Source organism: Halomonas sp. BDJS001 (genome assembly GCF_026104355.1).
GTDB lineage: Bacteria > Pseudomonadota > Gammaproteobacteria > Pseudomonadales > Halomonadaceae > Vreelandella.
Genome location: NZ_CP110535.1, coordinates 1,730,143 through 1,787,813, shown reverse-complemented (window position 1 = coordinate 1,787,813; position 57,671 = coordinate 1,730,143). Strand labels below are relative to the sequence as shown.

The following is a 57,671-nucleotide window of genomic DNA, read 5'->3' as shown; positions in this document are numbered from 1 at the left end:
GCGTGCTCGATAAAGTTCTTACCCAACAGTGAGGCAATCCGCCGCTCCCGGGCCGCCGCTGAGTGGCCCGCTGGCAGCTGATGAATGACTTTTTGGTTATGACGCAACACCCAGGCAATATCGTAGCGGGATAACGCCTGACGGCGAAACGCCTCTTCGACATGGGCAAACTCAGTCTTTTCTGTGCGCAGAAACTTGCGCCGAGCGGGAGTATTAAAAAACAGGTCGCGCACGCCGACGCTAGTACCTCGGGGGTGTGGTGCGGGGGTCACCCGTGCATCCATGCCCCGCCCTTCTGCCACCACCCGCCAGCCATGGCGGGGGTCGTCTTCGGCATTGGAGATCAACTCCAGCCGGGAGACGGAGCTGATCGACGCCAGCGCCTCGCCGCGAAAGCCCAACGAGCTAACGCCTTCCAAGTCCTCCAAACTGCCGATCTTACTGGTGGCATGGCGGGCCAGAGCCAGCGGTAAATCCTCTTCGCCAATACCGATGCCGTCATCGCGCACCTTAATCAGCCGCGCTCCGCCCTGCTCAATTTCCACTTCAATGCGCTGGCTACCCGCGTCGATAGCGTTCTCTATCAGCTCTTTGGTCACCGATGAAGGACGCTCAACCACCTCACCGGCGGCAATCTGGTTGGCCAGCCGTGGGTCGAGTACCTTTATGCGCGGTACGGTAGCGGTCATATCAGTCACGACAAAACCTCATGAGCGGGGTATCTGTAACACTTGGCCTACGCGGATCACGTCACCATTCAAATCATTGGCCTGCTTCAGTTGATTCACCGGCACGCCGTGGCGCACGGCAATCGCGGACAGAGTGTCCCCTGACTGAATGCGGTACTCGTTACCCGACGGCTGGCGCTGATTATCACGCTGCCAGGCTAGCAGACTGGCTGGCGGTGGGTAGCGCTGGAAATGGTCGCGTAAGCCACTGAAAATCGCCTGGGAAAGTCCTGACTGGTGCACCGGGTCACGCAAACGGCGCTCTTCGTCAGGGTTGGAGATAAAGCCAACCTCGATCAACAGCGAGGGGATATCGGGAGATTTAAGCACCATAAACCCCGCCTGCTCTACCCGGGACTTATGCAACCGGTTAATTCGCCCTAACTGCTCTAACACCTGCCCACCGATAGAGAGCGAATCGTTTAGGGTCGCGGTCATGGTCAAGTCCAACAACACACCACGCAGCACCTGGTCTTTATCACGTAAAGAGAGGTTGCCATCGACACCGCCGATAAGGTCGGAGCGGTTCTCACTATCCGCCAGCCACTGGGCGGTTTCCGAGGTGGCGCCGCGCTGAGAAAGCGCATAGACCGAGCTCCCTTGGGGTCTTGGGCTGGTGAAAGCATCGGCGTGTATCGAGACAAAAAAGTCGGCTTTCTGCTCACGTGCCAGTGCGGTACGCTGACGCAACCCTATATAGTAGTCACCATCCCGCACCAGCACGGCTTTAAAGCCCTCAGTACCGTTCACTTCAGCGGCTAGGCGACGGGCAATTTCCAGCACTACGTCCTTTTCCCGTGTGCCTGAAGGGCCAATCGCCCCCGGGTCTTCACCACCATGACCGGCGTCGACGGCAATAATAATATCGCGCCTTGGGTGCGGCTTGGCTTCCTGCACTTCTGTCGGCGCTGCCTCGCTAGGCGGCGCCACGCTGTCCGACAGCTGGCCTTGAGCAGATGCCCGCTGGGCCTGAATTTCCTGATCCCGAATCATCGCCTCAATGGGGTCAATCGGATTCTCGACGGCACTCTCACCAGGGTATTCGAGATCAACGACCAGTCGGTGACCGTACTGGTCGTTAGGTGTCAGGGTAAAATGGCGTGGCTCAATTTCTCGATTGAGCTCAAGCACTACCCGCAGGCCCCCACCCTCCCGCACGCCGGTACGCACCGAGGTAATGGCACTGTCATGCAAAGGCAGCGTACTGGGGTCGGTATCCATTTGGGTATCATCCAAATCAATCACCAACCGCGCCGGATTCTCCAGCGAAAACACGTTGGCATTGGTCGCAGCGGAGAGGTCAAATACCAGCCGAGCATGATCCGGCGCCGCCCAAAGACGCATGCTCTCTACGCTGGACGCTTGAACATTAACTGCTGCCAGGGCAAAAAAACTGGCGGCCAATAAGCGATATGCACGTGCCGCTATGCCCTTTATTTCCATTGAATCACACCACTCTCCAACTGGTCGGAACTTAGCTTACTTGCTTTACTTAGCTGACCCTGCAAGGCAGCCAATATACGTTCACCTTGGTCATTACCCGCGGCCAGGGAGACTAAACGCCCCTGATCCATTACTTCCAAGGTTAGGCGAAGGTCAGGCGCTGGCAACCATCCTTCACCTCGGCTGGGCCACTCAATAATGCTCAGCGCATCGTCGGCCAGCACGTCACGACCACCTATAAACTCAAGCTCTTCCGGATCCGACAAACGGTACAAATCCAGATGGTAAACCCGCTGGGATCCCAACTCGTAAGGCTCTACCAAAGTATAAGTGGGGCTTTTAACCGCACCGAGATGGCCGTAAGCGCGCAAAATGCCCCGAGTCAGGGTGGTTTTTCCGGCACCCAGCTCACCCTCTAGATAGACGAGCCCGCGTCCTTGCAACGCCTGCCCGAGTGCTTCGCCAAAGGCGACCTGGGCCTCTTCACTGTCTAATTGCACCTGCATGTGGGCTGCCTTCACGGATTAATCAATTTTCGCGCATAGGATGCCAGATCGCTGGCCAGCAGGCCACGCTCGCCTTCCTCCTCGGCTGCGCGATCTGCCGCTAGCGCATGCACCATGGCACCCAGCCAGGCACTAAACTCTATGTCGCCACGCTGCGCAATCAGCGCGCCCAGCATGCCACTGAGTACATCACCCATGCCGCCGCTGGCCATACCCGGGTTACCGTAAGGGCACACGACCAAGCCAGTGGGGCCAGCGATTAAGCTGCCCGCGCCCTTTAGAATCACCACGCCACCCCGGGCCCGTTGCAGCGCCTGGGCAGCAGCGGGCCTATCAGACTGGATATCGGCAACGGAACAGCTTAATAGTCGTGCGGCTTCACCGGGGTGTGGTGTCAATATCCAGTTATCGCGACGCACATCCGGCCACTGAAGCGCCAATAGGTTCAGTCCATCGGCATCCACCACCAGCGGTTTGTCTGCCTGCAGCGCACTCTGCAACACAGCCTGCCCCCAGGCAGCCTGACCCAGCCCAGGGCCGACCACTATGACATCAGCGTTCTTGGGCAACTCAACAGCCTCAGCGCCACCACGTATGCCATGTGCCATCACTTCTGGGCAACGCATCAAACTGGCGACAATATGCTCAGGCGCCGTCGCCAAACTCACTTTACCCGCTCCCAAACGCGCAGCAGCCTGACAGGCCAGTAACGCGGCCCCGCCAAAACCGAGGGCCCCGCCCATCACCAGCACGTGCCCCATGTCGCCTTTATGGCTGGTACGCAGGCGGGGTGCAAACGCCGCTGCCAATAGCGAATCATCCAGTCGCCAAGCCGTGGGGAGGATATCGAAATAAGCCTGGGCTTTGACGCCCAAGGGGCGAAAATCAATCTCGCCGGTATAAGCCGGCGCATCCCCCGTATGCAGCCCCACCTTATCACCGATAAAAGTCACCGTGCAGGCGGCCTTTACTGCAATACCTGGCACATCGCCAGTATCGGCGACCAGGCCTGAAGGAATATCAATCGCCAGCACCGGCTGATCTGACGCATTGATCATTTCAATAGCGCGCTTGAAGCGCCCCTCGACTTCGCCAGTCAATCCGGTACCCAGCAGCGCATCGACGATCACTTCACCGGTGAGTTCAATACCGGCATGCCACTCCTCGCAGCCTACCCCCGCGGAGGTGGCTAACTCAGCGGCACGCGCCGCGGCACCGCTCAGCTCGTCAACGCTCTTGAGCGTTATCCGCTGCACTTTCAGGCCAGACTGCATGGCCAGCGCGGCCAGCACGTGACCATCGCCACCATTGTTCCCGCCTCCACACAACACAGTAATACTGCGTGCCTGAGGCCAACGGGAGCGGAAGCTGTGCCAGGCACTTGAGGCGGCGCGTTGCATCAATGCAAAGCCATCGATACCCCCGGCGATCGTGCGCCGATCGAGCTCCTGAACCTGGGCTGCTTTATAGAGGGGGCGTAGCATGGAAGTATTCGAGACTGTCACGATCGCTCCTTTCACATGTTTTGATGGCTGCCAATGCGTTAGCATAGCGCGCTTAATGCCTTGCTGTTGATTGACTATGTCGAATTCCACTTCCTTTGCACGTTCTGATGGTGCAATGACTGACCAGAAACTTGCTCGCCTTGCCGACCTGATTAAAACCTGGGGGCGAGAGCTGGGCTTTCAGCAGGTGGGTATCACCGATACCGAGCTGTCGGCCCATGAAGCTCACCTGGAAGCGTGGCTGGAAGAGGGCTACCACGGTGAAATGGGCTTTATGGCCAAACATGGCACCAAGCGCACCCGCCCCGCAGAGCTGGAACCCGGCACTCAGCGCATTATCAGCGTGCGCATGGATTACCTGCCCGCCGAAGTGGAGAGCACCAAAGTACTCGGCCAGCCCAGCCGCGCTTATGTTTCCCGCTACGCTTTAGGGCGTGATTATCACAAGCTTATTCGTAAACGGTTAGCCCTATTAGCAAAAAAAATTGAGCAGGAAGTCGGTGAGTTCGGCTACCGCGCCTTTGTCGATTCAGCGCCGGTGATGGAGCGCGCCCTGGCGCAAAAAGCCGGGCTTGGCTGGTTCGGCAAAAATGCCATGCTGCTCAACCCCAAGGCGGGCTCGCTGTTTTTTCTTGGCGAGCTGTATACCGACCTACCACTCCCCATTGACGCACCCTTGAGCATGAACACTGCGGTAGCTGCAGCGCCTGCCAAACCGCCTGCCCCACCGGGGCTATCGTTGACGACAAAGTGGTCGACTCGCGCAAGTGCATCTCCTATCTCACCATTGAGTTACACGGGGCGATTCCGGTCGAGTATCGTCGCGCCATGGGCAACCGTATTTACGGCTGCGATGACTGCCAGCTGGTGTGCCCCTTCACTCGCTTTACCCGCACGACCCAGGAAAACGACTTTGCACCGCGCCATGATCTCGATCGTGCATCGCTTATCAGCCTGTTTGCCTGGGGCGAAGCGGAGTTTCTGGATAAAACCGCTGGCAGCCCCATTCGGCGCATTGGTTATGAACGCTGGCTGCGCAATATCGCTATCGGCCTTGGCAATGCGCCCTGGAGCGTTGCGGTAGAATCAGCGCTATGGGCGCGTAGAGCCTATCCCAGTGAGCTAGTACGCGAACACGTCGACTGGGCGCTTGAGGAGCAGCGCCTTAAGCGCGATAAGCGAATTGCTACCGACATCCACTTCTCTTAACTACCCTCCTCAGTCACTCTTCTTCGTCGCGGCTTTGGTCAACACGTAAAAACGTATTGCGATAGTGGGCCAGTTCAGCAATCGACTCTTTAATATCGTCCATTGCCAAGTGCACATTCTGTTTACTAAAGCCTGCCAGCGCACCGGGATTCCAGCGTTTGGCCACTTCTTTTATGGTAGACACATCAAGATTGCGGTAGTGGAAAAAGTTGAGCAACGCAGGCATCTCACGCTCCAGAAAGCGTCGATCCTGGTGGATACTGTTGCCACACATGGGCGACGACCCAGCCACCGCGTACTGCTGCAAAAACGCCAGGGTTTGCTGCTCAGCTTCTGTCGTTTCCACCTTGCTGGCTTTTACCCGTGCTACCAAACCTGATTCGCCGTGGGTTTTCTGATTCCAGTCATCCATCTGCGCCAGCAGGCTATCCGGCTGTTTCACTGCAATCACCGGCCCCTCGGCGACCACATTCAAATCCGCATCTGTAATGAGCGTGGCTACTTCAATAATGCGCTCTTTATTAGGATCCAGGCCGGTCATCTCTAGATCAATCCACACCAGCAGATCATCCCGCGGCGCCGTTTTACCTTCCGCTGTACCCGTTGTTTCGTTGCTCATTACCGTTATTCCTTTGTCCAAATGACCATTAACATCATGCAAGTGTGCCTTAAATAGGCCCACCAAGCAGCTACAAAGGAGAGCGTGGCTACTTGATAGCATCTTTGCTAAGTACAATCACATCGTTGATAGGTACAATGACCGCTATTGTAGCGATCATCAGGTGGTCATGAGCAAACGTAAATTAAGTCGCCAGCAGCAGTGGCGCGTCGAGAAAGTCCAGGCGGAACGTGCCCAGCGCGCTGAAAAGCGCGATGTTCAGGACGCTGAAAAGCTCGCCGCCGGTGAATACGGTGCCGAACAGCCGGGCCGTGTCGTTGCTCACTTCGGGCGTACCCTTGAGGTGCGCAACAGCGACAATGAACCGGTACGCTGCCACTTGCGCGCCAATCTGGACGGCCTGGTCACCGGCGACAGAGTGATATGGCGCGCAGGTCAGGAAGGCTCCGGCGTGGTGGTGGCACGTGAAGAGCGCGACAGCGTACTTAAACGCCCCGACGCCCGCGGCCAGCTCAAACCGGTCGCCGCCAACATTGATCAACTACTGATTGTGTTTGCGGTGGAACCCGCACCCCACGCCAACCTTATTGACCGTTACCTGGTGGCTGCCGAAGCGACCGGTATTGCCCCAGTACTCGTGTTGAATAAAACCGACCTACTGCCAGAAGATGGTGGTGAACTGGGTAAACTACTCGAGCGCTATCGCGATTTGGGCTATCCCGTCGTCCGCACCACCACCGCCACAGAAACTGGCCTAGATGAACTGCGCAGCCAGCTCGAAGGGCGCACCTCGGTATTCGTTGGCCAAAGCGGCGTCGGCAAATCATCGCTGATTGATCTACTGCTACCCGATGAAACCCTACGCATTGGTGCGCTCTCGGAGGACTCCCGCAAAGGGACTCACACCACCACCACGGCACGCCTCTATACCATGAGCCGCGCTGAGGTGGCCGACGGCGATCTCATCGACTCACCGGGTATTCGCGAGTTTGGCCTGGTGCACCTCAACGAGCAGGAAGTCACCGACGGCTTTATTGAGTTTCACGACTATATTGGTTACTGCCGCTTCCGTGACTGCAGGCATCGTAATGAGCCCGGCTGCGCTTTACTCGCGGCGGTCGACGCAGGCAAGATTCATCCAGCACGCTTTGCCAGCTATCGGCGCATTCTCGATAGCCTAGACAGCTAACGCTTACAGGAGTTACCCATGAGTATTGAGCGCCAATCGTCGGAAGCCAACCTGCTGCCGCTAATCGTTGAACCCGAACAACTGCAAGAGCACCTGGATAATCCTGAGCTACTGATTATCGATGTACCGGTCAACGGCGACAGCTATCGCCAGGGCCATGTACCTGGGGCTATTTTTCTAGATTTTCGCTACTTGATGCGCGGCGAAGGGCCTGTGCCCAGCGACGTTCCCAGCGTAGAAGCGCTATCGCAGCTATTCAGCGCCCTTGGCCTGACCCGCGACACCCATGTCGTGGCTTACGACGACGAGGGCGGCGGCTGGGCGGCGCGCCTGCTATGGACGCTGGATCTGATTGGCCATACGCGCTACTCCTACTTGAACGGCGGCATCCATGCATGGCGCGACGCGGGCCTTGAAGAGAGCAGCGAACCGACCGCTCCAACACCCAGCGAATACCATGCGGAGATTCTCAACCCCAATGCTCTGATCACCTGCGACGAGATAAAAGAGAAGCTCGACGATAAGCAGTTTGCGGTATGGGATGCACGCTCCAAGGATGAGTACGATGGGGTGCGCGGTAACAACAAGCACCTGGGCCATATTCCCGGCGCAGTAAACATGGACTGGCTTAACGCCATGGATCGCCATCGTGCACTGCGCATACGCGATTACGCCGAGCTGATCACCGAGCTGGGCGCCCTAGGCCTGACCCCGGAAATGGAAATTGCCACCCACTGCCAAAGCCACCACCGCAGCAGCTTTACCTGGCTGGTGGGCAAGGCGCTAGGCTTTAATATGCGCGGCTACGCAGGCTCCTGGGGTGAATGGGGCAACCGTGACGACACACCGATTGAGAAGTAAAGAACACTCAGCGTAATTGTTTAAAGTAACTGCGCGCTCGACTTAGGGCGCTGGGGACAGGTCGTAGAGGGGGTCATTTGCCATGGATGGCAAATGTAGCGCCCAGGGAAGGGTTCACAGCGCCCCCTCGTAGACCTGTCACCGGGGTAGCCCTACTACAAGCCACTGCCAAAAAGTAACCACTGTGACTCTTTCCCAAAAAGCCTTTTCGCTACTTCAGTATCCATTGCCTCACCATGCGCTCTCGCGCCTGACCGGCAAGTTCGCCCAGTGCGATAACCGCTGGGTGAAAGACACCCTGATCAAAGCGTTTATCAAACGATTTAATGTCGATATGAGCCAAGCGCTGGAGCCCGACCCCACCGCCTACGCCACCTTTAACGACTTCTTCACCCGCGCGCTAAAAGCCGATGCCCGCCCACTGGGCGAGGGCATCCTCAGCCCCGCCGATGGCACGCTCTCCCAGTATGGGCGTTTGCAGGCAGGTCAACTGGTGCAAGCGAAAGGCCACACCTACTCAGCGCAAACCCTGCTGGGCGGCGATACAGCGCTGGCAGAAGAGTTCTTAGGCGGCAGCTTTGCCACGGTTTACCTCTCACCCAGAGACTACCACCGGGTACATATGCCGGTCACCGGCACTCTGAGGGAGATGGTCTACGTACCGGGTCGGTTATTCTCGGTCAACCAAGCCACCGCCAACTATGTACCGGGGCTGTTTGCTCGAAATGAGCGCCTGGTATGTATCTTTGATACCGAACACGGCCCAATGGCCATGGTGCTAGTCGGCGCGATGATTGTCGCGGCTATCGAAACCGTCTGGTCGGGGCAAGTAACGCCGCTTTCGGGTCATCCCCAGCGCATGCAGTTTGGCCAACCGATCACACTGGATAAAGGTGCCGAGATGGGTCGCTTCAAGCTCGGCTCCACGGTGGTCATGTGCTTCGCTAAAACCGTCAACTTCGAAGAGCGTCCTCTTGCAACGATGGTTAGCATGGGCGAATCCCTAGGTGATCATTAACAATTAGGCGTTGAGAACGTAAGCACGTCTTCCAGGCGTGCTTTGCCTAGTGCCAATTGAATAAGTCGATCAATTCCCAGCGCGACACCGGCACCGTCAGGTATCCCATGCTCTAGCGCGGCAAGCAGACGCTCATCGACATCCACTTCCGGCAACCCCAAACGGCGGCGCTCAGCATTGTCTGCAGCAAACCGCGCACGCTGCTCAGCCGCATCGGTCAGTTCATCATAGCCGTTAGCCAACTCAATACCGTTTAGGTACAGCTCAAAGCGAGAAGCCACCCACTCACCGTCAACATCCTGATGGCGGCGAGCCAAGGCCGCCTGGTTGGCCGGGTAATCGACCACCACGCTTAGCTCAGCCTTTCCCAGTTGAGGCTCGATCACCATACTCATCAACAGATCCAGGCACGTTTCGCGCCCCTCACCAGTCAGCGCTTTGGCGGACATTTGCCCACGTTCAGCGGCTAACGAGCGGAGCTTATCCAGTGACGAGGTGAAGGGATCAACTTCCAAGTGAGTATGAAACAGCTCCCGATAGCGGTAATGCACAACCGGGCCGGGGAAGCTGGGCAGTAGCGACATAATGAGAGTCGCGGTCTCATCAATCAACTGATCCAGCGAAAACTGCGGCCGATACCACTCCAGCATAGTGAACTCGATATTGTGGCGGGCGCCGATTTCACCGTCACGAAAACTTCTCGCGAGCTGAAAGATCGATCCACTGCCCGCCGCAAGCAGGCGCTTCATATGGAACTCAGGGGAGGTTTGTAGCCATAGTTGACGCTGCCCCTTGTCTGTCCGCGCCAAGGTGTGCAGTGATACCAAGTGCACATCCGTGCTGCCTCCCTGCCCCAATACAGGGGTTTCCACTTCCAGCACGTCACGCTGGGCAAAAAAAGCCCGCACTTTGGCCATTAACCGCGCCCGTTCGCGCAGCGTTTCTAAAGACGCTGAGGGTTGCCAATCAATGGCCATGACGACTCCTTGGAAAAACCACCATAGTAATGGCCACGCACAAAGCGTGGCCATTAATACATGCAAGCGCTCTGAAAAGCGATCAAGCGCGGGAGACGTACTCCCCACTGCGGGTATCGATTTTCAACACTTCACCCTGATTAATGAAGAGCGGCACACGCACCACTGCACCAGAAGACAACGTCGCAGGCTTAGAACCACCCTGTGCCGTATCGCCTTTCAGACCGGGATCTGTTTCCACGACTTCCAGCTCGATAAAGTTCGGTGGCGTCACGGAAATGGCCTTATCATTCCAAAGCGTAATGATATAGGGCACCTGCTCTTTCAGCCACTTGATGCTATCGCCTAGTGCTTTTTTCTCTACCGCATACTGCTCAAACGAGCCGTCAGTCTTCATGAAGTGCCACATATCTCCATCGTTGTAGAGATACTCCATCTCCAAATCCATGACATCGGCACCTTCCAGCGAGTCACCGGATTTGAAAGTCTTCTCACCTACGCGGCCCGTCATCAGGTTGCGCAGCTTAACGCGGTTAAACGCCTGCCCCTTACCGGGCTTGACCAGCTCGTTCTCAACGATCGAACAAGGATCGCCATCAAGCATTACTTTCAGACCGGCCTTGAATTCGTTGGTAGAATAGTTCGCCATAATGTCTCTCAATCATCCATTTCAGTTATTTGTTTCAACAGGTGCTGCGCGAAGCCATACGCTGCCGCCGTCAGCAGGTTTATATGCCAGCAGCTATATACCAGCAGCGTTGCCAATGGCGTCGTTAAATAAGTGCGCGCATGATAACCCGAAGGAGGGCTTTTTTGCAGGAGAACATCATTATTGCCGCGTCTGAAACGCAAAGCCATCGCGACTCACTGGCGGATTCCACTTGGCAGCAGCAGCTTGCCCATGCCATTCGCGACCCTCAGGCACTATGCCAACGGCTGGGGCTCAGCAGCGAATGGTTGCCCGGCGCCAAGTTAGGCCACGAACTGTTTGAGGTATGCGTACCTGAGGCGTATCTCAACAGAATAGCCTATGCCGACATAAACGACCCATTGTTGCGCCAAGTGATTCCGCTAGGCGAAGAAGCGCTAACGCCTAAGGGCTACGTCGCTGACCCCCTGGAAGAGGCCGCACACCGGCCCGCTAAAGGGCTGATTCATAAGTATTCGGGCCGGGTGCTGCTGATCGCCAGCCCTAACTGTGCCGTTAATTGTCGCTACTGCTTCAGGCGCCACTTTCCCTATAGCGACAATTCGCCTTCCAGAGCGCAGTGGCAGGAAGCGCTCGACTACTTACGCAAAAACGCCACGATTCACGAGGCGATTCTTTCTGGCGGCGACCCGCTAGCAGCCAACGACCGCCAACTGGCCTGGCTGGTCGAACAGTTGGAAAACATCCCGCACCTCCAGCGGCTGCGCATTCATACCCGCCTGCCGGTGGTGATTCCTGACCGGGTCGATGACGCCCTGCTCGGCTGGCTAACCTCGACACGCCTGCAAAAAGTCGTGGTACTGCATATCAATCACGCCAAAGAAATCGACCAAGCCGTCATCGATGCCTGCGCGCGACTTAAACAAGCCGGGGCGACGCTACTTAATCAAAGCGTGCTGCTGCGCGGCGTTAACGATGACATAGCCACTTTGGCGGCGCTGTCGGAACGGCTGTTTGAAGCAGGTGTACTGCCCTATTACCTACATGTATTAGACCCCGTGCAAGGCGCTGCGCATTTTGACGTATCCGATTGTGAGGCGCGTGAGTTGGTAACTCAGCTACGTGACCACCTTCCAGGATTCTTAATGCCACGCTTGGTGAGGGAAATTCCTGGTAAGGGCAGTAAAACGCCTCTTTGAAGCTGACTAAACGACACAAACCAGTGCAGAAGCCCACTTTTTCGCACCATTGAGATGCATTCAGCAAACCATGCCACTGCAGCTCTGTAGGCTTCTGCTCTGTAATTATCTGAAACGGAAAGATTTAGATTGAATCGGCCACGATTTTGCCTTGTAGCTAAGCGTAACAAACGGGGTATCGGCAGCTAACGCTGCCACACAATTTAGTTTCCAATAGATCGCTAGGGTTCCGACACCATCAATTTATAACCCCCGATGGCTGTGGCTGGTCCGAGAGCAATCGACCTAACGCTCAGGCGTTAGGTTACACGGCGGGACAAAAGCCCGGGAGGATAAGGTGCAGTGATGCGCCGATGCCCCCGAGTTTTCTCTTAGCCGCTGGAGGCTGTTATGACCCGTTGCAAGCGCATTCCCCCAAATTGTGTATCCCCAAAGCGTACTTCAAAAAGTTTATCCCTTGCGCCGCTATCGGCTGCCCTGGTGATAGCCGCTCTTACCTCCCCACTCTCAGTTACTTCTGCCCAAGCCCAAGAGCGCGATGAATTCAGCGTCTGCTGGTCAATTTATGCGGGCTGGATGCCCTGGGCCTACGCCGATGTTGAAGGCGTCGTCGACAAATGGGCCGACGAGTACGGCATCAGCATCGATGTAGTGCAGGTAAACGACTACGTAGAGTCGATCAACCAGTTCACCTCCGGCAATGTGGACGGCTGCGCCATGACCAATATGGACGCTCTAACCATTCCTGCGGCCAGCGGCGTCGATTCGACTGCCTTGATCATCAATGATTACTCTAATGGCAACGACGGTATCGTGCTGAAAGGTAGCGACGACCTAGCGGATATCGCGGGCCGCCAGGTCAATCTCGTTCAGTTCAGCGTCTCTCACTATTTTCTGGCCCGGGCGCTCGAAAGCGTTGGCTTGACCGAGCGCGATATCGAGACCGTGAACACCTCTGATGCGGATATTGTTGGCCTGTTCTCTAGCGACACCACCGAAGCCGTGGCCGCCTGGAACCCACAGCTAAGCGCTATTGCTGAGATGCCCGACAGTAACGTGGTGTACACCTCAGCGGAAATCCCCGGTGAAATCCTCGACATGATGGTCGTCAACACCCAAACCCTGGCGGACAACCCAGAACTTGGTCATGCCCTGGTAGGCGCTTGGTACGAAGTGATGGACTTGATCGAAGCAGACGACGAGAACGCGCTGAGCATTATGGCTGACGCTGCAGGCACTGATGTGGAGGGCTATCGTAATCAGTTAGACGCCACCTACCTCTACACCGACCCTGCCGAAGCTATCGAGTTGATGGAGAACCCCGAACTGCTTGACACCATGGAGCGCGTCGCCGAATTCAGTTTTGAGCACGGTCTACTCGGCGATATGGCCCCCAATGCAGGCGTGGTCGGCATCGAAACCCCCAGTGGCGTATTCGGCGATGAGAGCAATGTGCAACTGCGCTTCGACCCTAGCTTTACCCAAGCTTACCTTGATGCTCAGTAACAGGTTCCTCCTGCATTAGCGCGATGGGAGCGGCGCCAGCCGCTCCCTCTGCACTCATCTTCTGTGGACATCCGCCATGAAGCGATTGATTAACCTAGCGCCCTCCCGGGGCAGCCGCTGGCTTTTAGGTCTACTGCCTTTTTTGCTACTGGCGATGCTGTATATGAGCCTCTCCAATGCAAGGTTGACGGAAAATCCTGATGATCGCCTGCTGCCTACGCCCTCGACCATGGCCAACACTTTTTACCATTTAGCCACCGCTGAGAACGTGCGTACAGGGGAGGTGGTGCTGTGGACAGACACCTTCGCAAGCCTTGAGCGCATTCTCGTTGGCGTGGGAATTAGCGCCTTCATCGGCCTGGTAGTGGGCATTTTGAACGGCGGTATTCCCCTCATCCGGGCCAAACTCTCGCCGCTGGTCACCGTTGCGTCGCTCATCCCGCCCATGGCGATACTGCCCATTCTGTTTATCGCCTTTGGTACCGGCGAGGCCGCCAAAATCGCGCTGATCGTCATCGGGGTCACGCCGTTTCTAATTCGCGATCTGCAGGGTCACGCCCTGCGGCTGCCCGACGAACAGTTGATCAAAGCGCAAACCCTGGGCGCCAGCTCCTGGCAAGTGTTGTTGAGAGTCCTGCTGCCACAACTGACCCCACGGCTATTAAACGCCACCCGTCTGGCGCTGGGCAGCGCCTGGCTGTTTTTGATCGCCGCCGAAGCCATTGCCGCCCAAGAGGGGCTTGGCTACCGTATTTTCCTGGTGCGCCGCTACTTATCGATGGACGTGATTCTGCCCTACGTGGCGTGGATTACACTGCTGGCGTTTCTCCTTGACCAGCTTCTCGCCTGGACATCGCGTCTTGCCTTTCCCTGGTACCACGCTGGTGAAGGAGGCAAGTCATGACCCTGCTGTCCGCCAAACGCTTGGAAAAACACTACGGCCACCACGTCGTGCTGGAGAATCTCGATTTCAGCGTCGAACAGGGGGAGTTCGTCACGCTGGTTGGCGCCTCTGGCTGCGGTAAAACCACATTTTTGAAAATGTTGCTAGGCACCGAAGCCAAATCGAAAGGCCATCTACTGCTGGACGGCAAGCCGATTCCCAATGAACCCGGCCCCGACCGCGGCGTGGTGTTTCAGAAGTACTCCGTCTTCCCGCACCTGACCGTGCTTGGCAACGTGATGATGGCCGACGAGTTACATAGCGCCAAGCTACTGGGTAAAAGCTTCGGTGCCGCCAAGCGCCGCGCGATAGAAAAAGCCCGCGCCCGCATCGACGAAGTGGGCCTGGGCCACGCGCTCAAAAAATACCCCCATGAGCTTTCCGGCGGTATGCAGCAGCGCCTGGCCATTGCTCAGGCATTGATGATGCGGCCGCGTATTTTGCTGCTCGACGAGCCTTTTGGCGCGCTTGACCCAGGCATTCGCCAGGACATGCACGTGCTGATCGACCGCCTGTGGCAAGAGCAGCAGTTGACCATCTTTATGATCACCCACGATTTGAAAGAGGCCTTCGAGCTGGGGACTCGGCTGTGGGTATTCGATAAAACCCGCCACGACCCCCAGGCGCCGGAAGCCTATGGTGCCACGATCACCTACGACTTGCCCATTTCACGCGACCGCCCTTCGAACGAGCTCAAAGAAGCGCTTCACCAGGGCGGACTGCACACTCACATCCAGGAGACGCTGCGATGACAAACGCTGTCATGAATCGCCAACCCGACTACGCCACCCACTTACCCGGCGGGCATCACTGGTCGCTGCGCCTGCGCCGCGGCACCACTCTTACGCTGACGGCCAAACAGGCCGACAGCAACGTGGGACTTTTGTGTTACAACCCGGAAAATCTGCTGGAGCGCTTGAACCTGCCGGATACCTTGAAGTGTCAGCACACCTTCAAGCTTACCCAGGGCCACTGCCTCTACTCGGACATGGGGCGTATTTTTGCCTCGATGACCCATGACGATCTGGGTTGGCACGATAGTGTTGGCGGCAACCTGATGCCTCAACACTTGCTGAACAAAGGCTGGCAGCCGGTGAGCTATCAGCAGGCGCACAACCACTGGACGCGCACCGGCTTCGACGCTTTTTTGGTCGAGCTTGCCAAGTACGGCCTCGGACGTCGGGATATGGCGGCCAACCTCAATCTTTTCTCCCGTGTAGAAAGCGACGACGAAGGCAAGCTGCGCTATGTGCCCGGCCACTGCCAGCCGGGCAACAGTGTCACGCTACGCTTCGAGATGGATACCCTGGTGCTGCTACACACCTGCCCGCACCCGCTGGATCCCGCCGCAGACTATCCACGGCGCGGCGTCGATATCGCGCTAGGCACCGCCGCAGCCCCCACCGAGGACGACCCCTGCTACCGCTCGCGGCCCGAAAACGCCCGCGGTTTTGCCAACAACCGCCTTTACCACCTCGGCCTATAAGGGAGAATCCCATGATCATCGAAAGCCCCCTACGCCCCGAAAATGCCGTCAGCCGGACTACGGTGAACGCGGGCGACCACTACATCGGCACGGTCAAGCGTGGCCAAACCCTGCGCATTCTCGATTTAGAGGGCAACCAGGCCGCCGACACCCTGTTCTTCAGTGCCGATGACACCGCCGAACGCTACAGCGCCATGGATACCGTTCGCGAACAGGGAGCCGTCTACCTGACCGCGGGCTCCAAGCTGCTCTCCAGCGAAGGCCGCACGATGCTGACGCTAACCGCCGACACCTGCGGCCGCCACGACACCCTGGGCGGCGCCTGCGCCAGCGAAAGCAACACCGTGCGCTACGACCTGGAAAAACGCCACATGCACTCCTGCCGCGACAACTGGATGCAGGCCATTGCCAATCATCCAGAGTACGGCCTGACCAAGCGCGACATCACCCACAACATCAACTTCTTCATGAACGTGCCGGTCACTGCCGACGGCGGGCTGACCTTCGAAGACGGCATCTCGGCACCGGGTAAATACGTGGAGATGGTCGCCGAGATGGATGTCATCGTGCTGATCTCCAACTGCCCTCAGCTCAATAACCCCTGCAACGGCTACAACCCAACACCCATCGAGCTGTTGGTTTGGGCCAGCTGAGTAGTGACGGGAGAGTTTGGCTGGTCAGAAGCAACGCGGAAACGCTGTAAACCCATCGGTTTTTTCATCTGACCGCCATGGATGGCGGGAATGCCGAAACTGGATGGATCAGGTTTCGGCCCTGAAAAAGACGTTCCGCTTATGCTCCTGACCAGCCATGGCGCTTCGGTAGCCCTGGAGACGACTCCGGAAGGCCTATTATTCCGCGGGACGACCCGCCTTTGTTTGCAGGCAGTGCCATGTCCATGAATACAACGTTTAGCAAAGTCCTAATTGCCAATCGCGGCGCCATTACCGCACGCATTTTACGCACGCTGAAAGCCCTCGGTGTGGGCAGCGTGGTGGTTTACGCCGATGCGGATCGCGATGCTCCCTATGTCCACCAGGCCGACGAGGCCTACTCACTAGGGGACGGCGGCGCCAGCGACACCTATCTCGATATCGACAAGCTAATAGCCATTGCCAAGCAGAGCGGCGCCCAGGCAGTACACCCAGGCTACGGCTTCTTGTCAGAGAACACTCGCTTCATCGCTGCCTGCGACGCCGCGGGGCTGACCTTTTTAGGCCCTACCGCCGAACAGATCGAGCAGTTTGGCCTCAAGCATAGAGCGCGTGCGCTGGCCGAAAGCGCCGGTGTGCCCCTTGTGCCGGGTTCCGGGCTACTTGAAAGCATCGATCATGCTCTAACAAGCGCCGAGCGGATAGGCTATCCGGTCATGCTCAAATCCACCGCTGGCGGTGGCGGCATCGGCATGCAGATTTGCCAAACGCCCGCCGAGCTCCAGCACGCCTTCGACTCGGTCAAAGGCCTCAGCGAGCGTAATTTCGGCGACGGCGGCGTGTTTCTGGAGGCCTATATCGCCCGCGCTCGTCATATCGAAGTGCAGTTGTTTGGCGATGGCCAAGGCAGTGTGGTGGCGCTCGGCGAACGGGACTGCTCCACCCAGCGCCGCCATCAGAAGGTGCTCGAAGAGTGCCCTGCCCCCAACCTGCCGGAACAGGTTCGCCAGGCGCTGCAAGAGACGGCCGTTCAGTTGGGCAAAGCGGTCAACTACCGCAGTGCGGGTACCGTCGAGTTCATCTACGACACCGAGCGCCAAGCGTTCTATTTTCTGGAAGTGAATACCCGCCTGCAGGTGGAGCACGGCGTCACCGAGATGGTGTACGGCATCGATATCGTCGAGTGGATGATCAAACTGGGCGCAGGGGAGCTGCCTGCTCTCGAAGCGCTGACCCAGAATCTCACCCCCAGCGGCCATGCCGTTCAGGCGCGCCTCTACGCCGAAGACCCCGCCCACGATTTTCGTCCCAGTGCCGGGCTGCTCACCGACGTCGATTTCCCCCGGGCCGACGGTCTGCGCATCGATCACGCCATCGAAGCCGGGATGGACGTCTCCGCGCTGTTCGATCCCATGTTGGCGAAAGTGATCGTTCATGCCGACAGCCGCAACGCCGCGATCGAGCAACTCGCGGCAACGCTCGATACCGCGAGTGTTTATGGCATCACCACCAACCGCACTTGGCTGGCCCACGTGCTGCGCGCCGAGCGGTTCCAACATGCCGACCTGGATACGTACTGGCTGACCACCCTAGCGTGGTCGCCGCCCGTCATAGAAGTGATCGCCCCTGGCACGATGACGACGATTCAGGACTTCCCCGGTCGTCAAGGGCACTGGGACGTAGGCGTACCGCCCTCGGGGCCATTCGATGACTGGTCGTTTCGACTCGGCAACCGCCTGCTGGACAACCCCACCGATGCCGCCGGGCTTGAAATCACCCTGACCGGCCCAACGCTTCGCTTTCACCGTGCCACCCAGATCGTGCTGGCAGGTGCCGAACTCCCCGCCACGCTAGATGGAGACGAAGTCACCTTCTGGCAGATCGTGGATATCCCCGCCGGTGCTACGCTAGCGTTGGGCAAGGCCGCAGCGGGCGCTCGCGCTTATCTATTGGTACGCGGCGGCATTGCCTGCCCACGATACCTTGGTTCCCGCAGCACCTTTACGTTAGGCCAGTTCGGGGGCCACGCCGGTCGCGCACTGAGAAGCGGCGACATGCTCGATTTACCCCCGCACTCACCCACGCCCCCTGCTACGCTCGATGAGGCGCTGGTACCTGCCTTCGGCCATCGAAACGGCGGTAAAATCTGGCAAGTAGCGGTGCTGTACGGCCCCCATGGCGCGCCGGACTTCTTCACCGATGAGGATATCGAGCGCTTTTTCGATCACGAGTGGGAAGTCCACTACAACTCCAGCCGCACCGGGGTTCGTCTGATTGGCCCAAGGCCGGAGTGGGCCCGCGCCGACGGCGGCGAAGCGGGCTTGCACCCCTCCAACATTCACGATAATGCCTACGCCTTTGGCACTATCGACTTTACCGGCGACATGCCGGTCATTCTGGGCCCCGATGGCCCTTCACTTGGTGGCTTCGTCTGCCCCGCCACCGTCATCCGCGCCGAACGGTGGAAGCTGGGGCAGCTCGCCGCAGGTGACACGGTACGCTTCGTTGCGGTCAGCCTGACCACCGCTCGCCTCCTCGAAGAGCGCCAGTTGCAGCAGTTGGCGTCTCTCAGCGCTGTGACTGGCGAAGACATCCAGCCTGAACGCGACACCCCCATCGTCCGTGACGTTCCCGCCGCGCAGGCCGGCGAGCGCATCGTCTACCGCCGCGCCGGGGATGATTTCCTACTGATCGAGTTCGGTGCCATGGAGCTGGATATCGCGCTGCGCTTTCGGGTTCACGCCTGGATGCTATGGCTAAGAGAGCACTCGCTGCCCGGTCTGCGGGAAGCGACGCCCGGGATTCGTTCGCTGCAGATCCACTACGAGCCACTGGAACTGACGCTGGATGATCTCCTCGCACATCTGCAAAAGGCAGAGCAGGCGCTCATCGATGTGGAGTCACTGGAAGTGGAGTCGCGGGTGGTGCATCTGCCGCTCTCCTGGGACGACCCCGCTTGCCAGGAAGCCATCGACAAGTACCAGCGCAGCGTTCGCCCGGACGCGCCCTGGTGCCCCAGCAACCTGGATTTCATTCGCCGCATCAATGCGCTTGAAAGCGAGCAGCAGGTGCGTGATATCGTCTTCGATGCCCGCTATCTCGTCATGGGGTTGGGAGACGTCTACCTGGGCGCCCCCGTTGCCACACCACTCGACCCGCGCCAGCGGCTGGTCACGACCAAATACAACCCCGCCCGCACCTGGACGGCAGAGAACTCCGTAGGCATTGGCGGTGCCTATCTATGCGTTTATGGCATGGAAGGCCCCGGCGGCTACCAGTTCGTCGGCCGCACGTTGCAAATGTGGAACCGCTACCGCTCCACGGCGCACTTCGAGAACCCTTGGCTGTTGCGCTTTTTTGATCAACTGCGTTTTCATGAGGTCAGCCACGAAGAGCTTGTGCAAATCCGCTGCGACTTCCCCCACGGTCGCTACGACCTATCCATTGAAACCGCACGATTTCGCCTAGCGGACTACCAAGCCGAGATCGATAAAAATGCCGAGGCGATTGAGACCTTCCGCACCAAGCGTGAAGCCGCTTTCCAGGCAGAAATGGCCGCTTGGCGGGCCAACGGTCAGTTCACCTTTGAAGATCGAGCTCCGGAAAGTGCCGACGTCGCGGCGCTCGATGACAGCGAAATCGGTATCGAAAGCCCCGTCACGGGCAGCCTTTGGAAGCTGCTGGTCAAGGAAGGTGATCGGCTCACGGCCGGCCAACCGGTAGCTCTGGTGGAGTCGATGAAAATGGAAGTCGAGATCACAGCCCACTGCGCGGGCCGCGTTGTTCGCTTACCCCTTTCTGAGGGCGCTTCAATCGCGCCGGGACAACCGCTTGTGGTACTCACCAGTGAACAGGAGGTAAGCGCATGAGCCAGATCAACGCCGATCAGCGATTAGCTGACTTTCAAGCAATACCTGTTATCGACATTAGCGGTTTACTCCATGGTGATGCAGCAGCACGCCAAGCGGTTGCTGATACCCTGGGTCACGCCGCGCGGGAAGTGGGTTTCTTTCAAATGGTGGGTCACGGGATTGATCACCCACTTCGCAAGGGTTTAATTACCCAAGCCAAACGTTTCTTTGCTCAACCTGACGCCACCAAAATGGAGCGCTACATCGGCCTATACCATCATCACCGCGGCTATGTTCCTCCCGGTGAAGAGTCACCAGACCCTAAAAAGCCTGATATGAAAGAGGCATTTGATCTTGCCTTTGAACTGCCCGCTAACGACCCTGAAGTGTTAGCGGGTACGCCACTCCTCGGGCCCAACCCCTGGCCCGATCTTGACGGTTTCCGCGAACCGGTCGCCGCTTACTATGATGCTGCTTACCAAGTGGGCCGCACGCTGATGGGCGGCTTTGCGCTGGCCTTAGGGCTTGAAGAGCAGCAGCTACTGCGCCACGTCAACAAACCGCCCAGCCAGCTGCGATTGATTCACTACCCTTATAATCCCGAGGCTAAAGACACCCAAGGCATCGGTGCCCATACCGACTACGAGTGCTTTACCTTGTTGCTCCCCACCGCGCCGGGGCTTGAGGTCATGAACGGCGCGGGCGAATGGATTGATGTGCCGTATAAAGAGAATGCATTAGTCGTTAATATTGGCGATATGCTGGAAATTTGGAGCAACGGCGAGTTTGTGGCGACCTCCCACCGGGTGCGCAAAGTAAAAGAGGAGCGCTACTCCTTTCCGCTATTTTTCGCCTGCGATTACCATACTGACGTCGCGCCGCTGCCCGAATTAGTCGAGCGACACGGAAAAGCCCATTACGCATCGCTTAAAGCGGGCGATCATCTTTATGCCCAAACTATCCAAACCTTCCGCTATCTGCGCGAGCGTTTAGCAAAGGGTCAGGTTGCGCTTCCCGAAGGAGCCCGAGAAGTAGGTAGCCTGGGGCAGCACGGCAAACATAAGGAAGACCCCTTATGAATGTCGACTTACCTGCCACACCTCAAGCGTTTCGCGGCGTATGGCAGCGCACGCTCTACGCCGAACCCGCTAAAGAGCCCTACCAACAGGCCGACACCACTACTCAGGTTTATTGGATTCAGGGCAAACACTGGCATGCCGACCTGCGCCTGCCTACAGACTCGCCTGACTTTGCAGGTATCACCGGTTTAGACGACTGCAATCGTCGCCAACTAGAGTGGCTGGCGGGACTCACCGCTTTTGCGGGTATTACCCAGATCGATAGTGAGCTAGGACTGTGCACCTGGCATCGCTACCAAGACCTTTGCCCCAGCCTGGAACGAGATGTGGGTCTACTGCGCTGGATTGATGGCAATATTTTAGAAGAGCGACACCCACATGGTCAGTACGTTGAGCACTGGCAGCGGCTTGCCAATGATGCCGTTGAAGAGGTGATTCAAACAGATAAGCAAGGCCAACTGCGCTGGCTGCAAATCGGCGACCACGCTATGGCAATTACCCCTCGCCCTTGGGCAGATAGTGCAGACGCACTATTTACCCCAATCAGCAGCTTAACTGACAGCGCTCTTCGCTGGCGCGCCAGCCTGTGCTTTGACTACTTAGAGCGTAGCCAAGGTGGTTGGCGAGTAGTGCTATCTACCCACCCCTGGCGGAAGGGGCAACACGTAAAATAAGGATGATCCAAAACAGCGCAAAGTGTATGCACTTTGCGCTGTTTTATCGCAACAGTAGCTTAAAAATTGCTTTTTAATACCTTTCAAAAACCGACAGGCCTTTGTTTTATAACTATAAACACTCGCACCTGCAATATCATGGCCCTCAAAGTGCATACACACTGGTAACTATCGATGCCATTGTGAGGATCAACCATGAACCGTCGCGACTTCCTTAAAAGCACTTCCGCCTTAACCCTGGGCGCTGCTGCTCTCCCCTTTTTAAAAGTACTTCCCGCCATGGCCAGCGCTAATGAAACGCTGGTAGTAGTGATGGGCAGCACGATTAACAGCCTCGACATCCACCGCAGCGGCACCAATCGCCCCAGCTACCAGGTCGCGGTGAACTGCTATGACCGCCTGATGACGTTTGGCACCAAGACACTGGAAGATGGCTCGCTAAGCTATGACTACGACAATCTAAAAGGCGAGTTGGCGGAGAGTTGGGAAGTCTCAGAAGACGGACGGACATTAACGTTCTATTTGCGTGAAGCCGCTTTCTGGGATGGCCGTGCGGTAACCGCGCAGGACGTTAAATGGTCGTTTGACCGCTCTGTAACCCTGGGCGGCTTCCCTACCACTCAGATGGCAGCAGGCTCAATGACAAGCCCTGAGCAGTTTGAAGCCGTCGACGAACGCACTTTCCGCATCCATTTACCCCACGCCTCAAAACTAACGCTTCCTAACCTCACCACGCCGATCGCCATCGTGATTAACTCACAGCTGGCGTTAGAGCACGCCACTGATGAAGATACTTGGGCAACCGAATATCTGCACCGAACCCCGGCAGGCTCGGGCGCTTTCCAAGTCGAGCGCTGGGAACCAGGTCAACAGCTGGTTTACCGCCGCAACCCGGATTGGGCCAGCGGTGAACTGCCAGGGGCAGAACGCGTCATTTTGCGGGAAGTACCCTCTACGTCAACCCGACGTGCATTGCTCGAACGCGGCGATGCCCATTTGTCACAAGACGTGCCTCCCCGTGATGCCATGGAGCTTGACGCTCAATCCAACGTAAAAGTGGTTAGCACGCCGATTGAGAACTGTCTTCATGTGCTTTGCCCAAACCTAACATTCGAGCCTTTCCAGGATGTACGCGTGCGCCAAGCCATTGCTTGGGCAATTCCCTACGAAGCCATTATGCAAAATGCCGTCTATGGGCGCGGTGTTCCCATGTGGGGTGGAGAAAGCGAGTCCCCTGCTGATATCGCCTGGCCGCAACCCTTCCCCTACAGCAACAATCTTGAACGTGCCCGCGAGTTAATGGCGGAATCGGATTACCCAGAGGGCTTTGAAGTGCCTCTCTCCTTTGATTTAGGCCAAGCGGATTGGGCAGAACCCACCGCGCTGCTGATTCAAGAGGCCCTGGGCCAGATTGGCATTACCGTCAACTTGGATCGTATCCCCGGTGCCAACTGGCGCACCCGCGCGCTGGTAGATAAGCAGTTGCCCTTACACTTGGAGAACTTTGGCGGCTGGCTCAACACACCTTGCTACTACTTCTTCTGGGCCTATATCGAAGGCAATTTATTTAACTCGTCCAATTACCACAACGACGAGATTGCCCAACTCGTCGATGAAACACTCTTTATGGCTATGGATGACCCTGAGTACGCTCCGAAAATTCGCCGCATGATCGAGATCGCCTTTGCAGATGTGCCGCGTATTCCGCTTTACCAACCGACGCTCAACGTGGCGATGCAGCCCAACATTTCGGGCTATGAGTTCTGGTATCACCGCCAGCTCGATAACCGCACGCTACGTGTCAGTTAAGGAGTCAGCATGGCCACTATGTCCCGAACGCGCCTAATTGCCTGGCGAGTCGTTCAAGCGGTACCGGTGTTGGTAGGTATTGTGATTGTTTCGTTCTTACTTACCCGGGCGCTGCCCGGCGATCCCGCCGCGTACTTTGCCGGGCCAGCCGCTAATGCCGAATCGATCCAGCAGATACGTGTCAGCATGGGGCTAGATCGCCCGCTACCGCTGCAGTTTATCAGCTATGTCCAAGACCTATTACGAGGCGACTTGGGTACCGCAATCTCTACTGGGCAGCCAGTAATACACGAGCTAACCACCCGCTTGCCTGCCTCATTGGAACTCACCGGCTTTGCGCTGCTCTTTTCAATGATCATTGCCTTACCGCTGGGTATTCTGGCCGCCACGCGTCCTAACACCTGGGTAGATCACCTATGCCGTGCAGTGGTGACCGCGGGCGTATCGCTGCCCACGTTTTTCACCGGCTTAGCACTTATTTACATCTTTTATTATTTGCTCGGCTGGGCTCCTTCCCCGATGGGTCGGTTGGATTTTTTGTATCTTTCACCGCCCAATGTAACCGGCTTTTATGTCATCGACGCACTGATTGATCGAGACCTGGAAACCGCTTGGGGAGCGCTATCGCAGCTACTGCTCCCCGCCATCACCCTAGGGCTATTCACCCTTGCGCCGATCGCGCGTATGACCCGCGCCGCCATGCTACAAACCCTGGAAAGCGAATTTATTCGTACTGCCCGTGCCGCCGGTTTGCCGCGTCGAAAAGTGCTTTTCACCTACGCCCTGCGCAACGCCATTCTGCCGGTGATTACCACGCTAGGCATGGTGTTCTCCTTCGCGCTGGGGGCCAACGTGCTGGTGGAACAAGTCTTCTCATGGCCGGGCATTGGTTCCTATGCCGTTGAAGCCTTAGTGGTCTCGGACTACGCCTCGGTACAGGGGTTTGTACTCACCATGGCACTGCTGTTTGTCGCCCTTAACTTGTTGATAGATGTGATCTACACCCTTGTGGATCCGCGTCTAAATACGCAGGAGTAGCGTCATGACCACATTAACCTCCGCGAGCAGCGCACAAGAGGGCGCACTACGCCGTTTCGTGCGCCACCTACTCTACGTTATGACCGATAACCCTGTCACAGCGGTCGCTTTTGCGCTGTTTGTGCTGATAGTGATCGCTGCGCTATTCGGCCCCTGGCTGGTGCCCTATAACCCGTTAGCCACTGATTCGAGCAGTACCTTGCAAGCGCCCTCTTGGCAGCACTGGTTTGGTACTGACCACCTGGGGCGTGATGTGTTCTCACGTGTGGTGATCGCTACTCGCCTTGATCTAATGATAGCGGTGACCGCCGTAGCGATCGCCTTTGTGGTCGGCTCCACCTTAGGCGCTATTGCTGGTTTTTATGGCGGCTGGACGGATCGAATCACCGGTCGCTTAATGGACACAATTATGGCCTTCCCGCTGTTTGTGCTGGCCATGGGGATTGTCGCGGCAGCGGGCAACACCATTGAAAACATCATCTATGCCACGGCGATTATTAACCTGCCTTTTTATGCCCGTATGGCGCGTACCGAAGTCGCTGTGCGTCGTCAGGCCGGTTACGTACAGGCCGCCCGTTTATCCGGCAATCGGGACTGGCGTATTTTGGCATTTCAAATATTCCCCAACTCACTTCCCCCCATGATGGTGCAAATTTCGCTCAACATGGGGTGGGCCATTCTTAACGCTGCCGGGCTTTCGTTTATTGGTTTAGGCGTCAGCCCACCCACCCCCGAATGGGGCATCATGGTCGCAGAAGGTGCCAACTACATTGTCTCGGGCCAGTGGTGGCTTGCCCTCTTCCCAGGGCTGGCCCTGATGCTGGCTGTGTTCACCTTTAACTTGCTAGGCGACGGACTGCGCGATCTGGTTGATCCGCTGCGGCGTACCTGAGGAGCTTACTATGGCTATCCCGCTGCTCGATATTCGTGATTTAACGGTTGAGTTCGCTACCCGTAATGGCACCGTCACGGCGGTTAAAAAAGTCGATATCAGTATTAATAAAGGCGAGACGTTAGGCATCGTGGGTGAATCGGGCTCCGGCAAATCCGTGACCTCCTATGCCCTGCTGCGCATTCTTGATCGTGCAGGCCGCATCGCTGACGGCAGCATTGTCTTTGGTGGCGTTGATGTGGGTGGTGCAGATGAACGCACCATGAGCGAGCTACGCGGGCGCGAAATGTCGATGATCTTTCAGAACCCTCGCGCGGCCCTTAACCCAATTCGTGCCGTTGGCAGACAGATTGAAGATGTAATGATTCAACACGGCCTGGCCACACGGGGGAATGCCCGCGGCAAAGCCATCAAAATGCTGCAAGCCGTTCGAATTCGTGAACCTGAACAGCGCTACCACGCCTACCCATTTGAGCTCTCTGGAGGCATGTGCCAGCGCATTGTGATTGCCATTGCGCTGGCCTGCCGTCCCCAACTACTTATCGCTGACGAGCCCACCACGGGGCTTGATGTGACGACGCAAAAAGCCGTGATGGATTTGATTGTCGAGTTGGCCGCCGAACGGCAGATGGCCACGCTGCTGATTACCCATGATTTGGGCTTAGCCGCCTGCTACTGCGATAGGATTGTGGTGATGGAGAAAGGCGAAATCGTAGAGTCAGCTGCGGTTGAAACGCTCTTCGCAGCCCCACAGCACCCTTATACCCAGCGCTTGATGCGCGCCACGCCCAGGCTTGACTCCCAGGTAGCCGATCTTCTGCCCGCCGATGATGAGCGTCGTTCCAGCACCGAGCGCCAACCCATTGGCCCACCGCTGCTTGAAGTCGATGCCCTGGTTAAAGCCTTTGGCTCGGCCGCTAAAGAAGTGCGGGCAGTGGATAATCTAAGCTTTACCCTGCACGAGGGCGAAAGCCTTGGACTCGTCGGTGAGAGCGGCTGCGGCAAGTCAACCACCTCAGCGATGATTATGCGCCTGCTGGATCCGACTAGCGGTGCGCTAAGGTTCGCCGGTAGCAATATTGCCGCTATCAGCGCAAAGCAGTTTGCTCATCACCCCTTGCGTAGCAAACTGCAAATGGTGTTTCAAGACCCCACGGATAGCCTCAACCCCCGCTGGAGCGCCCGACGTTCAATAGAGGATCCTTTGCGAAGACTTGACCAGGTCAACCGTCAGGAGCTTAACACTCGGGTATCCGTGCTTGCTGAGCGTGTTGGTTTGCCTGCCCATCTTTTAGACCGCTTTCCCCATCAACTTTCCGGAGGGCAAAAGGCGCGAGTTGGTATAGCCCGAGCCATCGCCTTGGAACCCAAGCTGCTGATTCTTGATGAGCCCACCGCTGCGCTGGATGTCTCTGTTCAGGCAGTCGTGCTGAACTTATTGGCGAGCCTGCGCGAGCAGCTCAATATGAGCTATCTCTTTATCAGTCACGATCTCAATGTCGTTCGATTGCTATGTGACCGCGTGATGGTGATGCAGGCAGGTAAAATCGTTGAAGAAGGCCCTACAGAGAAACTGCTGAGCAAGCCTAGCCACGAATATACGCGTGCTCTACTCGCGGCAATTCCTCATCCACCGGTTCAATCCAATTCTGATCACGTCCAGGTGGCTGCGGTATGAAAAGTAACTCAACTTTGAGCTCCGCCAAGTTACGCGAAGGCACCACGGTCGACGATATGCTCAGCATCCTCGCCGATGAAATCATCAGCGGTGAGATTGCCCCAGGTACCAAGTTGGATGCCCGGGTAATTGCCGAACGCTTCGCCGTATCCCGCACGCCGGTGCGCGAGATGTTTGGCCATCTTGCGGCCATGGGGCTGGTTGAAAAGCGTCCCAACCGTGGCGTAACGGTCGCCAACATCACCGATGAATTGTTAATGGCGATGTACGAAGCCATGTCAGAACTGGAGGCCGCCTGCGCCCGTCTCTGCGCACTGCGAATGACACTTGAGGAACGCCAATCCCTTCAGCGCCTTCATAAAGAGGCCTTACGCATAGTGCGCGACGGCACCACCAGCGCCTACGAAGCTTTTAACCATGAGTTTCATACTCACCTCTATGAAGGCAGCCATAGCCCCTACTTGCGCGATTTAGCGCTGGCCACGCGAAGCCGTTTAAAACCTTTCCGCAAAGCCCAGTTTCGTATGCCGCAACGCCCCAGCCTCTCCTGGCAAGAGCACGATGCCATTGTGACCGCCATTCTGGAAGGCGATGGTGAGGCTGCCGCCCGCGCCACACGTTCTCATGTAATGCAGGTCAGTATTAGCACCCAGCACTACATTGATGAGCACAGAATTTAAAAAACAGAACTTAAAAAAACATCGTATTGATGAAAACAGACACTAAGCACAGACTCTGAGCAAGGAAGACACGATGCGCTACTCACTTACCATCGAATCACTACACGCCGCCTACCAGCAGGGTGAACTCACCCCTGCGGCATTAATCGACGAGCTACTCGCACAAGCCGAAAGCCATGGCCAAGAACCTGCCTGGATCACTCGCTTGACTCGCGAACAGCTGGAACCCTACCTGCAGCGTCTTGAAGGCGAGTCGCCGCAAACACTGCCGCTCTACGGTATTCCCTTTGCCATCAAAGACAACATCGACCTGGCTGGGGTGCCCACCACAGCGGGCAGCCCGACCTTCGCTTATACCCCTACAGAGAGCGCTTTCGTGGTTCAGCGGCTGATCGATGCGGGCGCAATTCCCATGGGGAAAACCAATCTGGATCAGTTTGCGACGGGATTGGTGGGCGAGCGGGCGCTAGACGTTTACGGCACGCCGGCTAATGCTTTTGACCCAACACTGGTGCCCGGTGGCTCCAGCAGCGGCTCGGCGGTGGTCACCGCAGCGGGGATGGTCAGCTTTGCGTTGGGCACCGATACCGCTGGTTCTGGGCGAGTACCCGCCTGCTTCCATAACCTTTACGGGGTCAAACCAAGCCTGGGGCTGCTGAGCACCCGAGGCGTCGTGCCCGCCTGCGCGACGCTCGACACCATTAGTCTGTTTACCTTCACCGCCGACGATGCCGCGACAGTGCTAGGCATTACCACTGCCTATGATGAGCACTGCGCCTGGTCACGAAAGCATGACTTTGCCGTGTACGGTCAACGCTATGGCAAAGCCCCTGCCGCATTTCGCTTTGGCGTGCCGCTGCAAGCCCAGTGGCACACCGATGCGGCCTATACCCAAGGAATGCACCAGGCGATTGCCGAGCTGGAAGCTCTCGGCGGTGAAAAAGTCGAGCTGGACTGCTCGCCCCTACTCGCAGCAGCACGCCTGCTCTACGAAGGCCCTTGGGTGGCGGAACGCTACCATGTTATTAGCGAGTTGATGCAATCACACCCTGAGGCTGTTCACCCGGTAACGTTTGAAATAACCCAAGGCGGCGCTACACCGCTGGCCGTGGATGCCTTCGACGCCCGCTATAAGCTTGCGGAATTCAAGCGCCAGGCAGACGCGTTAGTCGCTAATGTCGATGTTATGCTCTCGCCCACCACGATCATGCACCCGAGCAAGGCAGAAGTGGCGGCGGATCCCATCGGCGTCAACTCACGCCTGGGCACCTGGACCAACTTTATGAACCTGCTCGACTACAGTGCTCTGGCCGTGCCTGTAGGCTTTAGCGAGCGCGATTTGCCAGTGGGCGTAACACTGTTTGGGCCGGTGTTTTCTGACTTAACGCTGCTCTCCCTCGCCCGTGCCATAGAAGCCCGCTTAATGCTGCCGTTAGGAGCCACAGGCGTTGCCCATCCGGCGTTATCTGAGCCCTTAACCAATGCCCAAGACGGCACCATGGAGCTGGTAGTGTGCGGTGCACATCTGCAAGGCCTGCCGCTTAACCACCAATTGACCGAACGCGGCGGCGTATTAGTGAGCACCACCCAAAGCGCGCCGCGCTATAAGCTGTTTGCCCTGGCAGGCGGGCCGCCCAAACGCCCAGCAATGCTACGCGACGAAAATGGCCAAGCCATTGAAGTGGAAGTATGGCGCCTACCCATCGAAGCCGTGGGCAGCTTTTTAGCAGGCATTCCTGCCCCGCTCGGTTTAGGCCAAGTGGAGCTCGCCGACGGGAGTTGGAAATGTGGCTTTATCTGCACCGCAGGGGCGTTAAACGAAGGGGGTGAAGCAGAGGACATTACCGAGTTTGGCGGCTGGCGAGGATGGTTAAAGCGTCAGTCTTAGTTAGTTAAGCGGTAGCACTCAGGTCGAAAAGGTGTCGTTATCTGCTAAGTTAATAGTGCCCATAGCTTGCTATGCCAATCATCAAGGAGGAAGAAACGCTTTGTCGACATCACCCTCGACCCGGCTAGGCGCAATGATGCTATTGATCGCCTCGCTCGCAGGTCTCGCTATCGCTCTCTATGCCTATTTCACCCCACTGACCGGAGTTAATGGGACACTCGGCGCTATGGTCGCCATTTTGGCCTGCCTCGCTCTTACAGTGATGTCGTTACTTCTCTTTAAGGTATCAGGACGTGGTGTTTCCATTACACTGCGGGTGCTTATTCTGATAGGCCTTGCTGGCACTTTTTTCGCTGCAATGCTGCTACACCAGTGGTGGATCTGCGTTGCTATGGTGATCGGCCTGATCGGGCTGCTCCTCGATATGGTTCGCCCGTCGCATCACGCCCGAGCCACCCATACCTAAGGAGCCGACCATGCCGACTTTGATTACCACTAAACAACGCCTGGGCACGGCTACTGCGCTGGCAATTTGCCTTGCCCCTATGCCACTTTTGGCACAAGAAGAGCCTGAGGAGCAGGAAAATGCTGCCCAGCAGGCAGAAGTTAGCGCTACACCCATACCTTTGGTACCTAGCGAACCCACCTGGGATAGCTTCCATGGTCAGCTCAATGCGCAAAAATATAGTCCGCTGGATCAGATCAATACCGACAACGTTGGCGAATTGGAAAAAGTATGGGAAGTGCACACTGGGGATGTGGCTGATGGTTCTGGGGATTTACCCGCCACGGTCTGGTCTGCCACTCCGGTGTTTGCCAATGAGACGCTCTATATCGGTACCCCCTTCTACCGGATTCTGGCCCTAGACCCCGCGAATGGCGAAGAGAAATGGAGCTTCGATACGCAATCCTCTCTTGAAGCGCTCACCCAGCCCGCCTTGAAGAATCGCGGTGTCGCCTATTGGGAGGCAGAGGATCCAGAAGCAGGCGAGCGCTGCCAAAAAATTATCTATATGGGCACCATGGATGCCCAGCTATTCGCGGTCGATGCCGATAGCGGTGAACAGTGCGCAAACTTTGCTAATAACGGTGTGCTGGACGTCAACCAGTGGAACGATACCAACGACCGCTGGCCGTTATCGCTACTGCAACCACCCACCGTGGTTGGCGACCACTTGATTCTAGGCTGGGCGGGAATGGACTGGGCCTATGAGCAGGCCCCACCCGGCACCGTCTACTCAATCAATGCCCGCACTGGCGAGCGCGAATGGACGTTCCAGGCGCTCAGCGATGAGATGCGCGAGCAGAGCGGTACTGCTAACATTTGGACGCATATGTCCGCCGATGAAGAGCGAGGACTGGTTTATCTGCCGGTTTCATCTCCATCGCCAAATTACTGGGGCGGCAATCGCACCGAGGAAGTACCCCTGGGGACCTCCACCACCGCCCTGGATATCGAGACCGGCGAAGTCGTTTGGTCGCGGCAGTGGGTTCATCACGATATCTGGGACTACGATACCGTTGCCGCACCAACGCTGATGGACATCACCGTCGATGATGAAGAGATTCCGGCGCTGCTTCAGGCGACCAAAATGGGTTTTCTGTTCGTGGTCAATCGCGAAACCGGCGACGATGTTTGGCCAATTGAGGAGCGCCCGGTTCCCAGCGGTGATGGCAGCGTTGAGGGCGAAGTTTACGCGCCGACTCAGCCCTTCCCGACCAAACCAGCGCCACTGTTAGATCAGTCCGAGAAGCCCGACGTCTGGGCACTGGCTGATGCAGTTAGCTTTGGGGAGTGCTCAGCGCTCTGGAATGATCTCAGCTATGAAGGTATGTACACCCCGCCGACGACCCAAGGCGAAGGCACGCTTGGCTTTCCCATCAGTGCGGGCGGCGTTCAGTGGGGCGGCGTCGCCTTCGCTCCAGAAAGCCAGACCGCCATCGTCAATACCTCGCACATTGTGCAGTACATAAAGCTCTATAATCGAGAGGATTATGAAAAAGCGGATAGCGGCTCGGGTAACGAAAGTGGCTTCGCCCCCCAGGAAGGCGCGCCCTATGGGATGCGTTTAGAGGTCGCGCTGAATCGGTGGGGCATGCCCTGCTGGGAACCGCCCTTTGGTGAGCTTGTCGCCCTCGACATGACGACAGGTGATATCAAATGGCGTCGACCCGTGGGCGCATCGCAACAGTATGGCTTCTTTATGCCAGAGAGTTGGGGCTCGCCCACCATTGGCGGACCAGCGGTAACCGCTGGTGACGTTATCTTTATTGGCGCCTCCATGGATGCCAAGGTGCGTGCCTACTCGCTGGAAACCGGTGAGGAGCTGTGGTCGGATCAGACCGAAGCCCCCTCCGTCTCTAACCCCGCGGTCTATGAGTACAATGGCCGCCAGTATGTTGCCTTTGTTTCCGGCGGCAATACCATTCTGAAAGATCAGGTTGGCGATCAGATCGCCGTTTATGCCCTGCCGGAATAGCGCTTGAGGTTGACCAATAGCAAAACGGGGCGGCCTTAAGGCCGCCCCGTTGATGTTACATCTCATCTTCTTAGTTAGTTTCGTCGACTTGCCTTGGAGTACGTTTGGTTAATGCATGGTTAGCAGTTTTAATACATACCCGCATCAACGGCACTAACAGCCACAGCACAGGCGTAAGCAGCCAGCGATAAGCAAATCGCGCCACTACCAGCATCGGCAGTAGCACGATTAGCCAGATAAGAAACTGACCCAACCATACCGGCCAGCCTAGCCAAGTCGAAAGGTTGGCGCCCAACGCACTGACTAGGCTTGGGTGGCGAATCACCACATAAGCGGTGCCTGCAACCGCAGCGACTTTGGCCACACGCGGCAGTGTCGCGAAGCGACCGCTGGTAGCTAAAACGCCTTGACCCAAGCCAGCGCGAGTTCCCTGGGCTTCAACGCTCCCCACCCGCGCAGCACGAGCAGCCCTACCCGCCCGCAGCACCTTAACGGTGCTGGCCATGACCAGTAGATCGACACCGGCCCAGCCTAGATCGGCTGCGTCAATGGCGTCGCCGCGGCGCCACTGGCTTTCAAGATCGCGTAGCCCGCTGGTAAAGAAATCGCCGACGCCCGCGACGACTCGCTCACCCTGCAACCACTCAACCTCATCTTGCTCACTGACCACAAACTGGTTAAGCAGTGCGTGGCCATTGGCATCTAGCAGCGCAATGCCCATCTGGCCGCGACGGTAAGGCGTGAACGCTGAACCCGCACCGCCCTCCTCATCGCTCCACCAGCGACTAAGCTGCTGGTAGCGCTCGCCCAACCAGTGCTGCGCCCTAAGCGTTGCGACATCGTGGCGGCTAAAGTAGCTGATGGGCAGTACGGCGTCAGCGCCAAAGCGCACCAGCACCTGCTGGAACTGAGGCGATAAGCCGAACTCCACCAGCACATCGCGGGCTATATCACCATGGCGTAACATCGCCAGAGAAGCGCTCATCCATAAGGCTTGGTCGGATGAATAGCTAAGCAAAAGCGCGTTAATCTCTGGCGACTCCTGCTTAAGCGATGCCTCTAGAGCAGGCAGCGCCCGCTGCGCTTCCAGGCGCACCAGTCTATCTTCAAACGGTTCGTGGGAAGCTACCGCTGATGCTAGCCCGGCAGTCACCAACGCGATTAACACTATGATCTGCCAGGGCCGCATCGCTTTCCACCTTGGTATGTTGGCAATCGCCTATTAGCCCAACGTCTCCGCCGTCACGTTCGCCGCCGCGGGCTGGGTGGAGTGGTGGCGATTGATCGCGCTAAGCACGCCTTTCATGGAGGCACTGGTAATGCTCTCATCGGTGCCTACACCAAACACCGCTTTGCCATCGATACGTACTTCCACATAAGCTATAGCTTCAGCATCGGCGCCCTGGCCACGGGAGTGTTCGTGGTAGTCGATGATTTCCACATCGTGTCCAGCGGCGGCCAGCGCCTTAATAAAGGCCGCTAGCGGGCCGTTGCCCTCGCCAGTAAGCGTTTGCCGCTCACCGTTTTGTTCGACCACCGCATTCAACGTGACTTTGGGGCTGTCGGGCTCCGACGACAAACGATGACTCACTAGCGCAAAAGGTGCGCGCTGCTCTAAATACTCATCGGCAAACGCCTGATAAATCATCTGCGAGGTAATTTCTTTACCTGTGCGCTCAGCCACTTCCTGCACCACTTGGCTAAATTCGATGGAGAGCCGACGCGGTAACTCAATACCGTGCTCCTGCTCCAGCAGGTAGGACACACCGCCTTTGCCGGACTGGCTGTTAACCCGGATAACGGCTTCGTAGCTGCGGCCCACGTCCAGCGGGTCGATAGGCAAATAAGGGACGTCCCAAACTGCATCAGGGTTGGTGCGCCGGTCCGCCATGCCTTTTTTGATAGCGTCCTGGTGGGAACCGGAGAAGGCGGTAAACACCAGGTCGCCCACGTAAGGGTGGCGGGGATGCACCGGCAACTGGTTGCAGTACTCCACTTCACGCATGATCGGGGTAATATTGGAGAAGTCGAGCTGTGGATGAACACCCTGGGTATACATGTTCATGGCCAAGGTGACGATATCCACATTGCCGGTACGCTCGCCGTTACCGAACAGCGTGCCCTCAACCCGGTCGGCCCCGGCCATCAGCGTGAGCTCGGCTGCCGCTACGCCGGTACCGCGATCATTATGGGGGTGCACGCTGACAATCAGGTGATCGCGGTTTTTGACATGGCGACAGAACCACTCGATCTGGTCGGCATAGTTATTCGGCGTGGCGACTTCCACCGTCGCAGGCAAATTGACAATAATGGGTTGATCGGCACTGCTGCCGTAAGCCTCCATAACCGCTTCGACGATTTCGACGGCAAAGTCCATCTCGGTGGTAGTGAAGAGCTCCGGCGAGTACTGAAACGTCCAGTTGGTTTCTGGCGCGGCATCCATCTGGGCACGGATTTGCTGGGTCGCCTCCACGGCTATTTGAACACACTCCGGCTTATCAACGTTAAACACCACCCGGCGGAACATGGGATCAGTAGCGTTATAGACGTGGACAATGGCGTTCTTGGCGCCTTTCAAGGCTTCAAAAGTGCGTTCAATCAAGTGCGGGCGCGCCTGAGTCAGCACCTGAATAGTCACATCCTCAGGAATTTTATCCTGCTCAATCAGCGAGCGCACAAAATCGAAGTCCGTTTGTGATGCGGACGGAAACCCTACCTCTATCTGTTTAAACCCAACCTTGAGCAGCATGTCGAAAAAGCGCTGTTTACGCTCCTGATCCATGGGGTCGATCAGTGACTGGTTGCCATCGCGCAAGTCAACGCTGCACCAGATAGGCGCCGTTTCGATGCGCTTGTTCGGCCACTGGCGGTCGGGCAGGTCAACGGCCACAAAGGGGCGGTACTTTTTGGCAGGATCAGTCAACATCATGGCGGCTCTCCTAAAATCAGTCAGTTGTGGGCTTATCAGTGTGCTTACCGCCCACGTCATTCTGGTGCTTGGGGGCTGTCGAGTAGGCTTGAGCGAGGGCTGACTCCATGCGATCAAGCTGCGCTTTCAGCCCGCGAACATCATTGCGTAGTGACTGCAGCTCGGCTTCTTCGCCTTCGCCGCTGTCCAGCGCCATTTGCGCACTCTCTTTCTGCATCACATCCAGCACAATACCAATCATCATATTGAGAAAGATAAAGGCGTTCAAAAAGATAAAGGTTAAGAAATAGATCCAGGCGTAGGGGTAAACCTCCATGGCAGGATAGAGCACCGCCGTGGCCCAACTCTCAAACGTCGCTACTTGAAACAGCGTGAGCATCGCCAGGGAAATATTGCCCCATAGTCCCTCGTCGACATTGTGAAACAGAAAACTGCCAATGGCGGCGTATATATAGAAGATGATAAACATCAGCAGCACCACATAGCCCATCCGCGGCACCGATTTCACCAGGGCGCTAAGGAGCATCTGCAGTTCAGGTATCATCGAGACCAGGCGTAACACTCGAAAAATGCGCAGCAACCTTGCCAACAACACCATTTCCGAGTCGTCCATGGGAATGAGGCTGGCGGTAACAATTAGAAAATCAAAAACGTTCCAGCCCTTTTTGAAGAAGTCGAGAAGGCTGCGCTCTGCGGCCATTCTGATTAAAATTTCAATCAGGAAAAAAATCGTCACGGCGATATCGAGATAGAGCAGCCACTGCTCGACCTGGGAAGTTTCGTCGTAGGTCTTGGCCCCTATCACCAGGGCAGAGATGACGATAATGGCAATCACCACCGCTTCAAAAAACTTGTTGGAGCGGAGCTTTTCGAAACGGGCCTGCCAGGTAGTAAAGGACTCACTCATGTAACAAAAAATCTCTCAACGGTTAATCCGCACACTTTATACTAAAATTACACGCCTGCTACACAAGTGATATCCTGTTGTTTCACTTGATGTATGCTGCGCCACCAGAACGCCTTTATGGGCGCCCTGTTGGTACCCTTTTGACTTTTTTATTTAGCCGCTGGATGACCCCATGACACTGCTTTGGATAGCCTTATTGCCTCTGCTAGGCGTACTGGTACCGGCACTCACCGCACAGCGTGGGCGAAGTTTCTGTTCCCTCGCAACGGCGGTGCTGCCAGCTACCGCCTTAGTAATGACGCTACTCAACGTGCCAGCTCTGCTAGATGGCGAGCAATTGCGTTTTTCGGCCACTTGGATGCCTGAACTGGCGCTAAACCTAGCGTTTCGCCTGGATGGGCTATCGCTGCTGTTCAACCTACTGATACTCGGCATTGGCCTACTGATTATTCTTTATGCGCACTACTATTTAGCCAAAGATGAGCCCTTTGGCCGATTCTACGCCTTCCTGATGCTATTTATGGCATCAATGGTGGGTATTTCAATGTCGGACAACCTGATTCTGCTCTGGCTGTTCTGGGAATTAACCAGCCTCTCCTCGTTTTGCTGATCGGTTACTGGTCGCACCAATCAGATGCCCGTAAAGGCGCACGTATGGCGCTAACGGTGACGGGTGCGGGAGGCCTAGCACTGCTGGCGGGCTTACTGTTACTCGGCGATATGGCAGGCAGCTTCAACATGGGCGATGTGCTGGCCAGCGGAGACGTTATCCTTGCCGACCCGCGCTATCCGCTTATGCTGGGTTTAGTACTGTTGGGGGCCTTTACCAAATCGGCCCAGTTCCCGTTCCATTTTTGGTTGCCCCACGCCATGGCGGCGCCCACACCAGTATCGGCGTATCTGCACTCAGCCACCATGGTGAAAGCGGGCATTTTCCTGATGGCGCGTCTGCATCCTGCCATTGCCGGTAGCGAGCTGTGGAGCGTGGTCGTTTCCCTGGTCGGCATCATCACCATGCTGTATGGCGCCTGGTTTGCGCTGATGAAGACCGATCTGAAAGGTATTTTGGCGTTCTCAACTGTTAGCCATTTAGGCTTGATTACCGTGTTGTTGGGTATCGGCAGCCCCATGGCGATTTTGGCTGCGCTTTTTCACATTCTCAATCACGCCACCTTTAAAGCCGCGTTGTTTATGAGTGCCGGCATTATCGATCACGAAACCGGCACACGGGAGCTAAAGCAGTTGGGTGGCCTGAAAAAAGCCATGCCGGTAACGGCGCTACTGACCACCCTGGCAGCGGCAGCGATGGCCGGCGTACCGCTTTTTAATGGTTTCTTATCCAAAGAGATGTTCTTCACCGAAGCGCTGGCAACCCCCGTTCTGGGAGGATTGAGCTGGTTATTACCTGCGCTAGCGGCGCTCGGTGGCATTCTTTCTGTGGCCTATTCACTGCGTTTAGTGCACGCCGTTTTCTTCAAACCGGCCCGTGAAGCCCCTCCGAAGGCGCCCCACGAGCCGCCGCACCTTATGCGTTTGCCGGTAGAAATATTGGTAGCCCTGTGCGTGGTAGTGGGCCTGTTCCCGGCCTTTATGGCAACGGGATTATTAGAGCTCGCCAGCCAAGCGGTGATTGGTAGCCCACTAGATTTCCACCTGGCTATTTGGCATGGAGTGAATCTACCGCTCATCATGAGTTTGCTCGCCTTCGTGGTGGGTATTGCACTCTATTGGCGCTATGGCGAGGTGCGTCGATTTACTCAGCAGTTTGCCGGGGTCGATGCCCGGCGGGTGTTTGAGCGCATACTTGTCTCCATGGGCTATCGCGCCGAGCAGCTTATTGCCAAGCTGGAAGGCAATTCGCTACAGCGTTATGTGGGCTGGCTCTGGCTAGGCGCATTAGTCATGGGTGGGATCGGACTGGTTCAGATCACTGACTTAACGGGCGCTGCTGGCAATCAAGAGCTGGATGGTATCCTCATACTCGGGGCGGGGATGCTGATGTTTGGCGGCGTGGCCACCGCTGCCACTCACCGCTACCGGCTGATTTCTCTGCTGATGCTATCGGTCGTCGGGCTCTTTGTGGCGCTCACCTTTGCTCGTTTCTCAGCACCCGATTTAGCGCTGACACAGCTTTCGGTGGAAGTGGTGACCATGATCCTGTTGATGCTGGCGCTATTTTTCCTACCGCAAAAGACCCCACGGGAATCCAGCCCACTACGCAACGTTCGCGATATGCTGCTGGCAGGCACGCTAGGCTTGGTGATCGCCAGCCTTAACTACGCGGTCATGACACGAGAGACGCTGTCGATTTCCAGCTTCTTTGTGGAGAACAGCAAGCCGGGCGGTGGCGGCTACAACGTGGTCAACGTAATTCTGGTCGACTTCCGGGGATTTGATACCCTGGGTGAAATCACCGTACTGGCTATCGCGGGCCTGGCTATCTTTAAGCTGCTGAACCGCTTACGCCTGTTTATGCCGCACAGTGACGGCGAAGGTCGGGTATGGTCGCCTGACCGTTACCCGGCGGTACTCACGTCAATTTCCATGACGCTACTGCCGTTGGCACTATTAGTCTCTGCATTTATCTTCCTGCGCGGCCACAACCAGCCGGGTGGCGGCTTTATTGCCGGACTGATTACCGCTGTTGCCTTGATCCTCCTGTATATGGCGCGGGGCGTAGAGTGGGCGCAAGAGCGCCTGGACTTCCCTTTCCAACCCGTGGCGGTTATCGGGGTAGCGATTGCTACGCTCACCGGGCTGGGTAGCTGGCTGTTCGGACATCCGTTTTTAACCTCAGCATTCGGCTACTTCACCCTGCCGCTCATCGGTACCTTTGAACTGGCCACCGCGCTGCTATTTGATCTGGGTGTCTACTTAGCGGTGGTGGGCGCTACGCTGATGATTCTTGCCAACCTGGGCAAAGTCACGACCGCCCATAGACCGGTGACCGAAGCCTCGGAAAAAGAGGCTGACGCCAACACCGCAACGCCCGCAGCCAAGGAGCCTCGCTAATGGAACTGCTCTACGCAATGACCACCGGGGTATTGACCGCCTGTGGCCTCTACTTGACCTTGCGAGGCCGTACCTTTCCGGTGGTGGTAGGTCTCACTCTGCTCTCTTACGCCGTCAATCTGTTCCTGTTTTCGATGGGCGGCCTGACCACTGATGGCCCCGCTATTGTGTCTGAAGGAGCTAACTATGCCGACCCGCTCCCCCAGGCACTGGTTCTCACCGCCATTGTGATTGGCTTCGCCATGACGGCCTTTGTGGTAATTCTGGCGATGCGGGCGCGTAGTGAAGTGGGGAACGACCACGTCGACGGTAAAAAGGAAGACCGAGAATGATGCAGCATCTGATTGTTTTCCCTGTTGTTCTACCGTTAGTGGCGGGCATTCTACTGCTCTATCAGCGCCAGGGATTAGTACGTTACAAACGCGCGGTGAGCGTTGCTGCCACCGCACTGCTGCTGTTGGTAGCGATTGGCTTATTACGCCAAGCCGCCAGCGGAGAGATTACTTACTACGCCCTGGGCGATTGGCAAGCCCCGTTCGGTATCGTGTTAGTGCTGGATCGCCTCTCGGCGTTAATGCTGCTGCTGACCGCCATTCTGGCCGTTGGCGCAGTGGTGTTTGCCTGCGCGGGCGACGACGAGAAAGGCAGTAACTTCCATGGTCTTTTTCAGTGGCAACTGCTGGGCATCAATGGCGCCTTTTTAACCGGTGATCTGTTTAACCTGTTCGTCTTTTTTGAAGTTCTGCTGCTGGCTTCTTACGCCCTACTGCTGCACGGCGGCGGCAAAGCACGCATTCAGGCCAGCGTGCACTATGTGGTGCTTAACCTGGCGGGTTCTTCGCTGTTTCTGATTGCAGTGGGTGTGCTGTATGGCGCCACGGGTACGCTCAATATGGCCGATATGGCGATTCGTGTCGCCGAAATACCGGCAGAGCGAAACGGCTTAGTAAGCGCAGGGGCGCTGATGCTGCTGGTAGTGTTTGGCTTAAAAGCCGCCATACTGCCGCTCTACTTCTGGCTGCCCAAAGCCTACGCGTCTGCTCCCGCACCGGTAGCGGCACTGTTTGCCATTATGACCAAAGTGGGGATTTACGCCATCCTGCGCGTCTACTCACTTATTTTTGGCGATAGCGCTGGTGGTTTGGAGGCGCTGGAACAGCCCTGGGTTTGGTGGCTATCACTTGCTACCTTGGCAGCCGCAGGCGTTGGGGTAATGGCCGCGCGAGATCTGCGCTTGCTGGTGGCTTACCTTGTGCTGGTATCGGTAGGCACGCTGCTGGCAGGTATCGGCATGCGCTCACCCCAGGCGGTCTCTGCGCTACTCTATTACCTGATCCACACTACGTTGATCACCGGGGGGCTGTTTCTGTTAGCCGAAATGATTGGCCTACAGCGTGGCAAAGCGGGGACGCGCTTAGTTAAGGGTCGCCCTATGGTGCAGGGCGCAGCACTCGCCATGCTCTTCTTTGTCGGTGCTATCGCCGTGGCAGGCGTCCCGCCCTTTTCCGGCGCTTTCGGCAAGGCATTAATGCTTAATGCCGCTGAAGGTACACAGCGTCTGTGGCTCTGGCCGCTGCTGCTACTAACCAGCTTAGCCTCGCTAATTGCCCTTTCCCGAGCGGGCTCGACGCTGTTTTGGCGCAGCCACCGGGGCACCAGCAGCGGCACCCCGCTACCCCGTCGTCAGTGGTTTGGCGTTATCTGGCTACTGAGCGCAGCCCCGCTATTAGTCGCCCTGGCAGGGCCTGTGAGCAGCTACACTCAAGCCACGGCTGATCAACTCGCTAACCCCCAGGTGCTGATTCGCACGCTACTCCCCAATGCTGCTGGAGATGCCCCATGATCGCCCCGCGCTCCTGGCTACCCACGCCCGTTTTATCGATACTACTGCTAGTGGTTTGGCTGCTGCTAGTACGCAGTTACGCCTTTGGTCAATTCGTACTCGGCGGCTCATTAGCCATTTTAATCCCCCTGCTGACCCACCGCTTTTGGGATGCCCGCCCACTGATCGGCAAGCCCTTCATGCTGCTGCGGTTTATCTTCCGGGTAATGGGCGACATCATCACCGCCAACTTTGAGGTGGCTTATCTGATCGCCAATCCATGGCGCAAACTTAAGCCCCACTTCATTGAATATCCGCTCATGCTCGAAGAGCGCTTCACCATCACGCTGCTGGCCAGCACGATCAGCCTGACACCGGGCACCGTATCGGCCAATCTACGCATGGATGGTAAGTCGCTGCTGATTCACGCCTTAAACGTGGACGATGAGGAGGCGCTGATTAATCAGATTCGTGAGCGCTACGAACGCCCGCTCAAGGAGATTTACGAATGTTGAGCTTTGCGCTGTATATCACCTTAGCGCTGGTGGTGATGGCCCTGTTGATGAACCTCTACCGGCTGACCATCGGCCCCAGCCTGCCCGACCGGGTACTCGCTCTGGACACTATGTACGTCAACTCGATTGCACTGATCGTGCTGCTGGGGCTATGGCTGAACAGCAAAACCTATTTCGAGTCGGCGCTACTGATTGCGATGCTTGGTTTCATCAGCACCGTGGCGGTATGCAAATATATTCTGCGTGGAGACATCATCGAATGATGAACATGAGCTATCGAATGAGGGATATGCGCCAGGGGGAACTATGCCCGTAATCATTGAAGCGCTTATTTCACTGTTACTGATCGCTGGCGGTATCTTTGTGTTTATCGGCTCACTGGGGATGGCCCACCTGCGCGATTTCTATATGCGCCTGCATGGCCCTACCAAGGCCACCACCCTGGGCATCGGCTGCATGCTGATCGCTTCGATGCTGTACTTCTGGAGCATTGACGGTAAACCGGATGCTCAAGAGTTGCTGATTACACTCTTCCTGTTTATTACTGCTCCGGTGAGCGCGCACCTGCTAGCCAAATCTGGCCTGCACCTGCGCTTAAAGCACGCTGATAAAACCCAAGGTAAGCCGGTAGAGCTGCGTCCAGAAGAAGTCGGCGATAAGCCGGTACCCCACCCGGATAAAGGCCATGGCTAAAAACGAATAGAGGCACTAAAAAATATAAAACAAGGCGGCGCCACTGGGCGCCGCCTTGTTTTAAGGCGTTAAGTCCTGCTGATGGTAGCCCAGCAGATAGAGCACACCGTCAAGGCCCACCGACGATATCGCTTGGCGCGCCTGGGCGCGCACCAGAGGTTTGGCGCGAAACGCAACCCCCATACCCGCTTTGGCGAGCATTTTCAGATCGTTGGCGCCGTCACCCACTGCAACCGTTTGATCCAGCGTAAAACCGTCTCTTAACGCAATGGACTCCAATAGTGCGGCTTTGCGTTCAGCATCGACAATCGGTTCGCTAACGGCGCCGGTGACCTTGCCCTCTTCGATGATCAGCTCATTGGCATGGATCTCGTCAAAACCCAGCTTCTCCTGCAGGTGAAGAGCAAAGTAGGTAAAACCGCCAGAGAGAATTGCAGTGCGGTAGCCCAAGCGTTTCAGGTTGGCCATTAAGCGCTCCACACCCTCCATAAGCGGCAGTTCCTCAGCGATCTCTGCCAGCACGGACTCATCCAAACCGTCCAGCTTACTCATTCGCTCGCGGAAACTTGCTTTAAAATCAAGCTCGCCGCGCATGGCACGCTCAGTGACTTCTGCGACTTCCTCCCCCACGCCATGGCGGCGGGCCAGTTCGTCAATCACTTCGGCTTTGATCAGTGTGGAGTCCATATCGAAACAGACCAAACGGGGCTGAACGTGATCGCGAGTATCGTCTTGGATAACGATATCCACGCCCAGGGTTTCGCTCAGTACCCGCGCGGCGTTGCGCACGGCCTCGATACCCACCTCACCCACTAGACGATGCTCAATGCAGTCGATGCCCTCGCCCAGCTGTATGTCGGCCAGGCGCTGGGTGCTCTTCTCCTGTAGACCAAACTGCACGATAAGCGCGTCTACCTGAGCCCGAATCTCCGCGGTGAGTCGCGGCGCTAAAACGGTTAGGATCAAGTCACCGTTTGCCATCAATTAGCTCCTACCATTATTTATTCCCCTGCCTCTAAGCGGTCAACTTTTTGGAAGCCACGGGGCAGCTTACTGCCGCGTCGGCCGCGCTCGCCACGATAGTAGGCCAGATCGTCGGCTTTTAGGGTTAGCTTGCGCTTACCAGCATGAATCATTAATGCATCGTTAGACGCCAGCACGGTAAGCCCGCAAACAAACTCCTCCCGACGCGCAGCCCTTGGGCCGGGTATATCGAGCATTTTATTGCCTTTGCCTTTGGACATCTCAGGCAGTTGATCTAGCGGGAAAAGCAGCAGTCGGCCTTCGTTTGACACCGAGGCCACCCACAGCTCGTCGCCCTCTGGCACTTCAACCGGCACCATGACATTGCAACCTTTGGGCAGGCTCAGCACCGCTTTACCGGCTTTATTCTTACCCGTCAGGGTACCGAGGCGCGCCACAAAGCCATAGCCTCCGTCGGTGGCGAGGACAAAACGGCGTTCGGGTGGCGCAAACATTAGCCCCGCCATTTTCGCCCCGGCGGCGACATTAGCGCGCCCGGTCACCGGTTCACCCTGGCCCCGGGCACTGGGCAGATTATGTGCCGATAGCGTATAGGCTCGCCCAGTGTCATCCAGCAGCACCAACGGCTGATTGGTTTTACCTTTCGCTGCCAGTTGGAAGCTATCCCCGGCTTTATAGGAGAGCCCTTCGGGGTCAATATCATGCCCTTTAGCGGCACGAATCCAGCCTTTGTCAGAGAGCACCACGGTAATCGGGTCAGCGCCCAACAGCTCGACTTCAGAGAGCGCCTTGGACTCTTCACGCTCCACCAGCGGCGAACGGCGCTCGTCGCCGTGCTCTTTACCCGCCGCACGAATCTCTTTTTCGATCAGGGTGGTGAGCTTGGCTTCGCTGCCCAGCAGGCCCTGTAGATATTTGCGCTCTTTTTCCAGTTCATCCTGCTCGCCGCGAATTTTCATCTCTTCGAGCTTGGCAAGGTGACGCAGGCGCAGCTCTAGAATGGCTTCGGCTTGACGCTCGGAGAGACTAAAGGCCGCGATCAGCGACGCTTTCGGGTCATCCTCTTCGCGAATAATGCGGATCACTTCGTCCAGATCCAGGTAGGCAATTAGCAGGCCTTCGAGGATATGCAGGCGATCTTCGACTTTGCCCAGACGGTGCTCTAAACGACGACGCACCGTGCTGCGCCGGAACTGCAACCACTCACCCAGCATTTCGGGCAGCGGCATCACCCGTGGGCGGCCATCCAGGCCGATCACGTTCATGTTCACCCGCACGTTCTTTTCCAGATCCGTCGTGGCAAACAGGTGGGCCATCAGCGATTCAACGTCGATGCGGTTGGAGCGAGGCTCGATCACCAGGCGGGTGGGCTCTTCGTGGGTCGACTCATCGCGCAGATCCGCCACCATGGGCAGCTTCTTGGCCTGCATTTGCGCCGCAATCTGCTCCAGCACCTTGGCGCCGCTGACCTGATAGGGCACCGAGGTAATCACAATATTGGACTCTTCGCGCTCATAGCGAGCACGCAGTTTTACCGAGCCCCGGCCGGACTCGTAGAGCTTACGCAGATCAGCCGGCGGGGTAATGATTTCCGCATCGGTAGGAAAGTCCGGTGCGGGCACGAACTCCATCAAATCGGCGGTGGTGGCCTTGGGATTGCGCAACAGATGGCAAGTCGCTTCGACAATTTCCGAGACGTTATGGGGCGGGATATCAGTCGCCATGCCCACGGCAATCCCGGTACCGCCGTTGAGCAGTACATGGGGTAGCTTGGCAGGCAGCACCAGCGGCTCCTGCATGGTGCCATCAAAGTTGGGCACCCAATCGACGGTGCCTTGGCCCAGTTCGCCGAGTAGCACTTCGGCAAACCTGGAGAGTTTGGCCTCGGTGTAACGCATGGCGGCGAAGGATTTAGGGTCGTCGGGACTCCCCCAGTTGCCCTGACCGTCCACCAGCGGATAGCGGTAACTGAACGGCTGCGCCATCAGCACCATGGCTTCGTAGCAGGCGCTGTCGCCATGGGGGTGGAATTTACCCAGCACATCACCGACGGTACGCGCCGACTTTTTGTACTTGGCGTTGGCGTGCAGCGCCAGCTCGCGCATGGCGTAAATAATCCGGCGCTGCACGGGTTTCATGCCATCGCCAATGTTGGGCAGGGCGCGGTCGAGAATGACGTACATCGAGTAGTCGAGGTACGCTTTTTCGGTGTAGTCGCGCAGGGAGAGACGCTCGACGTCTCCTTCCGCTACTTGAATATCCATGTCGATCATATCCTACCTTGACAACAAAACCGCCCCTGTTGGGGCGGCTGATAAGCGGACACGCGGCCACTTAACATGGCTCGCTATGTTAATTGATACCTTTCGTTTGATGCATTAGATAGCGCGGCCGTCGATGACGCTTGTTGAGAACCACCGTGAAACTCGTCTAACAGACCTTTTAAGCGCTGGGCCTGTAACGACAGCTCATTGGCAGCACTCGCCGCTTCACTCACCAACCCGGCATTTTGCTGCGTCACCGTATCCATTTGGGTAACCGCCCGGTTGATCTCATCAATACCGTTGGTCTGCTCGCCAGACGCTTGGCTGATTTCGCTAATACGTGCAGTCACCTCTTCAATTGCCACTACTATATCTTTCATGGCGGACTCAGCTGCTTGGGCATAGCCACTGCCGGTGGCAATCTGCTCTGAGGTGGTTTTAATCAGCCCATTAATGTTTCTAGCCGAAGCGGCGCTGCGCGATGCCAGCTCACGTACTTCGCTGGCCACTACGGCAAATCCACGGCCATGTTCACCGGCTCGCGCTGCCTCCACCGAAGCATTCAATGCCAATATATTGGTTTGGAAGGCAATATTCTCAATCACGTCAACAATTGACGAGACCTCTGTAGAGCTTTCGTTGATGGCCTCCATGGATTGCGCCAGCCGTGATACCTGCTCGCCACCTTGTTTGACTTTTTCCGCAGACTCTTTTGCTCGCTGATCCGCCTCTTGAGCGTTGTCAGCATTGCGCTTCACCGTAGCGGCCATCTCTTCCATCGTGGAAGACGTCTCTTGCAGAGAGGCTGCTTGCTGCTCAGTGCGGCTGGAAAGCTCGGTATTGCCTGCGGCAATTTCCGTCGACTCACTGGCTATGGCATCGGCTACACTGCGCACATTTCCAAATAGATGTTGCAGTTTATCCGAGTAGCGGTTTACAGCACTGCGTAACTCTCCTATTTCATCGTCACGATAAATAGTCAGCTCCCGACTGGAGCCGCCTTGCCCCAACTGATCAATCTGCAGCGTGGTACTGCGAATCTGCCGCAGCAGAATGCGCCCACCCCACCAACCAAGTGCGAGCAGTAGCGCCAAAAGGGGCAAAATGACAATCAACAAGTCACGCGTTAACGTGCGCGCAAGCGCCGTCACTTCCTCCTGGGGTGTCATTAAGCCCAGCGTCCAACCGGTATCTTGCATATCAAATAACCGGACTGAGGCGGGAGCATCCAGCACCCCTGCGGTCTCAACGCTGATTTCGTCGCGCCCTTCATTAAGGCCATCAATAACGGGCTGCAACCAAGGCATACTGTTCGTAAAGTTCGCCAACCCTTGCATCTCGTCCGTTTCCAGATCAGCACCGGGGAAGTGAATCACATTGCCCGCACTATCCAGTACAAACGCATAACCACCGGTTGCGCCACCGTTTTCAGTTAAGAACTCGGCAACACCATCGAGCTGCATATCAATGGTGGCCACGCCCGCAAACTCATCGTCAAGATAGTAAGGGACGCTGCAGGTCACCATGGCCACGCCTGTCGTCGGGTCGCGATACGCCGTGGACCATACGCACTGCCCGGGTTCAGCGCCACGCGCACTGCTGTACCACTCCTCTTCCTGATACGGTGCGATATCGGCAGCGTTATAGTCATCTAGAAAATCAAGATCGCCTTGTGAATTCCTCGCCCAAAAGAAACTAAACCGTTCAACGCCCGACTCAAATGCCCCTGGTTCTGGCCAGATACCGCCGCCCGCAATAGCGCTATTGCCATTATCATCCACTACTCTTGGGAAGGCTTGTAAATAAAGCGCTTCATCACGGGGTAATGACTCAGCCAACGCAGCAAGGCTCGAGGTGTTGCCCTCAACCCGCGATAACTGCGCGTCCAAAGCGTTGACTATCGAACCGCCTGTTCGATCCACCAACGACTGGCTTGCTTCAATCACCAGCGGTTGACCACGCCACGCCATCACGGCGTAGATACTGGCGGCCATCAGTAGCATAAGTGCTAGCGCGGCCAGCGTTAGCTGCCTAGATATCGTTTTAAACAACGTCGTTCCCCTTCTAAAGTGAAGTTCTTATCAGGCATATTAATTCCAATACACCTTGTCGTTGTTATCGGCGTAAGAAACATGAACCTTAACGTTGCAGCGCCACCGCATTCACACGACCACGCTCTGTAGCTTGCGTAATCAAACCTCGATATCAGCGAGGTTGCCATAATCTTCCAGCCACTTTTTGCGATCAGCGGCGCGTTTTTTGGCCAGCAACATATCCATCATTTCCATGGTGCCGTCACCATCCGTCAAGGTGAGCTGCACCAGGCGGCGGGTTTCCGTCGACATGGTGGTTTCACGCAGCTGCAGCGGGCTCATCTCCCCCAGGCCTTTAAAGCGTTGCACATTGGGCGTGCCACGCTTGTTGGCCAGTTGCTTGAGAATGGCAGCCTTTTCGCTCTCATCCAGGGCGTAGTGCACTTCTTTGCCTAGATCGATGCGGTAAAGCGGCGGCATCGCGACATAGACGTGCCCCGCATCGACCAAGCTTGGGAAGTGGCGCACAAACAGTGCACAAAGCAGCGTGGCAATGTGCAGGCCGTCGGAGTCGGCGTCGGCGAGAATACAGATCTTGTGATAGCGCAGCTTTTCCAAATCAGCGCTGCCGGGATCGGCGCCTATGGCAACGGCGATATCGTGAACCTCCTGGGAACCGTAGATATCGTGGGTCTCCACTTCCCAGGTGTTAAGAATTTTACCGCGCAGGGGCAGTATCGCCTGGGTTTCCCGATTGCGGGCCTGCTTGGCACTGCCACCGGCGGAGTCCCCCTCGACTAAAAACAGCTCGCTTTGGGCGGGATCCTGACCGGAGCAGTCCGCCAACTTGCCAGGCAGCGCCGGACCGGAAGTGACCTTTTTACGGGCGACCTTTTTAGCTTTTTTCTGGCGATTCTGCGCCGCGCTAATCACCAGCTCGGCAATTGCTTCGGCTTGATCCACATGGTGGTTCAGCCATAGCGAGAAAGCATCTTTAACAACGCCGGAAACAAAACCGGCAATGGTGCGCGATGAGAGCCGCTCTTTGGTTTGCCCGGCAAATTGGGGGTCGAGCATCTTCACCGAAAGCACAAAGGAGGTGCGCTCCCAGAGATCATCGGCGGTGAGCTTGATACCGCGAGGCAACAGGTTGCGGTATTCGCAGAACTCGCGCAGTGCGTCCAAAAGCCCGGAACGGAAGCCGTTGACATGGGTACCACCCTGGGGTGTAGGAATCAGGTTAACGTAGCTCTCCAGCAGCGCTTCGCCGCCTTCCGGTAGCCATTGGATAGCCCAATCGACACCGTGTTCGTCGTCGTTAAAGTGGCCAACAAAGGGCTCTCGGGGCAGCACTTCATAGCCGTCGGTGGCCTCAACGAGATAGTCGCGCAGGCCATCGGCGAACTCCCACTCGGTGGAAGTGCCATCAGGCTCTACCAAGGTGACTTTTAAGCCAGGGCACAGCACCGCTTTAGCGCGCAGCAAATGCTTCAGCCGGGTTAGCGCTAGTTTGGGACTATCGAAGTAGCTCTCATCGGGCCAGAAACGCACCAGCGTGCCACTCGCCCGCTTGGCCGCTTTGCCAATTTCATGCAGCTCTTCGACTTTCTCACCGAACTCGAAAGCCATGCCATGGCGGGCGCCGTCGCGGGTGACTTCGACATCCAGTCGGCGCGATAGCGCATTCACCACCGAAACACCGACACCGTGCAAGCCGCCGGAGAAGCGGTAGCTGGTGGAGGAGAATTTGCCTCCCGAGTGCAATTTGGTAAAGATCAGTTCAACGCCTGAAACACCGTGCTCAGGGTGTAGGTCGATGGGCATACCGCGGCCGTTATCCTGCACCTCAATACCGCCGTCGCTATGCAGCACGACGTTGATTTCGGTGGCGTGGCCCGCTAACGCTTCATCAACGCTGTTATCAATAACTTCCTGAGCAAGATGGTTGGGGCGAGTGGTGTCGGTATACATACCGGGACGCTTACGTACCGGCTCGAGGCCCGACAGGACTTCGATGGAGCTCGCGCCGTACTGAGAGGCATCAAACTGGGTCATGTAACGTCGGTTCCCTGAAAAATCGTACTGGCAGCCATATTGAGTGCTGAAACGAGTAATTGGCGGCTTGCTAAGACGCACAGGATAGCGGAAAAGCAAAAAGCTGTATATCTAGCCATGCTTATTACCAAGGACGCCGGGGATAGGTCACTCCTGCTCCGCCGCCCAAAATGCTTCAATCAATCCCTTACTGGAAGCATCCATCCGCGATAGATCTCCCTCATGGTCGATAATCTTTTGGGTATCCGTGGCAATCTGTTTACCTAGCTCAACGCCCCATTGATCGAACGGGTTGATATCCCAAATCACCGCCTGAACAAAGACCTTATGCTCGTAAAGGGCGATAAGCGAACCCAGAGTGGCGGGCGTCAGCTGGTCAAGCAGCACCGTTGTCGAGGGTTGGTTGCCACGATAACGCTTGTGCTCCGGTCGCGGGCCGTCGTCTTCCAAGGCGTCGTCACCGAGCATTAATACCCGGGACTGAGCAAAGCAGTTGGCCAGTGCCAAACGGTGCTGGGTTTTAAGGTGACGGCGGGTATCCGGGTCTTCCACCTCGTCATAACGCTTGAGCGGCGCGATAAAGTCGCACACCACCGGCTGGGTACCTTGGTGTAGCAATTGGTAAAAAGCATGCTGAGCATTAGGGCCAAGCTGCCCCCAGAGCACCGGGCAGGTGGAGTAGTTGACCGGCTGCCCCTGGCGGGTGACCGACTTGCCGTTGGACTCCATCTCAAGCTGTTCAAGGTAGGCGGCGAAATACTCCAAGCGGCCATCGTAAGGCAGAATGGAGTGCGCGCGAATATCCAGAAAATTGACGTTCCAGATGCCCGCTAACGCCAGCAGCACCGGCAGGTTCTCCGACATTTCTGCCTCAGCAAAATGGCGATCCATCGAGTGAGCGCCAGCTAAAAACTCGCGGAAATTCGCCATGCCGACCACCAACGCAATCGGTAGCCCAATGGTGCCCCATAACGAGTAGCGTCCGCCCACCCACTCCCAGAAGGTTAACTGGTGATCCTCCGCAATGCCCCATTCGGTCATTTTCTCAGGGCTCGCCGATACACCAATAAAGTGCTGACGCACCACCAGCTCAGCGCTAATCGGCGTCGCCCCATGCTGGGTCAAACGGCTCAAGAGCCATTCACGGGCAGTGTTAGCGTTAGAGAGCGTATCAATAGTGGTAAACGATTTGGACGACAGCACAAAGATGGTGGTTTCAGGATTCAACCGGCTCAGATAATCCGCTAACTGTGAGCCATCCATGGTGGAAGCAAAATGCACCTCCACCGGATGAATATTTTTGGGCCGGAAATCCGCCAAGGCATGGGTAACCATTAATGGGCCCAGATCTGAACCGCCTACGCCCAGGTTAACAACATGCCGAATCGGCTTGCCGGTGGCACCGCGCCACTGTCCTGCGTGCAGCCGACACACCAGGTGCTCCATTTGGGCAAGGCTTTCGTGCACGGCGGCGACGATATCCTCACCTTCCACCTCAAGCGTCGCATCGGCAGGCAAACGCAGCGCCGTGTGTAATGCCGGGCGGTTCTCACTGACGTTCACTCGCTTACCACTCAGCAGCGCCTCAATCGCCGCGGGCACACCCGCTTCAGTCGCCAGCGTAAACAGATGTTCGAGCGTATCGTCATCCCAGCGCTGCTTAGAGAGATCCAGCGTCAAGCCCGCCACCTGGCGAGTAAAACTCTCCCAACGCGAGGGCTCGGTGCCAAACAGCGTTTTTAGGTGAACGTGCTGCAGCGTTTCAGCGTGATGCTTTAACGTCTGCCATGCTGGCAACGTATCGGGTGTAGCGCTTGATGCTGAGGCCATTTAGCTTCTCCAGTGGCGTCTATCCTTGCAGCGGGGTTCATGAAACAGGGCTGTTCTAGGCGAGTCTGTGCTAGCCAGGCCTGTTCTAGTCAATTAAGGGCGCGTAAACTAGCACGCCTTTTCCATGATCCCGGCTTGCCCATGAGTGATGCATCTTACCGTGACGCTATCTTTTCGACACCCCTTGACCGAGTTGCGCGGTTCTCGTTCGATGAAAAGGTGGTCGCCTGTTTCCCTGATATGATCCGCCGATCGGTACCCGGCTATGGGCAAATTCTCGGCATGTTGAGCTTAATTGCCCAGCGACACCTGCGCCATGGCGCCCATGTCTATGATCTGGGCTGTTCGCTGGGCGCTTCCGGCCTTGCACTGGCGGGCGCGCTGCCGCCTGATGCTTTTCGCTACACAGGGGTCGATCTCTCTCCCGCCATGGCCTCTAAAGCACGGCAAACCTTTGCTGACGAGTGCCCAGCGTACGCCATGCAGGTTGAAGAAGCCGACATTCGTACCCTGGAGTATGCGCCTTCGGGTATGATCATTCTCAATTTTACGCTGCAATTTCTACCTGCGGCAGACCGTGATGCGCTATTAACCCGGCTGTATGCAGCGCTGGAACCCGGCGGCGTGCTGATTCTCTCGGAGAAGACCGTCGACGCAGACGAGCGCGACAACGCTTGGCGGGTAGAGCGCTACCACGACTTTAAGCGCGCCAACGGATACAGCGACCTGGAAATCAGCCAAAAGCGCACGGCACTGGAGAACGTGCTGGTGCCGGACACGCTGGACGCACTGCATGGGCGTCTTAAGCAAGCCGGATTTCCACGCTCAATGACATGGTTTCAGTACCTCAACTTTGCCTCGCTAATTGCGTTTAAGGAGGGTTAAAGGTGGCGCCGCTATCCGATGATCATCGCGCAATTTATCAGGCGTTTTTAGATCAAGCCACGCTTGATGCCTCGCTAACATCCTGGCTAGCGAAGCTTCCCGAGCAGTTAGCTCACGGGCTTGACCGTAACCGCCATGGCGATTTATCCGCCTGGGAAAAAGCCGTGGCCAAGCTTCCAGCGTTGCCCGCCGAGCGACGCGTGGATTTAAATAGCGACACCGTCAGCGTTGATCTTGATCTTAGCGATAGCCAGCAGCGCCAGTGCTTTAACCTGCTAAGAAAGCTCGCCCCCTGGCGTAAAGGCCCTTTTCAACTGGGCGGCATTCATATTGACACCGAGTGGCGCTCAGACTGGAAGTGGCAGAGAGTAGCGCCGCATCTGGCGCCGCTAAAATACCGTAAGGTGCTCGACGTGGGTGGCGGTAGCGGTTACCACGCTTGGCGGATGGCAGGTGCTGGCGCGGCCTTTGTATTGGTGATCGACCCTTCGCCGCGCTTCTACTGGCAGTTTCAGGCGGTACGCCACTTCGTCGGCGATGCTGACGAGGGCAGAACGCAGTTTTTGCCAGTAGGCATCGAAGATGTGCCAGAAAACCTGGGCTTTTTCGATACGGTATTTTCCATGGGCGTGCTCTATCATCGCCCTGCCCCGTTGGAACATCTACAGCAGCTAAAAGCCGCGTTAGTTCCAGGCGGCGAGCTAGTGCTGGAGACCCTGGTAGTCGAAGGCGACGAGCAGACCGTATTTGTGCCCGGCGAACGTTACGCAGCCATGCCCAACGTCTACTTCCTACCCTCTTCCAAAGCGCTATGCCACTGGCTGGAACGCTGTGGTTTTACCAATGTGCGTGTCGTGGACGAAGCCGCTACTACGTTAGAGGAGCAGCGATCGACGGAGTGGATGACCTACCAGTCGCTGGCGGATTTTCTTGACCCGAATGATCGCAGCCGCACTATTGAAGGCTACCCTGCACCGCGGCGGGCGGTGATTTTGGCGAATAAATCGGGATAGGCACTGCACGCTTTCAAATTCACCGCCGCAAAATCACCAGCCAGCGCCCCAGGTTCATAACACTGGCAAGTGAGGCGGCTACGTAGGTAAAGGCGCAGGCGGTGAGTACGTGGCGGGCGCCGGGCATATCGTAAGGCGGGACGTACTCTTTCAATAGCGGCAGCGCGCGGTTAAAGCTGGCATCGAACTCGACCGGCAGGGTCACTAGATGCACCAATGCGGCGGTGCCAAAGCTAATGACGGCGATAGCTATCACTATCGCCAAACCACCCGGCAAACGCGTTAGTAGAAATAGAAAAGGCGCGGCCATCATCAGTATAGCGCCGAGTTTTTCGGCTTTTTGCGCCACACCCACTAACCGGCTGCGCGCCAGCAGCGGTGCATAACCCTGATAGTGCTGAATAGCGTGGCCTACCTCGTGGGCAGCGACGGTGACGGCGGTTAGCGAACGGCCGTCGTAATTATCCGGGGAGAGCCGCACGCAGCGGGTTTCCGGGTCGTAGTGGTCACCGAACTCGGTGCGCTCGACACTCGCTCCCTCAATACCCAGTCGGCGCAGCAAATGATCGGCAAGCTCTGCCCCAGTGCCAGGATAATCGTCACGACCACGAGTATGGCGTTTGAGCACCCACTTGGCCCATGCATTGGGAAGCACAAAAACAACCAGTGCGAAAATGATCAGCAGAACAACCATGGCAGTCTCTATCCATCAACAACCGCCGTTAGACAACCGACGGTCAACAGTTTTTCTCAGCCTAGCGCTTATCAGATGAGTGCTTATCAGCTTAGCTTTTACCATGGGGGCTGGCTTGGCAACAGCGTTGTGTGAGGGTGGGGTTATGCAGGCGTGTTGCGATGCTCCTCCACGTCGCGCTTGACCGCCGCTAAGCCGTGGGCAGAGATATCGCCCTGAGCGTGGGCATGCTCGGCAATCAGAACGCTATCGGCGGCTAACACCAGTTCACACTGGGTACCCACCAACTCATCCCGCAACCGCTGGATAGCCTGCTCACGCTTGGGGTTTTTATCCACCCGGCGGATATAGATGGCTTTTATCCGGTCAGGGTAGGCTTTCACGATCTCGAAATAGACTTCTGGATCGTGCTGACCGCTGTCGCCGATCAGAATGCAGGGCATCTCGCTGTAGAGGGTCAACATGCGGTCGATCAGATCACGCTTGTGCTCTTCGGCACGCCGCGGCCATGGGCGGCGCAACGAGATACCCCACTCGCGTAAAAAAATAATCGGCCCAACGGGAATGCGGTTGATCTGAAAAAAGGTTTCGAGCATTTCGTAAATGGCCCAAGGCCCCCGGGAAACATACAGAATGGGCCGTTCGGCGCGCTCACTCACGCCACGATGCAGTGCTTGATAGAGCGAGGCCACTCCAGGGAAAGCGGTGCGGCGGTGGGGTTTTTTGACAAATAGGCGATAAAGCATTTTGAGCTTTTCCGCCACGCCGGTAAACATCACGGTGTCATCGATATCGCTGATCACCAGCAAATCTGCTTCGGGAGGCGGTACGTATACTTCAACGTGAGTGCGCACTGGGGTTTGATGAGGGCAGTGCACCAAAATATCGGCGCGGTGCCAGGAGACATCAATGGGTAGCGCGTGACTGATCGGCAGGTGCACATCGAAATAGCCATCGCGATCCGTCCCCACGCAGAGCTGATTGTCGCCGATGTGTATTTCCACCTGCGCATCGGCAAGGCCACGGCGCAAAATTCGCCGCGCTACATCTGCGGTATCGCGCCACATGCCATGGCGTGGGATCGCCCGGCCAAGCGCCGCCTGGCGAAACACCCTCCCCATAACAAATATTTCCTGCTGGGAACCGTAGCCACGGTAGGGATGAACCACCATGCCACCGCGGCCACTCTCTCCTTTAATAGGTTTGGCAATAACGTGGACAAGCCTTTTAACAAAGCTTGCCCACTGGCGCAGTATGCCCATCAAGCGTGTTGACCGGAGTGACGCCCTTCCTGAAGCTCTTCAAGTAACTTGGCATTGAAGGCATCCAAGTCTTTCGGTGTGCGGCTGGTCACTAGCCCACTATCAACGACGACAGGCTCATCCACCCATTCAGCACCAGCATTGAGCAGGTCTTGTGCAACGCTAGGAACGGAGGTCATACGACGTCCTTCCACTACGCCTGCATTGATCAATATCCATGGGGCATGACAAATCGCTGCCACGGGCTTACCTGCTTGGAAAAACGCCTTTACAAAGCTTAATGCCTCGTCGTTGGTGCGCAGCTCATCGGGATTGAATAAGCCACCAGGCAGTACCAACGCGTGGTAGTCAGACTCATTGACATCTGAAAGGGCTTTATCAGCTTCGTAGGTATCACCCCAATCGGTTTCCGCCCAAGCCTTAATCCCCTTGCCATCGGGAGTGACCACATGAACCTCAACGCCCTCTTTCTGCAGCGCGGCACGCGGCACGCTCAACTCAGACTCTTCAAAACCAGCGGCGGCTAAAATAGCCACTCGTTTACCATTCAGTGCTTGTTTCATCATGCTCTCCTTTTCGTGATGATTTGCGTCTGTAACGCTCCACTAGTGTGGCGCATATAGTAACAGCGTCAAGCTACCCTGCTAATGAATCGAGGCTATCGGCTCTGCGCTAAGCGTTATGTACTATCTTACCTATTTCAGCGAGATTATAACCACCTAACTGTGCTGCACGCTCCGCAAAGCGGGCTTGATGCGCAAACGCCAACAGACGCTGTATAGACGGCTCGAAATAGCTGCGCCGCCGCATGATTAAATCAAACGGCTCCTCGCAAAGGGGAATGAAGTCCAATTGCTGGCGCTGGGCAGCGGCTTCAACCCCCAGCCCAACATCGGCCTCGCCCTGACCAATGCTGAGCGCCAAATCATCCTCGTTTAAGGAGGCGTGTGGGGCCCAGTTCAGCGCCGTGCTGCCTATCCCTGCTTGGCTTAGCAAACAGCTCAGCAGCCTTGCTGCCCCAGCATCTGGCTGACGATGGGCCACACGAACGCCGGTTCGTTTTAAATCACTCAGCCTGGTGATCTTCAGCGGATTGCCAGCGGGCAAAAGCAGCCCCTGACGACGCTTGGCCCAGCGCACTATCAATAGATCACGCATGCCGCTTAAGCCGAGTGCATCGGGTTCGTTGTAGCGTTGGGTGGAAGCATCGAGCAGATGAATACCCGCTAACATCGCCTTGCCGTCAAGCAATCGCCGTACGCCGTCGCCACTGCCTTGGCAGAGCATCGCCAGATCAGAGCCACTTTCCCGAATAGCCCACTCCAACAGAGGATCCTGACTACCAGCCACCACGAGCGGCACTGTTAAGCGCTGCGCCTGATCACCTTCCAAGTGATTCAACACCCATAGGTCTATTTGCTGGCGGGGAAACAGCAGCTTTCCCGTTATCCGGCTGCACGGAATCTGACCTTGGCGCACCAGGTCATACACTTTGCGCTCTTTTAAGCGCAGGTAGTCAGCGACTTCTGCGGTAGTCAAATAAGTATGTCGTTCAAACATCGCGATGGAGACCTCATTGCGCGGCACACCGCTGCCCCTTGTTTAAGACTGCATAAAACTGCACTAATTTCAGGCCTGGGTGCATTTAGTCCCTTTACGGTACATCATGCCACTTATTGCGCAATTGTTTTTACACGCCAATTCTCAAACAACAGCTCTCAAACAACCGCTCCCAAACAACAATGATGCCGACGCTCAATGCTGACCAGTGACAACGCTTTTAGTACCGCCCTCGCCCTGATCCTGGGTATGGATAGTGCGCTCATCTCCATTGTAACGCTCTCGCTGCAGGTATCGCTGATGGCGGTAGTGATCGCCAGCCTGATAGCTCTACCCTTAGGCGCCGCCCTGGCGCTATGGCGCTTTCCTGGACGTAACGTCGTGATTGTGGCCCTGAATGCTCTAATGGGCTTACCGCCCGTCGTGGCAGGTCTTTGTGTCTACCTGTTGCTTTCGCGCGCAGGCCCCCTGGGCGAGTGGGGTCTGCTGTTTACCCCCACGGCCATGGTGATCGCTCAGGTGATTCTGGTAATGCCCATTATCGCCGCCCTTACCCGCCAGCAGGTCGAGGCGCTCCACGGCGAGTATGCCGAACAATTGAACTCATTGGGGCTGACGCGCCTGCGTATGATCCCCACCCTGCTATGGGATGC

The 57,671-nt window shown here is 56.8% G+C and carries 47 protein-coding genes, 2 pseudogenes and 1 riboswitch (2 of these 50 only partly in view); of the genes and pseudogenes, 30 read left to right on the top strand and 19 right to left on the bottom strand.

Annotated elements, in window-relative coordinates:
* The 4 genes in view from mutL to OM794_RS08050 are tightly spaced (at most 18 nt apart) and all read right to left on the bottom strand, a layout consistent with a single transcriptional unit that may run on beyond the window.
* Nucleotides 1-689 carry the 5' end (the start) of a DNA mismatch repair endonuclease MutL gene (gene mutL / locus OM794_RS08065; RefSeq protein ID WP_226249834.1) on the bottom strand. 1,216 nt of this gene lie to the left of the window's left edge, so only the first 689 of its 1,905 coding nucleotides appear in the window; its start codon is at nucleotides 687-689; its stop codon lies beyond the left edge, outside the window.
* Nucleotides 690-707: 18 nt separating this feature from the next.
* On the bottom strand, nucleotides 708-2,171 hold the full coding sequence (locus tag OM794_RS08060; protein ID WP_226249741.1) for an N-acetylmuramoyl-L-alanine amidase: 1,464 nt from the start codon (nucleotides 2,169-2,171) through the stop codon (nucleotides 708-710).
* Nucleotides 2,162-2,677, bottom strand: a complete 516-nt coding sequence (tsaE, locus tag OM794_RS08055) for a tRNA (adenosine(37)-N6)-threonylcarbamoyltransferase complex ATPase subunit type 1 TsaE (protein WP_226249740.1) — start codon at nucleotides 2,675-2,677, stop codon at nucleotides 2,162-2,164. The genes OM794_RS08060 and tsaE overlap by 10 nt, the downstream gene beginning before the upstream one ends.
* An 11-nt stretch (nucleotides 2,678-2,688) precedes the next feature.
* Nucleotides 2,689-4,161, bottom strand: a complete 1,473-nt coding sequence (locus tag OM794_RS08050) for an NAD(P)H-hydrate dehydratase (protein ID WP_264167889.1) — start codon at nucleotides 4,159-4,161, stop codon at nucleotides 2,689-2,691.
* A 136-nt stretch (nucleotides 4,162-4,297) separates the two neighbouring features.
* Between OM794_RS08050 and queG the strand changes: the two are divergent.
* Nucleotides 4,298-5,391, top strand: a pseudogene (gene queG, locus OM794_RS08045) (tRNA epoxyqueuosine(34) reductase QueG).
* A 13-nt stretch (nucleotides 5,392-5,404) separates the two neighbouring features.
* Here the strand turns inward: queG and orn are convergent.
* A complete protein-coding gene (gene orn / locus OM794_RS08040) occupies nucleotides 5,405-6,010 on the bottom strand; it encodes an oligoribonuclease (RefSeq protein ID WP_226249737.1) in 606 nt (201 codons plus the stop codon).
* 169 nt (nucleotides 6,011-6,179) lie between these two features.
* On the opposite strand from orn, the gene rsgA reads away from it, so the two are divergent.
* The 3 genes from rsgA (at nucleotide 6,180) to asd (ending at nucleotide 9,078) form a co-directional block, all read left to right on the top strand.
* Complete coding sequence (gene rsgA, locus OM794_RS08035; RefSeq protein ID WP_226249736.1) at nucleotides 6,180-7,199, top strand: small ribosomal subunit biogenesis GTPase RsgA; 1,020 nt, start codon at nucleotides 6,180-6,182, stop codon at nucleotides 7,197-7,199.
* 18 nt (nucleotides 7,200-7,217) lie between these two features.
* Nucleotides 7,218-8,060, top strand: coding sequence for a sulfurtransferase (locus tag OM794_RS08030; RefSeq protein WP_226249735.1), 843 nt, complete (start codon nucleotides 7,218-7,220; stop codon nucleotides 8,058-8,060).
* A gap of 184 nt (nucleotides 8,061-8,244) precedes the next feature.
* Nucleotides 8,245-9,078 (top strand): archaetidylserine decarboxylase, encoded by an 834-nt coding sequence (asd, locus tag OM794_RS08025; RefSeq protein WP_226249734.1) that lies wholly within the window; start codon nucleotides 8,245-8,247, stop codon nucleotides 9,076-9,078.
* Here the strand turns inward: asd and epmA are convergent.
* Nucleotides 9,075-10,055 carry an EF-P lysine aminoacylase EpmA gene (epmA, locus tag OM794_RS08020; RefSeq protein ID WP_226249733.1) on the bottom strand — a complete coding sequence of 327 codons (981 nt, stop codon included), beginning with the start codon at nucleotides 10,053-10,055 and terminating at the stop codon, nucleotides 9,075-9,077. The two genes, asd and epmA, sit on opposite strands and share 4 nt — an antisense overlap.
* 82 nt (nucleotides 10,056-10,137) lie before the next feature.
* Nucleotides 10,138-10,704 (bottom strand): elongation factor P, encoded by a 567-nt coding sequence (gene efp, locus OM794_RS08015; RefSeq protein WP_226249732.1) that lies wholly within the window; start codon nucleotides 10,702-10,704, stop codon nucleotides 10,138-10,140.
* A gap of 164 nt (nucleotides 10,705-10,868) precedes the next feature.
* On the opposite strand from efp, the gene epmB reads away from it, so the two are divergent.
* From epmB to OM794_RS07930, 17 genes are all read left to right on the top strand, one after another.
* Nucleotides 10,869-11,903: an EF-P beta-lysylation protein EpmB gene (gene epmB, locus OM794_RS08010; protein ID WP_226249731.1), complete on the top strand. Its 1,035-nt coding sequence runs from the start codon at nucleotides 10,869-10,871 to the stop codon at nucleotides 11,901-11,903.
* Between the two features lie 210 nt (nucleotides 11,904-12,113).
* A riboswitch (guanidine-I (ykkC/yxkD leader) is annotated at nucleotides 12,114-12,236 on the top strand.
* A gap of 57 nt (nucleotides 12,237-12,293) precedes the next feature.
* Entirely contained in the window at nucleotides 12,294-13,409 is a 1,116-nt protein-coding gene (locus OM794_RS08005) for a putative urea ABC transporter substrate-binding protein (protein WP_226249730.1), read from the top strand.
* A gap of 76 nt (nucleotides 13,410-13,485) precedes the next feature.
* Nucleotides 13,486-14,313, top strand: coding sequence for an ABC transporter permease (locus OM794_RS08000; RefSeq protein ID WP_226249729.1), 828 nt, complete (start codon nucleotides 13,486-13,488; stop codon nucleotides 14,311-14,313).
* On the top strand, nucleotides 14,310-15,104 hold the full coding sequence (locus OM794_RS07995) for an ABC transporter ATP-binding protein (RefSeq protein WP_226249728.1): 795 nt from the start codon (nucleotides 14,310-14,312) through the stop codon (nucleotides 15,102-15,104). The genes OM794_RS08000 and OM794_RS07995 overlap by 4 nt, the downstream gene beginning before the upstream one ends.
* Nucleotides 15,101-15,838 (top strand): urea amidolyase associated protein UAAP1, encoded by a 738-nt coding sequence (locus OM794_RS07990; protein ID WP_226249727.1) that lies wholly within the window; start codon nucleotides 15,101-15,103, stop codon nucleotides 15,836-15,838. The genes OM794_RS07995 and OM794_RS07990 overlap by 4 nt, the downstream gene beginning before the upstream one ends.
* Before the next feature lie 11 nt (nucleotides 15,839-15,849).
* Nucleotides 15,850-16,491, top strand: coding sequence for an urea amidolyase associated protein UAAP2 (locus OM794_RS07985; RefSeq protein WP_226249726.1), 642 nt, complete (start codon nucleotides 15,850-15,852; stop codon nucleotides 16,489-16,491).
* Nucleotides 16,492-16,730: 239 nt separating this feature from the next.
* Nucleotides 16,731-20,360 (top strand): urea carboxylase, encoded by a 3,630-nt coding sequence (uca, locus tag OM794_RS07980; RefSeq protein WP_226249725.1) that lies wholly within the window; start codon nucleotides 16,731-16,733, stop codon nucleotides 20,358-20,360.
* Complete coding sequence (locus OM794_RS07975; protein ID WP_226249724.1) at nucleotides 20,357-21,421, top strand: isopenicillin N synthase family dioxygenase; 1,065 nt, start codon at nucleotides 20,357-20,359, stop codon at nucleotides 21,419-21,421. Before uca ends, OM794_RS07975 begins: the two co-directional genes overlap by 4 nt.
* Nucleotides 21,418-22,095 carry a hypothetical protein gene (locus OM794_RS07970; RefSeq protein ID WP_226249723.1) on the top strand — a complete coding sequence of 226 codons (678 nt, stop codon included), beginning with the start codon at nucleotides 21,418-21,420 and terminating at the stop codon, nucleotides 22,093-22,095. Before OM794_RS07975 ends, OM794_RS07970 begins: the two co-directional genes overlap by 4 nt.
* A gap of 195 nt (nucleotides 22,096-22,290) precedes the next feature.
* The gene (locus OM794_RS07965; RefSeq protein WP_226249722.1) at nucleotides 22,291-23,904 is read left to right on the top strand and encodes an ABC transporter substrate-binding protein; all 1,614 of its coding nucleotides are present in this window, start codon (nucleotides 22,291-22,293) and stop codon (nucleotides 23,902-23,904) included.
* Between the two features lie 9 nt (nucleotides 23,905-23,913).
* On the top strand, nucleotides 23,914-24,942 hold the full coding sequence (locus tag OM794_RS07960; protein WP_226249721.1) for an ABC transporter permease: 1,029 nt from the start codon (nucleotides 23,914-23,916) through the stop codon (nucleotides 24,940-24,942).
* Nucleotides 24,943-24,946: 4 nt separating this feature from the next.
* The gene (locus OM794_RS07955) at nucleotides 24,947-25,834 is read left to right on the top strand and encodes an ABC transporter permease (protein ID WP_226249720.1); all 888 of its coding nucleotides are present in this window, start codon (nucleotides 24,947-24,949) and stop codon (nucleotides 25,832-25,834) included.
* A gap of 10 nt (nucleotides 25,835-25,844) precedes the next feature.
* Nucleotides 25,845-27,512 (top strand): dipeptide ABC transporter ATP-binding protein, encoded by a 1,668-nt coding sequence (locus tag OM794_RS07950; RefSeq protein ID WP_226249719.1) that lies wholly within the window; start codon nucleotides 25,845-25,847, stop codon nucleotides 27,510-27,512.
* Nucleotides 27,509-28,192 (top strand): GntR family transcriptional regulator, encoded by a 684-nt coding sequence (locus OM794_RS07945; RefSeq protein WP_226249718.1) that lies wholly within the window; start codon nucleotides 27,509-27,511, stop codon nucleotides 28,190-28,192. The genes OM794_RS07950 and OM794_RS07945 overlap by 4 nt, the downstream gene beginning before the upstream one ends.
* A gap of 73 nt (nucleotides 28,193-28,265) precedes the next feature.
* The gene (atzF, locus tag OM794_RS07940; protein ID WP_226249717.1) at nucleotides 28,266-30,080 is read left to right on the top strand and encodes an allophanate hydrolase; all 1,815 of its coding nucleotides are present in this window, start codon (nucleotides 28,266-28,268) and stop codon (nucleotides 30,078-30,080) included.
* A gap of 100 nt (nucleotides 30,081-30,180) precedes the next feature.
* Entirely contained in the window at nucleotides 30,181-30,546 is a 366-nt protein-coding gene (locus OM794_RS07935) for a hypothetical protein (RefSeq protein ID WP_226249716.1), read from the top strand.
* 10 nt (nucleotides 30,547-30,556) lie between these two features.
* Nucleotides 30,557-32,560 carry a pyrroloquinoline quinone-dependent dehydrogenase gene (locus tag OM794_RS07930; RefSeq protein ID WP_226249715.1) on the top strand — a complete coding sequence of 668 codons (2,004 nt, stop codon included), beginning with the start codon at nucleotides 30,557-30,559 and terminating at the stop codon, nucleotides 32,558-32,560.
* A gap of 70 nt (nucleotides 32,561-32,630) precedes the next feature.
* Here OM794_RS07930 and OM794_RS07925 read toward each other — a convergent pair whose 3' ends face one another.
* The 3 genes from OM794_RS07925 to OM794_RS07915 are packed head-to-tail and all read right to left on the bottom strand — an operon-like array spanning nucleotide 32,631 to nucleotide 36,396.
* The gene (locus tag OM794_RS07925) at nucleotides 32,631-33,749 is read right to left on the bottom strand and encodes a hypothetical protein (protein WP_226249714.1); all 1,119 of its coding nucleotides are present in this window, start codon (nucleotides 33,747-33,749) and stop codon (nucleotides 32,631-32,633) included.
* A gap of 33 nt (nucleotides 33,750-33,782) precedes the next feature.
* On the bottom strand, nucleotides 33,783-35,489 hold the full coding sequence (leuA, locus tag OM794_RS07920) for a 2-isopropylmalate synthase (protein WP_226249713.1): 1,707 nt from the start codon (nucleotides 35,487-35,489) through the stop codon (nucleotides 33,783-33,785).
* 16 nt (nucleotides 35,490-35,505) lie between these two features.
* Nucleotides 35,506-36,396, bottom strand: a complete 891-nt coding sequence (locus OM794_RS07915) for an ion transporter (RefSeq protein ID WP_226249712.1) — start codon at nucleotides 36,394-36,396, stop codon at nucleotides 35,506-35,508.
* A gap of 172 nt (nucleotides 36,397-36,568) precedes the next feature.
* On the opposite strand from OM794_RS07915, the pseudogene OM794_RS07910 reads away from it, so the two are divergent.
* The 6 genes and pseudogenes from OM794_RS07910 (at nucleotide 36,569) to OM794_RS07885 (ending at nucleotide 42,438) form a co-directional block, all read left to right on the top strand.
* A pseudogene (locus OM794_RS07910) lies at nucleotides 36,569-39,408 on the top strand (monovalent cation/H+ antiporter subunit A).
* Entirely contained in the window at nucleotides 39,408-39,740 is a 333-nt protein-coding gene (locus tag OM794_RS07905) for a Na+/H+ antiporter subunit C (RefSeq protein WP_088698510.1), read from the top strand. The pseudogene OM794_RS07910 and the gene OM794_RS07905 overlap by 1 nt, the downstream one beginning before the upstream one ends.
* Nucleotides 39,737-41,251, top strand: a complete 1,515-nt coding sequence (locus OM794_RS07900) for a monovalent cation/H+ antiporter subunit D (RefSeq protein WP_226249710.1) — start codon at nucleotides 39,737-39,739, stop codon at nucleotides 41,249-41,251. The genes OM794_RS07905 and OM794_RS07900 overlap by 4 nt, the downstream gene beginning before the upstream one ends.
* Complete coding sequence (locus OM794_RS07895) at nucleotides 41,248-41,745, top strand: Na+/H+ antiporter subunit E (protein WP_226249709.1); 498 nt, start codon at nucleotides 41,248-41,250, stop codon at nucleotides 41,743-41,745. Before OM794_RS07900 ends, OM794_RS07895 begins: the two co-directional genes overlap by 4 nt.
* Nucleotides 41,739-42,008, top strand: a complete 270-nt coding sequence (locus OM794_RS07890; RefSeq protein ID WP_226249708.1) for a K+/H+ antiporter subunit F — start codon at nucleotides 41,739-41,741, stop codon at nucleotides 42,006-42,008. The genes OM794_RS07895 and OM794_RS07890 overlap by 7 nt, the downstream gene beginning before the upstream one ends.
* Nucleotides 42,009-42,051: 43 nt before the next feature.
* Entirely contained in the window at nucleotides 42,052-42,438 is a 387-nt protein-coding gene (locus tag OM794_RS07885) for a Na+/H+ antiporter subunit G (RefSeq protein WP_226249707.1), read from the top strand.
* Between the two features lie 60 nt (nucleotides 42,439-42,498).
* Here OM794_RS07885 and serB read toward each other — a convergent pair whose 3' ends face one another.
* The 5 genes from serB to pgi form a co-directional block, all read right to left on the bottom strand.
* Nucleotides 42,499-43,419, bottom strand: a complete 921-nt coding sequence (gene serB / locus OM794_RS07880) for a phosphoserine phosphatase SerB (RefSeq protein WP_226249706.1) — start codon at nucleotides 43,417-43,419, stop codon at nucleotides 42,499-42,501.
* 20 nt (nucleotides 43,420-43,439) lie between these two features.
* Nucleotides 43,440-45,695, bottom strand: coding sequence for a DNA topoisomerase IV subunit A (gene parC / locus OM794_RS07875; RefSeq protein ID WP_226249705.1), 2,256 nt, complete (start codon nucleotides 45,693-45,695; stop codon nucleotides 43,440-43,442).
* Between the two features lie 74 nt (nucleotides 45,696-45,769).
* On the bottom strand, nucleotides 45,770-47,737 hold the full coding sequence (locus OM794_RS07870; protein ID WP_226249704.1) for a methyl-accepting chemotaxis protein: 1,968 nt from the start codon (nucleotides 47,735-47,737) through the stop codon (nucleotides 45,770-45,772).
* Between the two features lie 141 nt (nucleotides 47,738-47,878).
* A complete protein-coding gene (parE, locus tag OM794_RS07865; RefSeq protein WP_226249703.1) occupies nucleotides 47,879-49,774 on the bottom strand; it encodes a DNA topoisomerase IV subunit B in 1,896 nt (631 codons plus the stop codon).
* Nucleotides 49,775-49,921: 147 nt separating this feature from the next.
* A complete protein-coding gene (gene pgi / locus OM794_RS07860) occupies nucleotides 49,922-51,604 on the bottom strand; it encodes a glucose-6-phosphate isomerase (RefSeq protein WP_226249702.1) in 1,683 nt (560 codons plus the stop codon).
* Nucleotides 51,605-51,745: 141 nt separating this feature from the next.
* Between pgi and cmoA the strand changes: the two genes are divergently transcribed.
* Together cmoA and cmoB are read left to right on the top strand one after the other, a co-directional pair.
* Entirely contained in the window at nucleotides 51,746-52,489 is a 744-nt protein-coding gene (gene cmoA, locus OM794_RS07855; protein WP_226249701.1) for a carboxy-S-adenosyl-L-methionine synthase CmoA, read from the top strand.
* 2 nt (nucleotides 52,490-52,491) lie between these two features.
* Entirely contained in the window at nucleotides 52,492-53,502 is a 1,011-nt protein-coding gene (gene cmoB / locus OM794_RS07850) for a tRNA 5-methoxyuridine(34)/uridine 5-oxyacetic acid(34) synthase CmoB (RefSeq protein WP_226249700.1), read from the top strand.
* A 19-nt stretch (nucleotides 53,503-53,521) separates the two neighbouring features.
* Here the strand turns inward: cmoB and OM794_RS07845 are convergent, their stop codons facing one another.
* The 4 genes from OM794_RS07845 to OM794_RS07830 all read right to left on the bottom strand — a co-directional run bounded on the left by OM794_RS07845 (nucleotide 53,522) and on the right by OM794_RS07830 (nucleotide 57,045).
* Nucleotides 53,522-54,196: a zinc metallopeptidase gene (locus tag OM794_RS07845; RefSeq protein ID WP_088698501.1), complete on the bottom strand. Its 675-nt coding sequence runs from the start codon at nucleotides 54,194-54,196 to the stop codon at nucleotides 53,522-53,524.
* Between the two features lie 143 nt (nucleotides 54,197-54,339).
* Entirely contained in the window at nucleotides 54,340-55,458 is a 1,119-nt protein-coding gene (locus tag OM794_RS07840) for an App1 family protein (RefSeq protein ID WP_226249833.1), read from the bottom strand.
* Nucleotides 55,458-56,021, bottom strand: coding sequence for a type 1 glutamine amidotransferase domain-containing protein (locus OM794_RS07835; protein ID WP_088698499.1), 564 nt, complete (start codon nucleotides 56,019-56,021; stop codon nucleotides 55,458-55,460). Before OM794_RS07835 ends, OM794_RS07840 begins: the two co-directional genes overlap by 1 nt.
* 109 nt (nucleotides 56,022-56,130) lie before the next feature.
* A complete protein-coding gene (locus OM794_RS07830) occupies nucleotides 56,131-57,045 on the bottom strand; it encodes a helix-turn-helix transcriptional regulator (RefSeq protein ID WP_226249699.1) in 915 nt (304 codons plus the stop codon).
* A 171-nt stretch (nucleotides 57,046-57,216) separates the two neighbouring features.
* Between OM794_RS07830 and OM794_RS07825 the strand changes: the two genes are divergently transcribed.
* Nucleotides 57,217-57,671 carry the 5' portion of an ABC transporter permease gene (locus OM794_RS07825; protein ID WP_088698498.1) on the top strand. Its footprint extends 250 nt past the window's final position, so 455 of the gene's 705 nt are visible here — the first part of the coding sequence; it begins with the start codon at nucleotides 57,217-57,219; the stop codon falls past the right edge of the window.

Bases quoted from the DNA above. Each gene is read 5' to 3' on its own strand.
- OM794_RS08030 (WP_226249735.1), top strand. From the start codon at position 7,218: ATGAGTATTGAGCGCCAATCGTCGGAAGCCAACCTGCTGCCGCTAATC.
- OM794_RS07840 (WP_226249833.1), bottom strand. From the start codon at position 55,458: ATGGGCATACTGCGCCAGTGGGCAAGCTTTGTTAAAAGGCTTGTCCAC.
- OM794_RS07915 (WP_226249712.1), bottom strand. From the start codon at position 36,396: ATGAGTGAGTCCTTTACTACCTGGCAGGCCCGTTTCGAAAAGCTCCGC.
- OM794_RS07835 (WP_088698499.1), bottom strand. From the start codon at position 56,021: ATGAAACAAGCACTGAATGGTAAACGAGTGGCTATTTTAGCCGCCGCT.
- OM794_RS07925 (WP_226249714.1), bottom strand. From the start codon at position 33,749: ATGCGGCCCTGGCAGATCATAGTGTTAATCGCGTTGGTGACTGCCGGG.
- OM794_RS07905 (WP_088698510.1), top strand. From the start codon at position 39,408: ATGGAACTGCTCTACGCAATGACCACCGGGGTATTGACCGCCTGTGGC.
- OM794_RS08060 (WP_226249741.1), bottom strand. From the start codon at position 2,171: ATGGAAATAAAGGGCATAGCGGCACGTGCATATCGCTTATTGGCCGCC.
- epmA (WP_226249733.1), bottom strand. From the start codon at position 10,055: ATGGCCATTGATTGGCAACCCTCAGCGTCTTTAGAAACGCTGCGCGAA.
- uca (WP_226249725.1), top strand. From the start codon at position 16,731: ATGTCCATGAATACAACGTTTAGCAAAGTCCTAATTGCCAATCGCGGC.
- OM794_RS08050 (WP_264167889.1), bottom strand. From the start codon at position 4,161: ATGCTACGCCCCCTCTATAAAGCAGCCCAGGTTCAGGAGCTCGATCGG.
- OM794_RS07985 (WP_226249726.1), top strand. From the start codon at position 15,850: ATGATCATCGAAAGCCCCCTACGCCCCGAAAATGCCGTCAGCCGGACT.
- serB (WP_226249706.1), bottom strand. From the start codon at position 43,419: ATGGCAAACGGTGACTTGATCCTAACCGTTTTAGCGCCGCGACTCACC.
- atzF (WP_226249717.1), top strand. From the start codon at position 28,266: ATGCGCTACTCACTTACCATCGAATCACTACACGCCGCCTACCAGCAG.
- OM794_RS07970 (WP_226249723.1), top strand. From the start codon at position 21,418: ATGAATGTCGACTTACCTGCCACACCTCAAGCGTTTCGCGGCGTATGG.
- OM794_RS07990 (WP_226249727.1), top strand. From the start codon at position 15,101: ATGACAAACGCTGTCATGAATCGCCAACCCGACTACGCCACCCACTTA.
- rsgA (WP_226249736.1), top strand. From the start codon at position 6,180: ATGAGCAAACGTAAATTAAGTCGCCAGCAGCAGTGGCGCGTCGAGAAA.
- OM794_RS07965 (WP_226249722.1), top strand. From the start codon at position 22,291: ATGAACCGTCGCGACTTCCTTAAAAGCACTTCCGCCTTAACCCTGGGC.
- OM794_RS07930 (WP_226249715.1), top strand. From the start codon at position 30,557: ATGCCGACTTTGATTACCACTAAACAACGCCTGGGCACGGCTACTGCG.
- OM794_RS08000 (WP_226249729.1), top strand. From the start codon at position 13,486: ATGAAGCGATTGATTAACCTAGCGCCCTCCCGGGGCAGCCGCTGGCTT.
- pgi (WP_226249702.1), bottom strand. From the start codon at position 51,604: ATGGCCTCAGCATCAAGCGCTACACCCGATACGTTGCCAGCATGGCAG.
- parC (WP_226249705.1), bottom strand. From the start codon at position 45,695: ATGATCGACATGGATATTCAAGTAGCGGAAGGAGACGTCGAGCGTCTC.
- OM794_RS07895 (WP_226249709.1), top strand. From the start codon at position 41,248: ATGATCGCCCCGCGCTCCTGGCTACCCACGCCCGTTTTATCGATACTA.
- OM794_RS07945 (WP_226249718.1), top strand. From the start codon at position 27,509: ATGAAAAGTAACTCAACTTTGAGCTCCGCCAAGTTACGCGAAGGCACC.
- OM794_RS07950 (WP_226249719.1), top strand. From the start codon at position 25,845: ATGGCTATCCCGCTGCTCGATATTCGTGATTTAACGGTTGAGTTCGCT.
- OM794_RS07900 (WP_226249710.1), top strand. From the start codon at position 39,737: ATGATGCAGCATCTGATTGTTTTCCCTGTTGTTCTACCGTTAGTGGCG.
- OM794_RS07845 (WP_088698501.1), bottom strand. From the start codon at position 54,196: ATGGTTGTTCTGCTGATCATTTTCGCACTGGTTGTTTTTGTGCTTCCC.
- OM794_RS07975 (WP_226249724.1), top strand. From the start codon at position 20,357: ATGAGCCAGATCAACGCCGATCAGCGATTAGCTGACTTTCAAGCAATA.
- efp (WP_226249732.1), bottom strand. From the start codon at position 10,704: ATGGCGAACTATTCTACCAACGAATTCAAGGCCGGTCTGAAAGTAATG.
- OM794_RS08005 (WP_226249730.1), top strand. From the start codon at position 12,294: ATGACCCGTTGCAAGCGCATTCCCCCAAATTGTGTATCCCCAAAGCGT.
- cmoA (WP_226249701.1), top strand. From the start codon at position 51,746: ATGAGTGATGCATCTTACCGTGACGCTATCTTTTCGACACCCCTTGAC.
- parE (WP_226249703.1), bottom strand. From the start codon at position 49,774: ATGACCCAGTTTGATGCCTCTCAGTACGGCGCGAGCTCCATCGAAGTC.
- OM794_RS07955 (WP_226249720.1), top strand. From the start codon at position 24,947: ATGACCACATTAACCTCCGCGAGCAGCGCACAAGAGGGCGCACTACGC.
- leuA (WP_226249713.1), bottom strand. From the start codon at position 35,489: ATGATGTTGACTGATCCTGCCAAAAAGTACCGCCCCTTTGTGGCCGTT.
- tsaE (WP_226249740.1), bottom strand. From the start codon at position 2,677: ATGCAGGTGCAATTAGACAGTGAAGAGGCCCAGGTCGCCTTTGGCGAA.
- OM794_RS07995 (WP_226249728.1), top strand. From the start codon at position 14,310: ATGACCCTGCTGTCCGCCAAACGCTTGGAAAAACACTACGGCCACCAC.
- orn (WP_226249737.1), bottom strand. From the start codon at position 6,010: ATGAGCAACGAAACAACGGGTACAGCGGAAGGTAAAACGGCGCCGCGG.
- OM794_RS07960 (WP_226249721.1), top strand. From the start codon at position 23,914: ATGGCCACTATGTCCCGAACGCGCCTAATTGCCTGGCGAGTCGTTCAA.
- OM794_RS07885 (WP_226249707.1), top strand. From the start codon at position 42,052: ATGCCCGTAATCATTGAAGCGCTTATTTCACTGTTACTGATCGCTGGC.
- OM794_RS07890 (WP_226249708.1), top strand. From the start codon at position 41,739: ATGTTGAGCTTTGCGCTGTATATCACCTTAGCGCTGGTGGTGATGGCC.